General features: G+C 70.7%; 49 protein-coding genes and 1 pseudogene (1 of these 50 cut by a window edge). 26 read left to right on the top strand and 24 right to left on the bottom strand.

Annotated features, from left to right (window positions below):
• On the top strand, positions 1–675 hold a 675-nt coding region (locus ABD932_RS35810; RefSeq protein ID WP_345019442.1), incomplete at its 5' end, for an aldehyde dehydrogenase family protein.
• A gap of 22 nt (positions 676–697) precedes the next feature.
• Here ABD932_RS35810 and ABD932_RS35815 read toward each other — a convergent pair.
• On the bottom strand, positions 698–2,338 hold the full coding sequence (locus ABD932_RS35815) for a sigma-70 family RNA polymerase sigma factor (RefSeq protein WP_345019444.1): 1,641 nt from the start codon (positions 2,336–2,338) through the stop codon (positions 698–700).
• 333 nt (positions 2,339–2,671) lie between these two features.
• Here ABD932_RS35815 and ABD932_RS35820 point away from each other — a divergent pair, with 333 nt between their 5' ends.
• Positions 2,672–3,112: an STAS domain-containing protein gene (locus ABD932_RS35820; RefSeq protein ID WP_345019447.1), complete on the top strand. Its 441-nt coding sequence runs from the start codon at positions 2,672–2,674 to the stop codon at positions 3,110–3,112.
• A 199-nt stretch (positions 3,113–3,311) separates the two neighbouring features.
• Here ABD932_RS35820 and ABD932_RS35825 read toward each other — a convergent pair whose 3' ends face one another.
• Positions 3,312–3,746, bottom strand: coding sequence for a protease inhibitor (locus tag ABD932_RS35825; RefSeq protein WP_345019449.1), 435 nt, complete (start codon positions 3,744–3,746; stop codon positions 3,312–3,314).
• Positions 3,747–4,083: 337 nt separating this feature from the next.
• On the opposite strand from ABD932_RS35825, the gene ABD932_RS35830 reads away from it, so the two are divergent.
• From ABD932_RS35830 to ABD932_RS35850, 5 genes are all read left to right on the top strand, one after another.
• Positions 4,084–4,638: a hypothetical protein gene (locus ABD932_RS35830; RefSeq protein ID WP_345019450.1), complete on the top strand. Its 555-nt coding sequence runs from the start codon at positions 4,084–4,086 to the stop codon at positions 4,636–4,638.
• Between the two features lie 193 nt (positions 4,639–4,831).
• A complete protein-coding gene (locus tag ABD932_RS35835) occupies positions 4,832–6,442 on the top strand; it encodes a purine-cytosine permease family protein (RefSeq protein WP_345019452.1) in 1,611 nt (536 codons plus the stop codon).
• Positions 6,439–7,131: an alpha/beta fold hydrolase gene (locus ABD932_RS35840; protein ID WP_345019455.1), complete on the top strand. Its 693-nt coding sequence runs from the start codon at positions 6,439–6,441 to the stop codon at positions 7,129–7,131. The genes ABD932_RS35835 and ABD932_RS35840 overlap by 4 nt, the downstream gene beginning before the upstream one ends.
• A 73-nt stretch (positions 7,132–7,204) precedes the next feature.
• Positions 7,205–8,374: a lactate 2-monooxygenase gene (locus ABD932_RS35845; RefSeq protein ID WP_345019457.1), complete on the top strand. Its 1,170-nt coding sequence runs from the start codon at positions 7,205–7,207 to the stop codon at positions 8,372–8,374.
• The gene (locus ABD932_RS35850; protein WP_345019459.1) at positions 8,371–9,348 is read left to right on the top strand and encodes a 2-hydroxyacid dehydrogenase; all 978 of its coding nucleotides are present in this window, start codon (positions 8,371–8,373) and stop codon (positions 9,346–9,348) included. Before ABD932_RS35845 ends, ABD932_RS35850 begins: the two co-directional genes overlap by 4 nt.
• A gap of 151 nt (positions 9,349–9,499) precedes the next feature.
• Here ABD932_RS35850 and ABD932_RS35855 read toward each other — a convergent pair whose 3' ends face one another.
• The 3 genes from ABD932_RS35855 to ABD932_RS35865 all read right to left on the bottom strand — a co-directional run bounded on the left by ABD932_RS35855 (position 9,500) and on the right by ABD932_RS35865 (position 12,288).
• Complete coding sequence (locus ABD932_RS35855; protein WP_345019461.1) at positions 9,500–11,122, bottom strand: RICIN domain-containing protein; 1,623 nt, start codon at positions 11,120–11,122, stop codon at positions 9,500–9,502.
• Positions 11,123–11,661: 539 nt separating this feature from the next.
• On the bottom strand, positions 11,662–12,039 hold the full coding sequence (locus ABD932_RS35860) for a toxin Doc (RefSeq protein WP_345019463.1): 378 nt from the start codon (positions 12,037–12,039) through the stop codon (positions 11,662–11,664).
• A gap of 3 nt (positions 12,040–12,042) precedes the next feature.
• Positions 12,043–12,288 (bottom strand): hypothetical protein, encoded by a 246-nt coding sequence (locus ABD932_RS35865; protein WP_030845137.1) that lies wholly within the window; start codon positions 12,286–12,288, stop codon positions 12,043–12,045.
• Positions 12,289–12,520: 232 nt separating this feature from the next.
• Between ABD932_RS35865 and sigJ the strand changes: the two genes are divergently transcribed.
• The 3 genes from sigJ (at position 12,521) to ABD932_RS35880 (ending at position 15,864) form a co-directional block, all read left to right on the top strand.
• A complete protein-coding gene (sigJ, locus tag ABD932_RS35870) occupies positions 12,521–13,450 on the top strand; it encodes an RNA polymerase sigma factor SigJ (RefSeq protein ID WP_345019465.1) in 930 nt (309 codons plus the stop codon).
• Complete coding sequence (gene qcrB / locus ABD932_RS35875) at positions 13,447–14,919, top strand: cytochrome bc1 complex cytochrome b subunit (protein WP_345019467.1); 1,473 nt, start codon at positions 13,447–13,449, stop codon at positions 14,917–14,919. The genes sigJ and qcrB overlap by 4 nt, the downstream gene beginning before the upstream one ends.
• Positions 14,920–15,075: 156 nt before the next feature.
• Complete coding sequence (locus ABD932_RS35880; protein WP_345019469.1) at positions 15,076–15,864, top strand: peptidase associated/transthyretin-like domain-containing protein; 789 nt, start codon at positions 15,076–15,078, stop codon at positions 15,862–15,864.
• Between the two features lie 71 nt (positions 15,865–15,935).
• Here the strand turns inward: ABD932_RS35880 and ABD932_RS35885 are convergent, their stop codons facing one another.
• Positions 15,936–18,179 (bottom strand): glycoside hydrolase family 9 protein, encoded by a 2,244-nt coding sequence (locus ABD932_RS35885; RefSeq protein WP_345019471.1) that lies wholly within the window; start codon positions 18,177–18,179, stop codon positions 15,936–15,938.
• Positions 18,180–18,346: 167 nt separating this feature from the next.
• Positions 18,347–21,448 (bottom strand): glycoside hydrolase family 2 TIM barrel-domain containing protein, encoded by a 3,102-nt coding sequence (locus ABD932_RS35890; protein WP_345019473.1) that lies wholly within the window; start codon positions 21,446–21,448, stop codon positions 18,347–18,349.
• A gap of 191 nt (positions 21,449–21,639) precedes the next feature.
• On the opposite strand from ABD932_RS35890, the gene ABD932_RS35895 reads away from it, so the two are divergent.
• Positions 21,640–24,024 carry a SpoIIE family protein phosphatase gene (locus tag ABD932_RS35895; protein WP_345019475.1) on the top strand — a complete coding sequence of 795 codons (2,385 nt, stop codon included), beginning with the start codon at positions 21,640–21,642 and terminating at the stop codon, positions 24,022–24,024.
• Positions 24,025–24,068: 44 nt separating this feature from the next.
• Positions 24,069–24,746 (top strand): DUF4232 domain-containing protein, encoded by a 678-nt coding sequence (locus ABD932_RS35900; protein ID WP_345019477.1) that lies wholly within the window; start codon positions 24,069–24,071, stop codon positions 24,744–24,746.
• Between the two features lie 7 nt (positions 24,747–24,753).
• Here the strand turns inward: ABD932_RS35900 and ABD932_RS35905 are convergent, their stop codons facing one another.
• Complete coding sequence (locus ABD932_RS35905; RefSeq protein WP_425587570.1) at positions 24,754–27,003, bottom strand: ricin-type beta-trefoil lectin domain protein; 2,250 nt, start codon at positions 27,001–27,003, stop codon at positions 24,754–24,756.
• Positions 27,004–27,348: 345 nt separating this feature from the next.
• Complete coding sequence (locus tag ABD932_RS35910) at positions 27,349–28,269, bottom strand: helix-turn-helix domain-containing protein (protein ID WP_345019481.1); 921 nt, start codon at positions 28,267–28,269, stop codon at positions 27,349–27,351.
• A 63-nt stretch (positions 28,270–28,332) separates the two neighbouring features.
• On the opposite strand from ABD932_RS35910, the gene ABD932_RS35915 reads away from it, so the two are divergent.
• On the top strand, positions 28,333–29,154 hold the full coding sequence (locus tag ABD932_RS35915) for a phytanoyl-CoA dioxygenase family protein (protein WP_345019483.1): 822 nt from the start codon (positions 28,333–28,335) through the stop codon (positions 29,152–29,154).
• Positions 29,155–29,170: 16 nt separating this feature from the next.
• Here the strand turns inward: ABD932_RS35915 and ABD932_RS35920 are convergent, their stop codons facing one another.
• Positions 29,171–30,139 (bottom strand): aldo/keto reductase, encoded by a 969-nt coding sequence (locus tag ABD932_RS35920; RefSeq protein ID WP_345019485.1) that lies wholly within the window; start codon positions 30,137–30,139, stop codon positions 29,171–29,173.
• Between the two features lie 86 nt (positions 30,140–30,225).
• Positions 30,226–32,349, bottom strand: a complete 2,124-nt coding sequence (locus ABD932_RS35925; protein ID WP_425587571.1) for an alpha-galactosidase — start codon at positions 32,347–32,349, stop codon at positions 30,226–30,228.
• Between the two features lie 70 nt (positions 32,350–32,419).
• Here ABD932_RS35925 and ABD932_RS35930 point away from each other — a divergent pair, with 70 nt between their 5' ends.
• From ABD932_RS35930 to ABD932_RS35950, 5 genes are all read left to right on the top strand, one after another.
• Positions 32,420–33,457, top strand: coding sequence for a LacI family DNA-binding transcriptional regulator (locus tag ABD932_RS35930; protein ID WP_345019489.1), 1,038 nt, complete (start codon positions 32,420–32,422; stop codon positions 33,455–33,457).
• 56 nt (positions 33,458–33,513) lie between these two features.
• Positions 33,514–34,836 carry an ABC transporter substrate-binding protein gene (locus tag ABD932_RS35935; protein WP_345019491.1) on the top strand — a complete coding sequence of 441 codons (1,323 nt, stop codon included), beginning with the start codon at positions 33,514–33,516 and terminating at the stop codon, positions 34,834–34,836.
• A gap of 2 nt (positions 34,837–34,838) precedes the next feature.
• The gene (locus ABD932_RS35940) at positions 34,839–35,759 is read left to right on the top strand and encodes a carbohydrate ABC transporter permease (RefSeq protein ID WP_345019493.1); all 921 of its coding nucleotides are present in this window, start codon (positions 34,839–34,841) and stop codon (positions 35,757–35,759) included.
• A gap of 5 nt (positions 35,760–35,764) precedes the next feature.
• Positions 35,765–36,589 carry a carbohydrate ABC transporter permease gene (locus ABD932_RS35945; protein WP_345019830.1) on the top strand — a complete coding sequence of 275 codons (825 nt, stop codon included), beginning with the start codon at positions 35,765–35,767 and terminating at the stop codon, positions 36,587–36,589.
• Between the two features lie 82 nt (positions 36,590–36,671).
• The gene (locus tag ABD932_RS35950; protein WP_345019495.1) at positions 36,672–39,137 is read left to right on the top strand and encodes a CBM35 domain-containing protein; all 2,466 of its coding nucleotides are present in this window, start codon (positions 36,672–36,674) and stop codon (positions 39,135–39,137) included.
• A 49-nt stretch (positions 39,138–39,186) separates the two neighbouring features.
• Here ABD932_RS35950 and ABD932_RS35955 read toward each other — a convergent pair whose 3' ends face one another.
• Both ABD932_RS35955 and ABD932_RS35960 read right to left on the bottom strand, forming a co-directional pair.
• Positions 39,187–39,717, bottom strand: coding sequence for a flavoprotein (locus ABD932_RS35955; protein ID WP_345019497.1), 531 nt, complete (start codon positions 39,715–39,717; stop codon positions 39,187–39,189).
• Positions 39,718–39,748: 31 nt separating this feature from the next.
• Complete coding sequence (locus ABD932_RS35960; protein ID WP_345019499.1) at positions 39,749–40,207, bottom strand: nuclear transport factor 2 family protein; 459 nt, start codon at positions 40,205–40,207, stop codon at positions 39,749–39,751.
• 119 nt (positions 40,208–40,326) lie between these two features.
• Between ABD932_RS35960 and ABD932_RS35965 the strand changes: the two genes are divergently transcribed.
• Positions 40,327–40,878, top strand: a complete 552-nt coding sequence (locus tag ABD932_RS35965) for a TetR/AcrR family transcriptional regulator (RefSeq protein WP_345019501.1) — start codon at positions 40,327–40,329, stop codon at positions 40,876–40,878.
• 92 nt (positions 40,879–40,970) lie between these two features.
• Here ABD932_RS35965 and ABD932_RS35970 read toward each other — a convergent pair whose 3' ends face one another.
• Entirely contained in the window at positions 40,971–41,171 is a 201-nt protein-coding gene (locus ABD932_RS35970; RefSeq protein WP_345019832.1) for a ferredoxin, read from the bottom strand.
• 42 nt (positions 41,172–41,213) lie between these two features.
• Positions 41,214–42,422 (bottom strand): cytochrome P450, encoded by a 1,209-nt coding sequence (locus ABD932_RS35975; protein WP_345019503.1) that lies wholly within the window; start codon positions 42,420–42,422, stop codon positions 41,214–41,216.
• A gap of 309 nt (positions 42,423–42,731) precedes the next feature.
• On the opposite strand from ABD932_RS35975, the gene ABD932_RS35980 reads away from it, so the two are divergent.
• A complete protein-coding gene (locus ABD932_RS35980; protein WP_345019505.1) occupies positions 42,732–43,361 on the top strand; it encodes a LysE family transporter in 630 nt (209 codons plus the stop codon).
• A gap of 77 nt (positions 43,362–43,438) precedes the next feature.
• Positions 43,439–43,888, top strand: a complete 450-nt coding sequence (locus ABD932_RS35985) for a nitroreductase family deazaflavin-dependent oxidoreductase (protein ID WP_345019507.1) — start codon at positions 43,439–43,441, stop codon at positions 43,886–43,888.
• Between the two features lie 76 nt (positions 43,889–43,964).
• Here the strand turns inward: ABD932_RS35985 and ABD932_RS35990 are convergent.
• A pseudogene (locus ABD932_RS35990) lies at positions 43,965–44,231 on the bottom strand (cation diffusion facilitator family transporter); the annotation flags it as partial.
• A 125-nt stretch (positions 44,232–44,356) separates the two neighbouring features.
• Here ABD932_RS35990 and ABD932_RS35995 point away from each other — a divergent pair.
• Complete coding sequence (locus ABD932_RS35995; protein WP_345019510.1) at positions 44,357–45,379, top strand: glutathione S-transferase family protein; 1,023 nt, start codon at positions 44,357–44,359, stop codon at positions 45,377–45,379.
• A gap of 24 nt (positions 45,380–45,403) precedes the next feature.
• On the top strand, positions 45,404–45,715 hold the full coding sequence (locus ABD932_RS36000) for a DUF4235 domain-containing protein (RefSeq protein WP_345019512.1): 312 nt from the start codon (positions 45,404–45,406) through the stop codon (positions 45,713–45,715).
• A 100-nt stretch (positions 45,716–45,815) separates the two neighbouring features.
• Here ABD932_RS36000 and ABD932_RS36005 read toward each other — a convergent pair whose 3' ends face one another.
• The 3 genes from ABD932_RS36005 to ABD932_RS36015 form a co-directional block, all read right to left on the bottom strand.
• Positions 45,816–46,208, bottom strand: a complete 393-nt coding sequence (locus ABD932_RS36005) for a VOC family protein (RefSeq protein ID WP_345019514.1) — start codon at positions 46,206–46,208, stop codon at positions 45,816–45,818.
• A gap of 79 nt (positions 46,209–46,287) precedes the next feature.
• A complete protein-coding gene (locus ABD932_RS36010) occupies positions 46,288–46,752 on the bottom strand; it encodes a pyridoxamine 5'-phosphate oxidase family protein (protein ID WP_345019516.1) in 465 nt (154 codons plus the stop codon).
• A gap of 15 nt (positions 46,753–46,767) precedes the next feature.
• Entirely contained in the window at positions 46,768–47,526 is a 759-nt protein-coding gene (locus ABD932_RS36015) for a TetR/AcrR family transcriptional regulator (protein ID WP_345019518.1), read from the bottom strand.
• A gap of 125 nt (positions 47,527–47,651) precedes the next feature.
• On the opposite strand from ABD932_RS36015, the gene ABD932_RS36020 reads away from it, so the two are divergent.
• The 3 genes from ABD932_RS36020 to ABD932_RS36030 all read left to right on the top strand — a co-directional run bounded on the left by ABD932_RS36020 (position 47,652) and on the right by ABD932_RS36030 (position 53,109).
• Entirely contained in the window at positions 47,652–49,157 is a 1,506-nt protein-coding gene (locus tag ABD932_RS36020; RefSeq protein WP_345019520.1) for an APC family permease, read from the top strand.
• A 19-nt stretch (positions 49,158–49,176) separates the two neighbouring features.
• Positions 49,177–50,811 carry an amidohydrolase gene (locus ABD932_RS36025; protein ID WP_345019522.1) on the top strand — a complete coding sequence of 545 codons (1,635 nt, stop codon included), beginning with the start codon at positions 49,177–49,179 and terminating at the stop codon, positions 50,809–50,811.
• Positions 50,812–51,426: 615 nt separating this feature from the next.
• The gene (locus tag ABD932_RS36030; protein WP_345019524.1) at positions 51,427–53,109 is read left to right on the top strand and encodes a hypothetical protein; all 1,683 of its coding nucleotides are present in this window, start codon (positions 51,427–51,429) and stop codon (positions 53,107–53,109) included.
• A gap of 230 nt (positions 53,110–53,339) precedes the next feature.
• Here ABD932_RS36030 and ABD932_RS36035 read toward each other — a convergent pair whose 3' ends face one another.
• The 5 genes in view from ABD932_RS36035 to ABD932_RS36055 are tightly spaced (at most 4 nt apart) and all read right to left on the bottom strand, a layout consistent with a single transcriptional unit that may run on beyond the window.
• Positions 53,340–54,590: a cytochrome P450 gene (locus tag ABD932_RS36035; protein WP_345019526.1), complete on the bottom strand. Its 1,251-nt coding sequence runs from the start codon at positions 54,588–54,590 to the stop codon at positions 53,340–53,342.
• Positions 54,587–55,192, bottom strand: a complete 606-nt coding sequence (locus ABD932_RS36040; RefSeq protein WP_345019528.1) for a GTP-binding protein — start codon at positions 55,190–55,192, stop codon at positions 54,587–54,589. Before ABD932_RS36040 ends, ABD932_RS36035 begins: the two co-directional genes overlap by 4 nt.
• Positions 55,173–55,544 carry a DUF742 domain-containing protein gene (locus tag ABD932_RS36045; protein ID WP_345019530.1) on the bottom strand — a complete coding sequence of 124 codons (372 nt, stop codon included), beginning with the start codon at positions 55,542–55,544 and terminating at the stop codon, positions 55,173–55,175. The genes ABD932_RS36040 and ABD932_RS36045 overlap by 20 nt, the downstream gene beginning before the upstream one ends.
• The gene (locus ABD932_RS36050; RefSeq protein ID WP_031485587.1) at positions 55,541–55,951 is read right to left on the bottom strand and encodes a roadblock/LC7 domain-containing protein; all 411 of its coding nucleotides are present in this window, start codon (positions 55,949–55,951) and stop codon (positions 55,541–55,543) included. The genes ABD932_RS36045 and ABD932_RS36050 overlap by 4 nt, the downstream gene beginning before the upstream one ends.
• A 4-nt stretch (positions 55,952–55,955) precedes the next feature.
• Positions 55,956–57,018, bottom strand: the 3' portion of a protein-coding gene (locus ABD932_RS36055) for an ATP-binding protein (protein WP_345019532.1). It continues 665 nt past the right edge of the window; only the last 1,063 of its 1,728 coding nucleotides appear in the window; its start codon lies beyond the right edge, outside the window; it ends in the stop codon at positions 55,956–55,958.

Consider the following 57,018-nt stretch of genomic DNA (forward strand, 5'->3'; position numbering starts at 1 on the left):
CTCGGCGGCAACGCACCGGTGCTGGTCCACGCGGACGCCGATCTCGACGACGCGGTCGACCAGTTGTCGTCGCTCGCCTTCTACAACGCCGGGCAGGACTGCACGGCGCCGACCAGGATCCTCGTCGACCGGAGCGTCCACGACAGCTTCCTGGCCCGCTTCGCCGACCGGGCCGCCCAGTTGCTGCCCGGAGCGCCGGACGACCCGCAGGCCGACTTCGGACCGCTCGCGAACTCGGCCCAACTCGCCGCCGTACGCGGCCTGTTGGAACGGCTCCCGGACCACGCCGAGGTCGTCACCGGTGGCGCCGCCGTGGATCGTCCCGGCTACTTCCACCGGGCGACGGTGGTCGCCGGGGTGCGGCAGGAGGACGAGATCGTGCGCAGCGAGGTGTTCGGCCCGGTCGTCACCGTGCAGCCGTTCGCCGACGAGTCCGAGGCCTTCCGCCTGGCCAACGGCGTTCCTCAGGGGCTGGCCGCGAGCGTCTGGACCCGTGATCACGACCGTGCCATGCGGGCGAGCCGTGTGCTGCGGACCGGCATCGTCTGGGTCAACACGCACGGCACGACGGTGTCGGAGATGCCGCACGGCGGCGTCCGTCACTCCGGCTACGGCAGCGATCTCTCCCTCACCGGGCTGCTCGACTACACGCAGGTCAAGCACGTCATGCTGTGACGGGCACTCGGCGCAGGCGGCCTTACAGCTTGGCGCCGAAGTTCTGCGTCCACCAGGGGCCGCCGGAGCCGTCGTGGATGCCCACGCCGATGTCCTTGAACGAGCAGTTGAGGATGTTGGCGCGGTGGCCGGGGCTGTTCATCCAGGACTCCATCACCGCCTCCGGGGTCTGCTGGCCCTGGGCGATGTTCTCCCCGTAGGTGGACCAGCGGTAGCCCGCCTCGGTGATGCGCTGGCCGGGGTCCTCCCCGTCCGGGTTGGTGTGGTCGAAGAAGCCGCGGGCCGCCATGTCCGCGGAGTGGCCCTGCGCGGCCTTGTTCAGCAGCGCGTCCTCGGCGAGCGGACCGCACCCGGCGGCCGACCGCTCCTTGTTCACCAGCGCGACCACCTGCCCGACGGTGTCGGTGGGGACCGGCTGGGACTGCGGCGTACTGGAGGCCGTCCGGGTCGGCTTGGGTGTCGGCCGGGGAGTCGGCGTGGCCTTCTTGGTGGGTTTGGGGGTCTTTGAGGGGGTCGCCTTCTTCGACGGTGACGCGGACGGCGACGGAGGCTTGGACGCCGGCGCAGAGGTCTCGACGGGGCTGGCTTCCGCGAGGTCCAGGTCCGGGGCGCCGGCGGTGCGGGCGGCGGTCGGCTCCTCGGTTCCGGTTCCGGTTCCGGGGGCCTTGTCGAAGTACCAGAGGCCGCCGCCGGCCACGCAGGCCGCGACGACTACGCCTCCGACGGCGCGGCGCCGGATGCGCCGACGGCGACGGGCCTCGCTGCGTGAGGCCGCCCGGCCGCGGGCGGAACGGTGACCGGAGTCGCCCGATCCGGTGTGGCCCACGGACGCGCTCAGCCCGGTGGCCGAGCCGACCGCGGTCATCCCGCCGGTGGCCGACAGCACCCGCTCCAGCAGGGCGGGCGCCGCGGCGACGAGCGCGAGGCCGGCCAGGAGTCCTTCGGCGGGCATCAACCCGCTCCACAAACCCGAACATTGGACGCAACCACGGGCATGCCGGGCTATTCGCTTGCGCCACAGCGCAGAGGGCCGGCCCTCCCAGGAGGCCAGCACACCCCGCAGTTCCTGGCATCGGGGCCGGGAGTCCAGGGCCCGCACGACCACCCGGGCCGCCTCCAGCTGTGCCTTCATCCGCTGCACCCGAACCGCGGTGTGCTGCGGGGACAGTTCCAGGGCGGCGGCGACCTCGGCCCGGGTCAGCTCGCCGGCGCACTCCAGCCACCACAGGGACAGCAGCCCTCGATCGTCGGGCTCCAGCCAGCGAGTCGCGCGTGCGGTCTCCTGGCGCTGACCGGACAGCTGGAGCTGCACCATCGTCAGGTCCACGAAGTCGGCGCCGGGGTCCGCCAGGTCCTCGGCCTCCGACACGGCGCCGGGGGCCGACTGGCGGTCCTGCCAGTGGGCCCGGACCTGATTCATCGCGATCGCCACGAGCCAGGAACGGAAGCTCTCGGGGGCGCGCAGACCGCCGAGCGCGTCGAGGGCGCGCAGCATGGTGTCCTGCACGACGTCGTCGACGTCGACGGAACCGTTCAGAGCCCTCCCCACGATGTTGTAGACCAGCGGGAGGTACGCACCGACCAGGGCGTCCTGGGCCGCCTGGTCACCGTTTCGGGCCGCGGTGACCAGTGCCGCCAGTTCCGTCGTGCGCTCTGTACTCATCAAAAACTTCCCTGTCCTCGACGCCGAACGAAGCTGTCCGATACATGGGAGATCGATCGACGAGCCGCGGATAACGGTTCTTCGGACGCTTGTTCCAGGAGAGACTCACGGGGCCGGCGGGGTGGCGCAATGGGGGAAGTCACATTGGCGGGACCGAGCCGTAGGCCGTCCGGAGAGACCGGCGAGTGACAAATGGGATGAAAAGTCAATCACCTTGGGTCGAATTCACCAGGTCGAGTGAACCAGATCTTGCGCGCGGCGCGGCAGGGATGCTCAGCCTCGACCGGGGGTAACTACCCGGATCAAATGCCCCCCTGCCGAGGTGGAGCGGACATGACGCCGGACGCCGACGACCGCGCCCCCTACCCGACCGAGGACTTGGCCGCGGACTCTCTCCGCTCGGTGCCGCCCCCGGCGAACGCTCATGCCCGCACCCGTAGATGCGGTCCGTTCACCGTGGTCGAGGTCGTCGGCGAGATCGATCTGGCGACCGCCGTGTTTTTCACCGAGCATCTGGACGCCGCGACGGCGCGGCCGGAGCCGGACGTCCTCGTCGATCTGCGACAGGTGGACTTCTTCGACTGCTCGGGACTGCGCGCGCTGTGCCGGGCCGAATCGCGGATCAGAGACCGGGGCGGCCGCCTCCGGATCGTCTCCGACGCGCCGCGGATACAGCGACTGCTGCGCGGTGCGGGCCTGCTGGGCCGCTTCGCGCCCTTACCGGGCATCCCGGGGGAAGACGGCGATTTCGGTGACCACGGCGATAATCCGTAACTCTGGTGGGGAAGAGGTCGATTCTCTGTAATCCATACGGAAGACGGTGATTCTCCGCAGCGATCCGAGGTGTCGACCGGGCGGCCCCACTCCGCCCGGCCGACCCCCAGTGCGAGATCGCGAGGGCCCCTCGGCAGGGCGCGCACTCCCCATCCGCGCGCCTCTGCCGAACTGCACGGGGCCGTGCGATCCCGGTCCCTTAGAACGCGAAGAGGCTCGTCCCGTAGGAGCCCTTCACGCACTCGTTGGAGAAGGTGCGCTCATAGGAGACGCGCTTGCCCTGCCAGACGCCGTCGACCGTGACGATCACGGGATCGTACTGCTTGGTGCACAGCACGCCGTCCCTGGCTCTCAGCGCATCGAAGTCCCCGCCCACGCCCCGCAGTTCGACGCAGGCCGACATGGCGTCCGGGTGCGTGCCGGAGGCCGTCGGGGAACAGCTCAGGGTGACCGCGCGCACCGGCGTGGTCATGGTGGCGGTCTCGCCGTGGGCCAGGGTGAGCACCAGGGCCGAGGGGGCGTAGAGCGAGGCGGGGGCGGCGTCCTGGCCGGCCAGGGCGGATCCGGTGAGGGGTCCGCAGACGGCGGTGGCCGTGAGGCCGAGGGTCGCTGCCCAGCGCGCGGTGTTCCGCATTGTGTGCATCCTTCCGCTCGAGTTGAGGGTGTGTCGGCTCCGGCGCGATCGGTGCCGGAGCGACGAGCGGGAGTCTGCCGAGTCCGCCGCCGAAACTCACATCGACACCACGGGTTTCAGTAACCTTGCGTATTGAATCAGTGGCGTGAAGTAACGGACTTCGAACGTTCCAACGCCGAAACTTGGCGGCTCTTGATCGTTCCAAGTCGCCGAGTGGCCGGTTTTCGCACGCTGATTAATAGGCCTGAAACATTCCGGTTGGGCCCTCCGGTTGAGCTCTCGGCTGACTCGCCGTCCGCCCCTTGTGTTCATGGAGAAGCGGAGTAATCGTCATTACATGATTACCAGCGAACAACGACAGAAGCTGCGCGGCTGGTTCGCCGGCCGGCTGCCGGACGACCTCTTCGAGGAGCTGACCGAGGTCACGGTCGACCGCGAGGAGATCACCGTGATCGGCCGTATCCCCGCTCCCCACCTGGCCGAGGGCGTCTCGGCCGCCGAGCGGGAGGCGGCTGTGGAGGGCCGGATCCAGGAGTTCCGGGAGCGCACCCGGGAGACGCGGATCGGGGTGGCCCGGGAGGCGGAGCACCGGTTCCGCCGAAAGGTGTCCTGGGGTGTGGAGTGCGACGGTGAGCGTGCGCTGTTCACGCACATCGCCGCGCCGGTGATGACGCGGCTGCGCCAGCCCGAGCGCCAGGTCCTCGACACCCTGATCGCGGGCGGGGTCGCCCGCAGCCGCAGCGACGCCCTCGCCTGGTGCGTACGGCTGGTCCAGCGGCACACGGACGACTGGCTCACCGAGCTGCGCGAGTCCCTGGAGAACGTCCAGCGGGTGCGGGCCCAGGGGCCGGACGCCGAGCCGGAGGAGGCGGCGCCCAAGGACAGCGACTGATGGAGGTTTCGTCCACTCAGAGCACCGAAGATGGATGAACCGCCCTCTGGTGCGGATCTCACGCCCGGCCGTACCGTCTGCAGATCCCGAGAGGACGGCATCCGCCCTGCCCGCACACCCCAGCGGCAGGCACCGGCCGTCGCCACCGCCGCGCCACAACGCGCTCCACCGCCCCGCCCACGCTGGAGCCCCCTTGTCCTCGCAGTCCCCTCAGGCCCCGCAGTCCGCACCCCCCTCCCCCGCTCCCTCCCTGACCGAGGTGGAGGCTCACGGCGTCGACCGCATCCCCGACGCCGAGCGCACCGCGACCCCGCTCGATCTGTTCCGCCTCGCCTTCGGCGGCGCCAACACCTTCTCCACCTGTGTCCTGGGCGCCTTCCCGATCCTGTTCGGCCTCTCCTTCTGGCAGGGCCTCGCGGCCACGCTGCTCGGGGTCGTCGTCGGCGCGCTGATCCTCTGCCCGATGGCGGTGTTCGGCCCGGTCAACGGCACCAACAACGCCGTGTCCTCCTCCGCGCACCTCGGTGTGCACGGCCGCGTGGTCGGCTCCTTCCTCTCCCTGCTGACGGCCGTCGCGTTCTTCTCGATCTCGGTGTGGAGCTCGGGCGACGCCCTGGTCGGCGGCGCCCACCGGCTCTTCGGCCTGACCCGCGGCAACCTGTCGTACGTCGTCGCGTACGCCCTGTTCGCCGGGCTGGTCCTCGCGGTCTGCGTGTACGGCTTCCGCTTCATGCTGTTCGTCAACAAGGTCGCCGTGCCCTCGGCCAGCGTGCTGTTCCTGATCGGCGCGATCGCGTTCGCCGGTGACTTCGACCCGTCGTACGCGGGCGTGTTCACGGACTCCGCGGACGCGGCGACCCAGTCGCTGTTCTGGCCGTCGTTCATCGGCGCGGCCCTGATCGTGCTGTCCAACCCCGTCTCCTTCGGGGCCTTCCTCGGCGACTGGTCGCGCTACATCCCGGCGAGCACCCCGCGCCGCAAGGTGATCGGCGCCGCGTTCCTGTCACAGATCGCGACGCTGCTGCCGTTCGTGTTCGGCCTGGCGACCGCGAGCATCATCGCCACGAAGGTTCCGGAGTACGTCGACCCGGCGGCACCCGACTTCGTGGGCGGCCTGCTGGCGATCTCGCCGGGCTGGTACTTCCTGCCGGTGTGCCTGCTGGCGCTGATCGGCGGCATGGCGACGGGCACGACCGCGCTGTACGGGACCGGGCTGGACTTCTCGTCTGTGTTCCCGCGGCTGTCGCGGGTGCAGGCGACGCTGCTGGTCGGCGGGCTGTCGATCGCGTTCATCTTCGTCGGGCGGTTCGGGCTCGACCTCGTGCAGTCGATCTCGACCTTCGCCACCATGATCATTACCTGCACCACGCCGTGGATGGTCGTGATGATGCTGGGCTACTGGACCCGCCGCGGCTGGTACGACCCCGACGCCCTGCAGGTCTTCAACCGCCGCCAGCGCGGCGGCCGTTACTGGTTCGCGCACGGCTGGAACTGGCGCGGCATGACCGCCTGGTGGGTCGCGGCGCTGATCGGTGTGCTGTTCACCAACATCCCGGGCCAGTTCGTCGGCCCACTGGGCGATCTCGCGGGCGGGGTGGACATCAGCCTGCCGTTGTCGCTGGCAGTCGCCGCCGTGCTGTTCCTGGTGCTGCTGCGGCTGTTCCCCGAGCCGCGGGCGGTGTACGGGCCCGAGGGTGCGCGGCTGGCGCGTACCGTCGAGGTGCCGGTGCCGCCGATCACGGGGCCGGGCGCGAAGGGCGACGCGGAGCCGTTGTCAGACCCGTCCGCTACGTTGCGGGCATGACCAACTTCGTACTGGTGGCAGGGGCGTGGCTCGGGGCGTGGGCATGGGACGAGGTGGCGGCCGAGCTGCGCGCGGCCGGGCATGACGTTCATCCGCTGACGCTGTCGGGCCTCGCCGAGAAGCAAGGGGTGCCCGCCGGGCAGCGGACCCACGTCCTGGACATCGTCGACGAGGTCGAGCGCCTCGATCTGCGGGACGTCGTCCTCGTCGGGCACAGCTACGCCGGCGTGCCGGTCGGGCAGGCGGCCGAGCGGATGGGCGACCGGCTGAGCCGTGTGGTGTTCGTCGACGCCATGGTCCCGGTCGACGGAGAGTCGTCCCTCTCCGGCTGGCCGAGCGACGAGGTGCGGGAGGCGATCGCCGCGACCGGCTTCTGGCCGCCGCAGACCGCCGAGGACTACGCGGGGCAGGGCCTGACGGACGAGCAGATCGCGCGGATCGTGAACGGCTCCACCCCGCACCCGGGTGGCACGGCGACGGAGCCGGCCGTGCTCACGGGCGACCTCGGCAAGCTTCCGGGGACGTACATCAAGTGCCTTCTCGACGGCGACGAACCATGGGGTGCCGCGGCCGAACTCCTCAAGAGCGATCGCTGGGAACTGGTGAACATGAACACCGGCCACTGGCCGATGTTCTCCCAGCCGCGCGAACTGGCCCAGATCCTGCACCAGTCGGTGACGGCCCCCTGATCCACTCCCCCGCCTACCGGTCGGTATGGTCGGCGTACAGCGCGTTCTCAGTGACGAGAGGCGGGGCCTACGCATGGGCAAGCACTGGGCGGACTTCCAGTACGAGATCTATCTGAACGGGATGACGGGTGCCGTACCCCGGCTGCCCACCGATCTGACCCGGCTGGAGGAGCTGACCGAGCGGCGTCTCGGTCCGGGTCCCGTCGGCTATGTGGCGGGCAGCGCGGGCGACGGCAGCACCGCCCGCGCCAACCGGGCGGCCCTCGGGCGGCGCCGGATCGTGCCGCGCATGCTGCGGGACGTGCACGAACGGGATCTGTCCGTGGAGGTGCTGGGCCGCGCCCTGCCCGCTCCGTTGGCGCTGGCGCCGGTCGGGGTGCTGTCGATCATGCACCCCGACGCCGAGTGCGCGGCGGCCCGGGCCGCTGCCGCACAGGGCGTGCCGTTCACCCTGTCGTCGGCGTCCAGCACACCCATGGAGCAGGTCGCGGAGGCGATGGGCGACGCCGAGCGCTGGTTCCAGCTGTACTGGCCGAAGGACCCGGAGGTGGGCCGGAGTTTTCTCACCCGGGCCAAGGCGGCCGGGTTCACGGCGCTCGTCGTCACGCTGGACACGCCCATGCTGGCCTGGCGGCCGCGCGACCTCGACCAGGCATATCTGCCGTTCCTGCACGGCGTCGGCACGGCCAACTACTTCTCCGACCCCGCCTTCCAAGCAGGCCTCGCCAAACCGGTGCTGGAGGACCCCAACGCGGCCGTCATGCACTTCGTCGGCATGTTCTCGGACCCCGCCAAGACCTGGCCGGACCTGGCGTTCCTGCGGGAGAACTGGGACGGCCCGATCGTCCTGAAGGGCATCCTGCACCCGGATGACGCCCGCGCGGCCGCCGACGCCGGGATGGACGGGGTCGTCGTCTCCAACCACGGCGGCCGCCAGGTGGCCGGGTCCGTCGGGGCGGCCGACGCCCTGCCCCGGGTCGTGGAGGCGGTCGGCGACCGGCTGACGGTGCTGTTCGACAGCGGCATCCGCACCGGCGACGACATCTTCAAAGCACTGGCTCTCGGCGCGAAGGCGGTCCTCGTGGGACGGCCGTACGCCTACGGGCTCGGCCTCGACGGGCAGGCGGGCGTGGAGCACGTCATCCGCTGTCTGCTCGCCGAACTCGACCTCACCCTCGCCCTGTCCGGGCACGCCGGCCCCACCACGATCGGCCCCGCCGACCTCGTCGAGGAATCCGCATGACCGTCCCGAAGAACGTCCTCGCCGTCATCTCGCCCCACGTGGGCGGCCGTGGCATCGGAGCCGGACTGGCCACCCTCTTCCCCGAGGGGGCGAACGTCACTGTCGTCGAGGCGGCCGATGAGGACCCGGCCGCCCTGCGCTCCGCCCACGTAGTCATCACCGCGCTCGCCCCCGTGAGCGCCGAACACCTCGCCGCCGCACCGCAGTTGGAGCTGGTGCAGTGCGCCAGCCACGGCTTCGACTACGTCGACGTGGACGCGGCACGCGGGCGCGGAGTGCGGGTGTGCAACATCGGCTCCAGCGGCGCCGAGGCACAGAACGTGGCCGAGCAGACCTTCGCCCTCATGCTCGCCCTGGCCAAGCAGCTGGTCCCCGCCCACACCGCACTCGTCGAGGCCGACTGGGCACTGCCCCGCCTCCAGCACTCGCTGACCGAACTGTGCGGCAAGACGCTCGGCATAGTGGGCCTGGGCCAGATCGGGCGGCAGGTCGCCCGCCGCGCGGTCGCGTTCGACATGAGCGTCGTCTACGCCGGACGACGCCGGCTGCCGAAGGAGACCGAGGCCGAGTACGGCGGCGCCCGCCACGTCCCGCTCGACGAACTGCTGAGCACCGCCGACTACGTCACCCTGCACGCCCCGCTCACCGACGAGACCCGGCATCTGCTGAGCGCCGAGCGGCTGGCGCTGCTCAAGCCGACGGCGTTCGTGATCAACACCGCGCGGGGCGCCCTGATCGACCAGGACGCCCTCGCCGACGCACTGGAGAAGGGCACCCTGGCCGGGGCGGGCATCGACGTCTTCGACCCCGAACCACCCACCCCGGCCCTGCGCCTGCTCCGCGCCCCGAACGTGATCCTCTCCCCGCACGTGGGCGGCGTCACCCGCGAGACCCTCGTACGGATCGCGCTGGCCGCGGTCGAGAACGTGGCCGCGTTCCTGGCGGGCAGAGCACCGCAGGACGTCGTGAACTGAGCAGGCCGGGGCGCATTCCGCCACAGTTCGTCAGCGCCCCTTCGGGGGCGCTGGGCCGTGCTCGACATGCGGCTCCGCCTCGCGGGCGCGACCAGCCCCGACGGCGCCGGTGGACAACCGACAACGCACACCGGCACCAACCGCGGGTCGTTTACGCCTCCTCCCCCTCCGACGCCAACCCCACCACCCGCGCCGCAGGCCTCCCGCTCTCCCCGCTCGACAGCGAACCGGGGCTCGCCGACGCCACCGGATCGGTGAGCCAGCGCTGTGCGTCGGAGCCGTCGCGGAGCTTGACGACGATGTCGGCGCCCGCGTCGGGTGTGGTGGACGCGAGGGCCAGCCGCTCGTCCCAGCGGGGCAGGAACTCGCCCTGCACGGTGAGGTCGTAGCGCACGTCGTCGGCCCGTTTCGCGTCGTCGTCGGCGCACTTGCCGAGGATCGCCACGCCGGTGTCGACGTGGGAGTCCAGGCACAGTTCGGGGTCCGCCGCGCTGCGCAGCAGGCCGTCCTTCTCGTACGACCACTGCTGGGTGTCGTCGGCCGAGCACTCGGCCAGTTCGGTACCGGCCCCGGCCTTCGGGTCGCCCCGGATGTCGAGGCACAGCTCGGCGTCGGCGTTGCGCAACCTGGACTGTAAGGGTGCGGTGGGGAGTTGGGCCGTGCCGGGCGGTGCGGAGGACACGGCGGGCGGAACCCCGGTCCCGGTGCCGCCGCCGGTGGCGGAGGCGGCCGGGTCGACCCCGTCGTCGTCCGACAGCAGACCGGCGGCGAGCATGGCCGCGATCAGCCCCGCGGAGGCCAGTCCCACGCCCGTGAGCAGCGTCCGCGAGGAGCGCGGACCGCCGACGGGTCTGCGGATCTGCGCGGGGACGCGCGACAGGAGGCGCCGGCGTCCGGCGCCGTGCCGGGCGGTGCCGCGTGCGCGGGGCCCGCCGGACTGCGTACGGCCCGGGCGGGTGTCCAGATAACGGCGCGCGCCCCAGCCGAGCACCGCCTCGGCGATCAGCGCTCCCAACCCGCCCTCGAAATGACTCAGTTGTTCGGCGGCGTTACGGCAGTAGCGGCACTCCGTCAGATGCTGCTGGACATCCGGCAGCAGAGCCCCGCCGCGGCGAATCGGGACGTCGAGGAGGCGGTTGTAGAACCGGCAATCCTTCGTCGGCGCGAGTTCCCGATGGGCATGTACACAACCTTCGCGGAATTTATCACGCGCTTGTTCGAGCGCCACCGAGGCGGTAACGGTATCCATGCCCAGCAGACCCGCCGGCACGCTTAACGGCTCGGCCTCGACCTCGGTATGCCAGAGCAGACATCGGGCAAGTCCTGGAAGCGCCTGGAATGACCGATCGGCGAGCTTCCGATTTTCGGGCGTCATCGACTTCGCCGTACGCATACCGCGACCGCCCGCTGGTTTCGCCAACTCCGGCAGAACACCCGTTATTCGTTCCTCGGCCGACCACTGCCGGACCGTGTCCCGGACGGCGACGAGGAGCCGGGGCCGCAGCGCGGCGGCAGGTTCGCCCAGCGCCAGACGGTCGAAGACCTGATGGAAGGCCGCGGCGGTGACCATGTCGGCGGCGCCCGCCGTCGAGGCGAGACAGATCACCGCGTATTCGCGGCCCGATTGCCAGTGCCGTGCCAGGAGCAGGGCGACGGACGGAGCGGCCTCGCTGTCCGGACGGCCCCGCAGCCGGGCGGCGAGACCTTCGTCGGATTCCTCGGGAACCCCGCCGGGCGGCGGGTAAGGGGGGCGAGGGGGGTGGGGGGTGGGCACTGAGGGGATTCCTTCCCACGCGCATGTGACTCAGAAGGTCTGGTGCCGAAAAGGAGGAGCGGTCTGGTGTGTACCTTTTCGGCGCGAGCGCGGGGAGCCCGAATTCACCGACGTCCATCCGCCCCGGTTCCCCACGGCACGAATGAGCATCGGCCTTTTCCAACCCCCCACGGGTACTTCACCCTTGCACAGCACGCTCACGACCAACAAGGCACTTGGGCAACATACGCACCTTTGAAAGAAAGTCAGATACTGCGGCAACTCGCCGCACCCGCGCGAGCTTTCGACTTTCCATGCGCCCCGTGTGAAACTCGCGCACGCGCCGGAGCACCACGCACGCTCCCCGGCGCACACGCCCGCGTAGTCCACTGGAAGCGGCCCCTCGGAAGGCCCCGCGCAGGATGGGGGTCCCCTGCTCGAGCGAAGCCGAGAGCTCGGGGGAGGTTCTCCTGCGTGTCACAGGCCGCCGACCCCGTTCCTCCCGCCCTCGGTCGGCGGCCCCCGAGGGGGGGCGGAACGGGGCGGCCGGCCGACGCCCCTCAGATCTGCCAGGAGCGCAGCCGGTCGGCCGCGCCGTACACATCGACCTTGCCGGAGATCAGGTCACGGGCGAGGTCGACGAGAGCGCCGTAGGGCGGGTCGATGCCGACGCCGCTGACGAACATGTAGGCCACCGCGGCCGCGCAGGCGAAGCGGGCGTTGGCCGAGGGAAGCGGCTTGAGCAGGGCGAGGGTGTGCAGCAGCGCGGCGGCCCGCCAGGCCGGGTCGGAGTCGACGCCCAGGCGGGGCGGATCCACGCGATGGCGGGCGACGGCGGCGACCAACGCGGAGAAGTCGTTGATCGTGGGCTGGTCCGGCAGGACCTCTTCGTGGCGCTGGAGCAACCAGGGCACGTCGATATGAATGACGGGTGCCATAGGTCAGGCAGCCCGCCCCTCGCCCTTTGCGGGCGGTTCGTCGTCGGGGAAGGCGGCCGCGAACTCGTCCGCGTGCGTCGCGAAGAACCGGCGGAACGCCTCGGCGCCCTCCTGCAGCGCCCGGTGCCGGGCTATGTCGGCCGCGGCCGCCTCCCGCACGAGCGCCTTCATCGACGTACCGCGTTCCTTGGCGATCTGCCGCAGGTCCTCTAGCTCGCGGTCGCTGAACTCCACGTTGAGAGCTGGCATGCCCTCACGGTACCGCTCGGGTACTTACGCGTAAATACATGCAGGTCAAGTGTGATGCACGACGGTACCGAGGGGGATGCGGAACGCTCTGTAGAGCACCGGGCCGCTCGGAGGACGACCCCTCGACACTCACACGACGCCCCCGAGACGTAGGTCACATTCGGCCGTGGGATGTCACACCCCGGCCCATGCCGGGCCTCGCAGTAGTGAGCGCGCACTGGGAGGCCCCCGTATGTCCGACAGCCCCGTACCCGTCACCGACGACGCGACCGGCGTCTTCGTCCGGCACCGTGAGCTGATGTTCGGCGTCGTCTACAACATGCTCGGCAGCGTCGCCGACACCGAGGACGTCCTGCAGGAGACCTGGCTGTCGTGGACGGCACGCGGCGCGGGGTCACCGCTGGACGGGATCACGAACCCGCGGGCGTACCTCGTGCGGATCGCCGTGAACCACGCCCTGGCCCGGCGGGCCGCGATCAGCCGCCGCCAGGAGACGTACGTGGGCCCCTGGCTGCCCGAGCCGCTGGTCGCGGACGGCGAGGGGAGCGGCGCCGACGACCCGGCGCTGCGCACCGAGTCCGTGTCGCTGGCGATGCTGGTCGTCCTGGAGTCGCTCTCACCGCTGGAACGCGCGGTGTTCGTGCTGCACGAGGTGTTCGGGTACCCCCATACGGAGATCGCGGAGATCATCGACCGCAACCCGGCGGCCGTACGGCAGCTGGCGCATCGCGCGCGGGAGCATGTGCATGCGCGGCGGCCGCTGTACGAGGCGCATCCGCGGGTGCGGCGGGAGGCGACCGAGCGGTTCGTGCGGGCCGCGGTGGGCGGTGACATCGCGGCGCTGATGGAGATCCTCGCCCCGGACGTGACGGTATGGACGGACGCCGGGGGCAAGCGGAAGCCGGCGGGGCTGCGTCCCGTGCAGGGCCGGGACAAGGTGGTCCGGTTCTTCGGCTCGTACGCGCGCCGGGGCGGCGGTGCGGGCGGGCTGGACCTGACGTACCGGCGTGTCAACGGCGACGACGCGGCGGTGCTGTTCCAGGGCGAGGAGCCGTACGCCGTCCTGGTCCTGGACCTGACGCCGGACGGCGAGCGGGTGTCCGGCGTCTACGTGGTGAGCAACCCGGACAAGCTCACGCATGTGCGCAGGGAGGAGGCGTGAGCACGCGGGAACTGCCCGGGCCCGGCAGGGGCGAGCGGGTCGCGGACTGGTTCGACGGGCGGCTCGGCATCCACTCCCTCGGCCGGAAGTACCTGCGCAAGGTCTTCCCCGACCACTGGTCCTTCCTGCTGCGCGAGATATGCCTGTACAGCTTCGTGGTGCTGATCCTGACGGGCGTGTACCTCACCTTCTTCTTCCATCCGTCGATGAACGAGGTGACGTACCACGGCAGTTACCTCCCGCTCAACGGCGTGCGCATGTCCGAGGCGTACGCCTCCACGCTGGAGATCAGCTTCGACGTCCGGGGCGGGCTGCTGATGCGGCAGCTGCACCACTGGGCGGCGCTGGTCTTCGTCGCCGGGATGCTCACGCACATGATGCGGCACTTCTTCACCGGGTCGTTCCGCAAGCCGCGGGAGATCAACTGGCTGTTCGGGTGGAGTCTGCTGTTCCTCGGCATGTTCGAGGGCCTGTTCGGCTACTCGCTGCCGGACGACCTGCTGTCGGGGACGGGTCTGCGGTTCGTGAACGGGGCGCTGCTGTCCGTCCCGATCGTCGGGACCTATCTGTCGATGTTCCTGTTCGGCGGAGAGTTCCCGGGCGACGACATCGTGGCCCGCTTCTACTCGCTGCACATCCTGGTGATCCCGGGCATCATGGCGGCGCTGGTCGTGGCACACCTCCTGCTCGTCGTGTACCACAAGCACACCCAGTTCGCGGGCCCCGGACGTACCGAACGCAATGTCGTCGGCGCCCCGTTCATGCCGGTGTACCTGGCGAAGGCGGGCGGTTTCTTCTTCCTCGTCTTCGGCGCCCTCGCCCTCATGGCGGCCGTGGCGACGGTCAACCCGGTCTGGTCGTACGGTCCTTACCGCGCCGACCAGGTCTCCACCGGCGCCCAGCCCGACTGGTATCTGGGCTTCGCCGAGGGGCTGGTCCGCATCATGCCGGGCTGGGAGATCACACTGTGGGGCCACACGCTCGTCCTGGGGGTGCTGATCCCGGTCGTGGTGTTCCCGCTCCTGCTGGTGTTCATCGGCGTGTACCCCTTCCTGGAGGCCCGGATCACCGGCGACAGGCGAGAGCACCACCTCCTCGACCGCCCCCGCAACCGCCCTGTCCGCACAGGGATCGGCGCGGCCTGGATCAGCCTCTATCTGATCCTCCTGGCGGGCGGCGGCAACGACATCGTGGCGACCCGGCTCCATCTGTCGATCAACACGGTGACCTGGGCGATCCGTATCGCCGCGCCGGCCGTCCCGGTGATCGTGTTCGTCGTCACCCGTCGTATCTGTCTCGGACTCCAACTCCGCGACAGGGAACGCGTGTTGCACGGCCGCGAGACCGGCGTGATCAAGCGGCTTCCGCACGGCGAGTACGTCGAGGTGCACGAGCCGCTGAGCCGGGCCGAACTCCACACCCTGACCGCTCACGAGCGGCCCGGCGAGCTCGTGGAGCACGAACCGTAGGGAAACTGTCGGCGGCAAGCGGTCGTACGGCGTGTTCCAGGGCCGTCTCCTCCCGACGGCCCCTACAACCCCGGGTGATGCCCCGCCGTCACCCCCGATACCGACACCACCGGTGCTCCGGGTGCGACAACACCTCACCCCACCAAGGGAGTTCACGTGTACCTGCGCTCAACGGCCGCCCGGCCGACCGCCGTCGCCGCTCTCGCCCTGGCCGCCACCGCCGTTATCACGCCGCCCGCCCACGCGGCCGACGGCGGCGACTACGTGGTGACCCTGGACAGCAGCACCGCCACGACCGACTACACCCACCGCACGGTCGACCTGACCGGCACCCTCACCCGCACCGACGGCACCCCCGTCACCGACGCGCCGGTCCAGCTCGAGGAATCGGTGCTGTTCGACACCTGGAACCCCTGGGGAGACCCCATCGACCCGACCGAGTGGGAGACCCGTGGACTCGGCACCGTCCGCACGGACGCCGAGGGGCGGTTCACCCTGGAGGACGTTCCCGCGGACCGCGTGGACGACCGCCCGAGCCCCTTTCTGGCGCCGCGCCACCAGGTGATGTTCCGGGCGATCTACGACACCGACCCCACCGACTTCCACATGGCCTTCGCGGACACCACGGTCAAGGTGGAGCCCGTCACCAGCGTCATCAGCTACCGGGTCAGCAAGACCAAGGTGCGCGAGGGCGACACCCTCGTCGTCAAGGGCAGGGTCGCCTGGCCCGCCGGGCACGGCCCGACCGCCGGCACCCGGGTTTTCCTGCGGACGTACTTCGAGAGCGAGCACAACGCGCAGACCACCACCGACGCGCGCGGCAACTTCACCGTCCGCGCCACGATCCGGGACTACGACAACGAGTTCGCGATCTTCTCCGCGCCCAAGGACTACTACATCGCCGGCGCGAGCAAGGATCTCCCGGTCAAGAACGTCGCCCCGTAGCGAGGGCTGCGGACACCGCGGAGGCCCGCCGCACCCGTCGGCAGCGGGCCCCTGCAGTTCTCGTCCTGCCGTCAGCCCTGGGCCGCCACGAAGGAGGCCATCCGGGTCAGGGCGGAGTTCCAGTTGATCGTGTGCTCGTTCGTCGACCAGGACTGGATGTCGTCGATGTAGCAGAACTGACCGACGCAGCCCTGCAGTTTGCTCTGCGCGTAGGGGTCCTGGATGCTCGAGTTCGGCCCCCCGGCGAGCGTGCCGACCGGCGGGTTCGGCTGGCTCGGGTCGAGCTGATGGGCATACCAACGGGCGTGCTGATTACGGGAGTTGACCTCGCCGTAGCCCGTCACGTACGAGATGTTCAGCGCGTTGCGGCCGAAGAGGTAGTCCATGCTCTGCACCGCCGCGTCACGGTACTTCGAGGCACCCGTGATGTCGTACGCGGTGGCGATGACGACGGCGTTGTGCAGGATCTGGTGGTTGGAGCCCCAGTCGTAGAGGTTGCCCTCGGGGGCGTACGGCATCCCGTAGGGCTGCGACTTCAGATTGGCCACGTACCGGTCCGCTCCCTTGACCACGGACTGGCGCACCTTGTCCCGGCCGGGCAGCCTGCTCGGCACGGTCGCCAGGTCCAGCCGGGCTGCTGCCGCCGTCCGGGCCCAGTCGTAGCCGAGGGCGCCGAAGATGTCGGCCGTGTGCACCGGGGAGTCGAGGACGTGGTCCGCGAACTCCTTTTCCCCTGTGCTCAGATACAACTCGGCGGCAGCCCAGTAGAACTCGTCCGTGACGTTGTTGTCGGCGTAGGTGCCGCCGCCGATGCCGTCGCTCTCGGAGGCGTACCGGTCGGGATGCGCGAGCGCTGCCGTCCAGGCCTTGCGGGCGGCGGCGAGTGCCTTCGCCGCGAACTCCTTGTCGTACGGCCTGTACAGGCGCGCCGCCTGCGCGGCCGTCGCCGCCAGGTTCAGGGTCGCCGCGGTGGACGGCGGATGCAGTTCGCGTTTCTGCGGGTCGTCGCTCGGCAGCAGCGGCAGGCCCGTCCACTGCTCGTCGTGGATCTTGTGATGGGCCATGCCGGCCAGCGGCTGTCCGGCGGGCACCTGCATCTTCAGCAGGAACTCCAGCTCCCAGCGGACCTCGTCCAGGATGTCCGGGACCTTGTTGCCGCTCTCCGGGATGGCGAGCGTGCCGTCGCCCAGCTTCTCCGACTCCCCGGTGCGGGCGAGGCGTTCGCGTTCGTACGTGCTCAGCAGCTCCCACACGGAGATGCCGCCGTTGACGACGTACTTGCCGTGGTCACCCGCGTCGTACCAGCCGCCGGTGACATCGAGCGTGTAGTCGCACACGCCCGGCTGGCAGGGCACCGCGCCGTCGCCCCGGTTGGGCGCCACGTCGACGTGTCCGGCGGGGCGGGCGTAGCCCGGGCGCAGGTCGTCGCGGATGGCGATGCCGCTGCGCTGCGTGTAGTAGTACTTCACGGCGTCCAGGCGCAGCCGCTCGTAGGCGGCCGTGCCGATGTCGAAGGGGCGGCTCGCCTCGCCGTCGGCGACCAGCGTGAGGCCCTTGCCCTGCTTGCGGTAGGCGCCGAAGTCGATGGAGTGGACGTTCTGCGCTGAGGAGCCGTCGGTGCCGCGCGGCACGGTCCAGCCGTGCGCGACCACGGCGCCGGACGCGTTCTTCAGCTGCCAGGGCAGCTTCTCGGTGGCGGCGGTGACCAGGGTGGCGTTCTTCGGTCCGGCGGGCAGATAGGCGACCTGGTTCACCCGCACCCGGGGCCCGGTGTCGGGCTCGTACACCTCGGGCGGCACGCCGCCCAGCAGCGACGCGTTGTCCATGCAGAAACGCCACGGGTCCGCGCTGCCGCCGAGCTGGAACGCGACCTGACCCTGCGGGGTGTCGACGGGCGAGGTGAAGGTGTACGAGTACGAGTTCCCGGAGACGCTCAGCTCCGGCGTCACCTCGAAGTAGGTGTCGTACGGCGCCGCCGACAGGCCGACGATCGCCCGCACCACATGCCCCTCGGGCGAGCCGTTCGCGGTGAAGGAGAACCGGTACGACTCCCCCTTCACCAGGGTGATGTCGTTCTGGCCGACGCCAGCGTCCCAGCGGTTGGTGGTGCCGCCGGGAACGTCGGCGCAGAGCTGACCGTCGGACAGGCCTGCGGTGACGTTGCTGGTCGCCCACCATGGGGCGGTCGTGGTGTCGAAGGTGCCGTTCTTGAGTTGCTCGACCTCTTCGGCGCCAGCCGGTGCGGCCGGGAGTGCGGTGAGTCCCGCCGCCAGCAGGGCTGTCAGGGACAACAGGGTGGTTCTGCGTCGTTTCACGTCTGGGCTCCTCGGGGGGAGGGGCGGGTGACGCTCGCGGTGGGAGCGCTCCCAGATGCGGACGGAGCCATGCTTGTTGGCGACATGACACTCCGTCAACGGTTCGGACGTAACGCTTCGCTGGAAGGTGCCGGGACAGGCCGCTGCCGTCCGGACCGTGACGTGGGTCAGGTGGCGGGTGCCTCCAGCTTGCTGATCCGTATCGCTCCGCGAGCCTCCCCGGGGTGGGCGCTGGTCAAAGTCAGTCGCAGTCGGGAGCCGCGTACCGCGTTGAAGGTGACGACGGTCGGCGCGTCCGAGGCAGTCGCCCAATCCACGGCCGTGCCCTCCACCGGCACATACCGGCGGCCGTCCCACACCTCGGCCGCGACCGACGCGGGCAGGGTGTGCGTCGCGTCCACGGTGAACGAGACCTCCACACGGTCGAACGTCCGCGTCCGGCCGAAGTCCACACTCACCCAGTCCTCGGACCTGGCTCCGCTGAAGGCCGGCAGCAGGGCTGTCGCCGCCTTGAGGAAGCCGTTGGACCAGCCGGTGGCCGGGTCGCCGTCGAGCATCGCGGCCGGGAGGGTATCGGGTCGGCCGGAGTAACTGGCGTCCGCATGAGGGTAGTTCAGGGGCGCCGGGTAGTCGGGCCCGAACGCCGCGGCCGGAGTGAGTGCGGCCGACCGGGCGGGAGTCGCCCGCACCGTGACACCGCCCGCACGCAAGCCCTCGGCCCGTGCGGTCACCTTCAGAGCACCCGCCTTCGTACCGGACCGTACGATCGCCAGCGCCTTGCCGCAGAAGGCCGTACGCGTGCTGGCCTGGTATCGCTCGGCGCTCTCCTCGCGCCCGTTGTCGAGCCCGGCGAGCGATCCGCCCGTCACCTCGAAGGTGATCAGGTCCTCGGCGTCGGGCACGACCACGCCCCGGGCGTCGACGACCTCGGCGGTGACGAAGACCAGTGAACGGCCGTCGGCGGCAAGGGACTTACGGTCGGCGCTCAGCCGTACGGCCTTCGGCGCACCGGCCGTGCGCAGTACGTCGGTGGCGACCACCTTGCCGTCCCTGCGCGCCACCACCTTCAACTCCCCCGGCTCGTACGGGACTTTCCAGGTGAGGTGGAGCTTGCCCGCGCTGCCGTTGGGGCTGGTGTAGCTGCCGGGGTAGGGGCCCTCGGTGAAGGTCTTGTCGTCGCCGGTCGCCTCGGTGGTCTCCAGGTAGGTCCGGCCGTCGACGGTCTTCTTGGTGTCGAACGTCCGCGTGCCGAGGGACTTCCCGTTGAGGAACAGCTCCACGGTGTCGACGTTGGAGTACGCCCACACCTCGACCGTGTCGCCCTCGGCGTGGTTCCAGGTCATGGGCAGCAGATGGACCATGGGCTCACTCACCCACTGGCTCCGGAACAGGTGGTACATGTCCTTCGGGAAGCCGGCGGTGTCGACCGCGCCGAAGAAGGACGCCTTCACCGGGAAGACGTCGTACGGCGTGGGCTCGCCGATGTAGTCGATGCCCGACCAGAGGAACTGTCCGGCGAACCACTTCCGGTCGCGGTCCTTCTTGTGCCCGTACTCGCCGCTCATGGTCCAGGAGGCGAGGTTGTTGTCGTACGACGAGGTGGCCCGCTTGCGCGGTGTGTGGTTCTCGCCGGTGTTGAGGCGCTCGGGCTCCTGATAGGTGCCTCGCGTGGACGTCTCGGAGGACGACTCGGACTCGAAGAGGAACAGGTGGGGATAGCGGGCGTGCAGGGCGTCCACCGACTTGGCGGTGTTGTAGTTGAGGCCGAGGCCGTCGAGCTTGGCCAGGATCAGGTCGCCCGGCGAGCCCGGGGCGGGGACGCTGCGGTGGCGGTGGGAGCCGATCACGACCGGGCGGGTGTCGTCGGAGGCCTTGATGGCGGCGATGAGCCGGTCCGCCATCGCGAGCCCGGAGGTCGAGGTGAACTCGGAGACCTCGTTGCCGATCGACCACACGAGGACGGCGGGCGAGTTGCGGGCCGCCAGCACCATCTCCGTGATGTCCTTGTCGGCCCACTCGTCGAAGAAGCGGCCGTAGTCGTAGCGCGTCTTGGGCGAGCGCCAGCAGTCGAACGCCTCCACCAGCATCACGATGCCCATCTCCTCGCAGACCCGGATCATCTCCGGCGAGGGCGGGTTGTGGGAGGTGCGGAAGGCGTTGACGCCCATCGACTTCATGATGGTCATCTGCCGCCGGATCGCGTCGATGCTGACGGCGGCGCCCAGGGCGCCGAGGTCGTGGTGGAGGTCGACGCCCTTGATCTTGCTGGGGGCGCCGTTGAGGTGGAAGCCTTCGTCGGGGTCGAAGCGGAAGGTGCGGAAGCCGAAGGTCGTGCGGTGGGTGTCGGTGGTGCTGCCGCCGACGCGCAGTTCGGTCTTCAGGGTGTAGCGGTGGTGCGGGGTGTCGAAGTCCCACAACTTCGGCTCGGGGACCGTGAGTTCGTGGGTCTCGGTGGTCTTTTCGGTGACGGCGACCGTGGAGGACGTACGGGCGACGGTACGGCCGCCGGGGTCGACGATCCGCGAGACGATCTCGACGTCCGTGCCGCCTCCGGAGGCGTTCACCACCGAGGTCCGCACCCGTACGACGCCCCGCTCCTCGGTGATCTCGGGCGTCGTGACGTACGTGCCCCAGCGCTCCACGTGCACCGGTTCGGTGACGACGAGACGGGCCTCGCGGTAGATGCCGCTGCCCGAGTACCAGCGGCTGCTGGGAAGGCGGTTCTGCACTTTGACTGCGAGCACGTTCTCGGTACTGCCGTCGGTGTGCACCAGATCGGTGAGGTCGAAGGCGAAGCCGGTGTAGCCGTAGGGGTGGCGGCCGGCCTCCTTGCCGTTGCAGTAGACGTAGGAGTCCATGTAGACGCCGTCGAACTCCACCGATATCCGCTTGCCCGCGAGGGCGGGCGGCAGGGTGAAGGCCAGGCGGTACCAGCCGAGGCCGCCGGGAAAGAAGCCGGTGCCGCTGGTGGTGCCGTGCTCGGTGGTCGGGGCGAACTCGATGCTCCAGTCGTGCGGCACCGCGACCTCGCGCCAGCCCGAGTCGTCGTAGCCGGGCTCGGCGGCGTCGGCGTACTCACCGGTCGGGTCGGTGATGCCATCCGGGTTCACCAGGGCGAAGCGCCAGCCGTCGCGCAGCGGGACCGTGCGGCGGCCGGGCGCGCCGGCCTCGGCGAGTTCCGCGGCCCGTGCCGTGGGGACGCTCAGCAGCGCACCGGCCGCCGGAGCGGCCGTGGAGGCGAGCAGTAACGATCTTCGAGTGACTGTCATGGCGGCTCTCCCTCATCAGGGCCCAGAAGTACTCACAACTGATCGCGAACAAACAGATTCTGACGGGATGGCGCGCGGGGCAGTCAAGAGTGCGCCAAGAGGGTTCCGGGACGTACGGGTCGCCGAAGCACTAGTCTGGAGCCCAAGTGACACGCTTGTTCACCGTGAGTGTGCGCGTTGGAGTGGCGAGCATGAGCCCGGAGTATCCGTTCGACGAGGCCGCGACGGCCCGGGCGGTCATCGACGACAGCGGCGTGCTCGTCGAGTGGAACGCCGGGGCCGAGCGATTGCTGGGCCACCCGGCCGCCGAGATCCTGGGACGCCCCGCCATGGATCTGCTGGCCGACGGGGGGCACCGCGGTTCCGGCGCCCCCGAGGGCGAGCGGTGGGACGGCATCCTCACCCTGCGCCATCGCGACGGCGGCGACATCACCGTGTGGCTGCTCGCCCACCGGCTACGCCCGCAGGACGCCGGGCCCGACCGCTGGCTCGTGGTCACGCCGATCGAGGCGGACGGCCCTCGGCTGCCCGACGATCCGCTGGACAACGTCGGGCTGCTCGAGTCGCCCTGCGCCATCGCGATCTACGACGAACGGCTCCGACTGCGCAGGATCAACCCCGTCATGGCGGAGGTCCTCAGCCTCTCCGAGGAACACGTACGAGGGCTGCGGGCGCCCGAGCTGACCGGAAGGGCCCAGAGCTACGACATCGAGCGCCAACTCCTGCGCGTGCTCACCACGGGCCGGGGCACCGACGTACGGACGTACGTCCCGGTCGGCGGCGACAGGACGTACGCCTGGCTGGCCCGCATGGCCCCGATCACCGACGGCAAGGGCCGGGTGCGCGGCGTGTCCGTGGCCGCGCACGACTTCACCGATCAGTACCTGGCCAAGGAGCGGCTGCAACTGGTCAACGAGGCCAGCGTGCGCATCGGCACCACCCTCGACGTCACCCGCACGGCACAGGAGCTGGCGGACATCTGCGTCCCCGCCCTCGCCGACTTCGTGAGCGTCGACCTGCTGGACCCTCCGGAACACGGGGGCGAACTACCCAGCGGCCGGCTGACGGCCCCGGTCGTGCTGCGCCGGGCCGCCCACCGGTCCGTCAACCACGGCACCCCCGAAGCCGTGGTCAAGCCGGGGACCGTGGACGAGTATCCCGCCCCGTCGCCCCAGGCCGACGCGCTGCTGGCGGGACACGCCATCGTGGCCTCGGCCTCGACCGGCGACCTCGGCCCATGGCTCTCCTGGGACCCGGCACGCGCCGAGCGGATCCGGGAGTACGGCGTCCACACCACCATGTCCGTGCCGATCCAGGCCCGCGGCACCACCCTCGGCGTCACCGTGCTCACCCGGTTCAAGAACCCCGAGCCATTCACGCCCGACGACGTACTGCTCGCCGAGGAGATCACGGCACGGGCGGCCGTCTGCATCGACAACGCCCGCCGCTACTCCCGCGAACGCGACACCGCCCTCGCCCTGCAGCGCAGCCTGCTCCCCCGGTCCCTGCCGCGCACCGCCGCGCTCGAAGCGGCCTCCCGCTATCTCCCCGCGGCGCGGTCCGGAGTGGGCGGCGACTGGTTCGACGTGATCCCGCTGTCCGGGCTGCGGGTCGCGATGGTCGTCGGGGACGTCGTCGGGCACGGCATCCAGGCCTCGGCCACCATGGGCCGGCTGCGCACCGCCGTACGCACCCTCGCCGACATCGATCTCGCGCCCGACGAGCTGCTGACCCACCTCGACGACCTGGTCGTGCGCCTGTCCGAGGAGACGGGCAACGAGGGCAGTCCCGGCGAGGTCGGCGCCACCTGTCTGTACGCGGTGTACGACCCGGTCTCCCGGCGCTGCACGCTGGCCCGGGCGGGCCACCCCTCTCCGGTCATCGTCCCGCCGGGCGGCGAGCCGCGAGAGATCGAGCTGCCCGCCGGGCCGCCGCTGGGCCTGGGCGGGCTGCCGTTCGAGTCCGCCGAGATCGAACTGCGCGAGGGCACGGTGCTCTCCTTCTACACCGACGGCCTCATCGAGACCCGTGAGCGCGATGTCGACGCCAGCCACGCGCTGCTGTGCGAGGCGCTCACGGCCCGTTCCGACTCGCTGGACGAGACCTGCGACCACGTCCTGCGCGCCCTGCTCCCGCCCGGCGGTGCCGCCGACGACGTGGCACTCCTGCTGGCCCGCACCCAGGGGCTGCCCGCCTCCCGGGTCGCGACCTGGGACATCCCGGCGGACCCGGCGCTCGTCGCGCCCATCCGCAAGCAGGTCGTGGAGCAGCTCGGCACCTGGAGTCTGAGCCAGGCGTCGTTCACCGCCGAGCTGGTGGTGAGCGAGCTGGTCACCAACGCCATCCGCTACGGCATCCATCCCATCCGGCTCCGGCTGATCCACGACGCGGCCACGCTGATCTGCGAGGTCTCCGACACCAGCCACACGGCCCCGCATCTGCGGCGCGCCAAGACCTTCGACGAGGGCGGCCGCGGGCTGCTGCTGGTCGCCCAGCTCACCCAGCGCTGGGGCAGCCGGCACACGACGGACGGCAAGACGATCTGGGCGGAGATCGGGCTCGTCGACGAGGAGTGACGATGAGTGACTAGCCTGCGGAAAAACGGGGAGTCGTGACAACTATGGGACGTGCACGGGCATTTCACTCCTCACACCGAGCGACTCCCCTCGTGACCGCCGTCGCACTACTGGGCCTGGTCGCCGCCTGCGGCAGCGGCGCCGACGCCGGCGGTGCCGTGCGGCCACCGGCCGGCACGAGCAGCGGTACGGCCACGGCCGACACGGGGAGTCCCGCATCCGAGCCGGGCACGACGGAGCCGGGCTCGACCGGACCGGGCACCGCCGACACCGGCAGCCCCGTGACCCAGTCGGCCGCGGCCGCCCCGCGCTGCCACACCTCCGAGCTGCGCGCGAAGATCGGCCGTCCCAGTCCCGGGGCGGGACAGCGAAACTTCCCGATCGTGCTGACCAACACGACCGACCGCACCTGCACCGTCCGCGGCTACCCCGGTGCCGCGTTCGTGGACGCGTCCGGCGAACAGCTCGGCCCGGACCCGAAGCGCTCCCCCGACACGCCGACGAGCGTGTCGCTGGCCCCGGGCCGCAGCGCGTGGGCCGGGCTGTCCTTCGCCAGCCCCGAGATCAGCGGGGCCCGTACGGCCGAGCCGGATGCGCTGCTCGTGACACCGCCCGACGAGCGGAATCCGCTCGAGGTGGCGTGGACGCACGGTGAGGTACCCGTGGCGGGGAACGAGTCCTCGGTGCGCCTGACGGTGTTCCAACCCGGCACCGGAGGCTGACCGGCGGTCAGCGGCGGCCGCTGCCGCCGTATCCGTAACCGCCATATCCGCCGTATCCGCCGTATCCGTAGCCGCCGTACCCCCCGTATCCCCCGGACCCATATCCGCCGCCGGACCCGCCGTACTGGCCGTCCCAGGAGCAGTAGTACGGGTAGGAGGAGCACACGTCGGTCGGGGACGGACTCGTGGACGTCGGCTGATCGGCCGGCGGGGTCGCGGACGGCGTCGGGGTGGGCGTCGAGGTCCTGGACGCCTTGGGGGTGGGGGGCGGGGTCGGTGTGCTCGGCGTATCGGACTCGACCTCCGTGTCCCAGTTGACCACCTCCAGCTGGAGCTCCGTCCTCGACGTGTCGATCACCCAGTGCTGGGCGTCGCCGTCGTCGTCGCGGGTCTTGAGGACCAGGGCGCCCGAGCCGTCGGTGGCGGCGGGGCTGAGGGCCAGGTCCTGGTCGAAGCGCGGCACGAGGGTGCCCTGGAGGGTGAAGTCGTAGCGGACGTTCTTGCTCTCGGAGTCGGAGGCGCCCTTGCACGGGGCCAGCCGGACCGAGTAGCCGAGGTGGGAGTCGAGGCAGAGATCAGGGTCCGCGGCACTGCGCATCAGCCCGTCGGTCTCGTACGACCACTGCTGTCCGGGCTCCGCCGAGCACTTGGCGAGTTCGGTCTCCGCGTTCTCGACGGCCTTCCCGCCGACGACGCCGACACACAGCCCGGACCCGATGTTGTGCAGCCGGCCCCGCAGATCACCCTTCGCGGCCTCGGCGGCGCCCGCCCAGGACGGGTTGCCGGTGGTGGAGCCCGCGTCGGAGCCGGGAGTTTCGGCGGGGCGGTCACCGGCGGCCGGGGCGGGGCCGTCTCCGGAGCCGAGCGCGGACCAGACGACGAGGGGGAGGACGACGAGAGCGCTGACGGTGACGACGGCCGCGGTGAGGTTGCGGCGCCGGGCGGCACGGCGGGCGGCCTTGAGGGCCGAGCGGCCGGAGCAGGTGCGGGTCTCGCCGGTGGGCGCAGCGGGGGTGCGGTCGCCGGGGCGAGAAGGTGTGGCGGGGGCGGTGCGCGCGGCTCGACGGGCTGTCCGGCGTGCGCTTCGGGGGCCCGGTTCCGCGGTCGGGGAGACCACGTCCGGGGCGGTGAAGGGCTCACCTGCTGGGGGGGTTGGCGCCCCTCCCAGGGGGGCGAACGACTCGCCTCCGGAGGCGAATGCCTCACCTCCGGGGCCGAACGCCTCCACTCCGGGTCCGAACGCTTCACCCCCGGGTGCGAACGCCGTATCCCCTGAAGCGAATGTCTCCGCGGCAGGGGCGGGGCCTGGGGCTGCACCCGAAGCGGCCTCCCCCGCGGGGGCGGACGCGGCCTCGTCGGCGAAGAAGGACTCGCCCACGATCTGTGCCGCCCGCGTCGGTGGCCGCACCTCCGCCGGCGTGTCGGCCTGTCTCGCCCTCGACTCCAGATAGGCTCCCGCGCCCCAGCCCAGCACCGCCTCGGCCAGCGCGATGCCGAGCCCCGCGTTGAAGAAGTTCAACTGCTCGGCGGTGTCGCTGCAGTGCCCGCAGCGGCTCAGGTGTTCGCGCAGGTCGGGGTCGATGTCGACGCCGCCGCGCCGGTAGGTGACGTCCAGCATCCGCAGGTAGCGCCGGCACTCCTGCTCGGGGGCGAGTTCGCGGTGGACCTGGAGGCTCTCCTCGCGGAGCCGCTCGCGGGCCCGGTCCAGTTCGATGACGGCGGACTCCTCGTCGAGGCCGAGGAGTCCGGCCGGGACGGCGAGTGGCTCGGCCTCGACCTCGGTGTGCCACAGCAGGCAGCGGGCCGACTGGGGAAGCCGTTGGAAGGCCCCGGTCAGCAGCCGGCGCTCGGCCGACGGCAGCAGACGGGCCGCAGCCCGCTCCGCTCCGTCCGACTCGGACCGCAATTCGGGGTGGAGCAGCTCGCGCCTGCGGTCGGTGTCCCACTCGGCCGCGATACGCCGCACGGTGACGAGCAGCTGGGGACGCCACGCGGCCGTCGGTCCGGTGTGCCGCAGCGTTTCGCCGAAAAGGCGGGTGAATGCCGCAGTGGTCAGCATTCCCGCGGAACGGGCGTCCGCGGTGCACAGCCGTGCGTAGGCGAAGCCCGCTTCCCAGTGCCGGTCGAGGAGTTCACCCACGGGATGGAGCGCCGGTGTCGCCCCTGTCCACCTCTTGAGTTCGGCGCTCAGTTGAGCGTCCGTCACATCAAAGAGACGGGCGTCGTGAGGGGAATTCGACGGGCCAGCGTCATGCACGGTGGCATTCCTCCGGAGGGCATGCGGCATTGAAGGTCCATACCAAGGGGTATGCTCCGCGCGTAGCTCTTGTGAAGCGTGGGGCGTGTGGGAGCGAGGCACACCTTTGCACAGGTCAGCGACAGGGAACAAGTCATTCCCGGGTTTTGCGCATTACGTTCCCGGCGATCAGTATTTGACGAACGGTCAATAGCGGGGCGAGATCATTGCGGCGTATCCGCGGGGCAATTGGAAATCGCATTCACTCACGCCCCTCCGGACTCCGTCGTAAACCATTGAACGAACGAACTTCAGCCTTTTCGCCTGGTCATACGCGCGCGCACCCCTTCACGGAGCCTTCACAAGTCACGCGCCAACCATTGAACCGCCCGCCCGGTACACACCGGGCGGCATCCCGTACCGTTCCCGGAACACCCGGTTGAAGTGAAACGGGCTGGCGAACCCCGAGGCGGCCGCCACGCGTTCCACGGACAGGTCGGTGCTCTCCAGAAGTCGGGCGGCGTGTCGCAGACGTGCCTCGCGCAGCGCGCGCATCGGTGACTGCCCGGTCTGCCCGGCGAAGAGGTGCGCGAACCGAGAGGGCGAGAGCGCGACCTGCCCGGCGAGCGAGCGAACGGTGTGCGGGGCGGCCGGATCGGCGGCGATCAGCGCCTGCGCCCGGCGCACCCGCGGATCGACACCCGGGCGGGACTGCGGTGCCCGCGCGGTGCCCGCGGTGAGCAGGACGACCTCCTCCAGTGAGCACAGGGCGAGTTCGCGGGCCGCGGTGCCGTGCGCCACGGCGACCGGCTCGTCCTCCGGCGCCACATCGGGCGGCGCCTCCGTCCCCGTCCAGCGCGCGTCGGCGAGCATCCGGCGGAACGCCGCCTCGACGCGGCCGTGCACCGCGTCCGGCGTCGGCGTGACGACGTACATCCCCTCACCGGTGTCGTAGGGCCGCAGCCAGGACCGCCAGGAGGGCCGGGCCTGGCAGTGCGCCCACCAGAACTCCCAGTGCCGTGCGCCCGGTTCGACCCCGTAGCAGTGCGGGACACCCGGCGCGAGCACGACCAGGTCCCCCGCGCCGGTCCGCGCCTTGGCGCTCCCGTGCCGCAGTAGCCCCCGTCCGCCGGTCGTCCACGTGAACAGCCAGCTGTCCGCGCCGCGCGGCCGGTTGACCCCGTATCCCGTCGGCTGGTCGAAGTACCCGACGACCACCAGGCCCGGTGGTGGGGCGGGATCTCCTGGTGCAGCAGTCTCGGGCAATCCGTCAGCGCTCACGGTCATCCTCCTGAGGCGTCGATCGGCCTAGCGTGACAGGGAAAGGACACCTGACCGAGGAGTGGACACATGACAGCCACGGACATCGGCGCCTCCGGCGCCCCCATCCTGCCCGAGGCCGGGCTCCGCCGGTTCCGCGAGGACGGCTTCACCGTCGTGCGCGGGCTGTTCGGGTACGACGAGATCGACCGGCTCCGCGACCGGTTCGCGGCGCTGCACGCGGCCGGGCCGGTGCCCGGGCACTTCGAGCCGCGTCCGTCGGGCGGCGACCCGCTGGGCGTGTATCCGAGGGTGATGCAGCCGCACGAGATCGACGAGTTGTCGCTGCGGGTGCTGCTCGATCCACGGTTGCGCGGGGTGCTGGAGGTGCTGCTCGGGGAGGAGGTGCTGGCGGCGCAGAGCATGTTCTACTTCAAGCCGCCGGGGGCCCGGGGGCAGGCGCTGCACCAGGACAACTTCTATCTGCGGGTCGAGCCGGGCACGTGTGTGGCGGCGTGGATCGCCTGCGATGTGATCGACCGGGACAACGGCGGTCTCGAAGTCGTCCCCGGCACACATGAGATGGATCTGTTCTGCCCGGAGGCGGCGGACTCCGACGTGTCCTTCGCCCGGGAGTACGTCCCGCCGCCGCCCGGCCTGGCGGCGGTGCCGGTGGACATGGAGCCGGGGGACGTCCTGTTCTTCAACGGGAGTCTGGTGCACGGGTCCCAGCCCAACGGGACGGACGATCGTTTCCGGAGGTCGTTCATCGGACACTACGTGGGCCGTTCGGCCGAGCGGATCGGCCACTACTACCGCACGCTGTCCATGAGCGGCGACCGGGTCGCCTTGGCGGAGAGCGAGGGCGCGGGCCCGTGCGGCACGGAGTTCGAACAGCACGGACCCCACTGAGCGCCGGCAGGCCCGATCAGTGGCCGATGACCGGATGCGGCGCGTACGGCTGCTGAAGCTCCTCCAACTCCTTTTCGCTCAGCGGCAGTTCGACCGCCGCAACCGCGTCCTCGATGTGCCGCTGCTTGGCGGCGCCGATGATCGGGGCCGCCACCGTGTCCTGGTGGAGCAGCCATGCGAGGGCGACCTGGGCACGCGGGACGCCGCGTTCGTTCGCGACGCGCGTGACGGCCTCGACGACGACCCGGTCGCTGTCGACGTACAGCCGGCTGCCGAAGTTGTCGTTGGCGCTGCGCTCGGTGACCGTGCCCCAGTCCCGGGTGAGCCGGCCGCGCGCCAGCGGGCTCCAGGGCAGTACGCCGACGCCCTGGTCCGCGCAGAGCGGCAGCATCTCGCGCTCCTCCTCGCGGTACAGGAGGTTGTAGTAGTTCTGCATCGAGACGAACTTGGTCCAGCCGTGCCGCTCGGCCGTGTACTGCATCTTGGAGAACTGCCAGGCGTACATCGAACTCGCCCCGATGTAGCGCACCTTGCCCGCCTTGACCAGGTCGTGCAGTGCCTCCATGGTCTCCTCGACCGGGGTGTGCGGGTCGAAGCGGTGGATCTGGTACAGGTCGACGTAGTCGGTGCCGAGGCGGGCGAGGCTGTGGTCGATCTCGGTCATGATGGCCTTGCGGGAGAGACCGGCGCCGTTGGGGCCGGGCCGCATGCGGCCGTTCACCTTCGTCGCGAGCACGATCTCGTCCCGGCGGGCGAAGTCGCGCAGCGCCTTGCCGACGATCTCCTCGCTGGTGCCGTCGGAGTAGACGTTGGCGGTGTCGAAGAAGTTGATCCCGGCGTCCAGCGCCTGCCGGATCAGCGGCCGTGACGCCTCCTCGTCGAGAGTCCACTCGTGCACGCCGCGGTCGGGGAGCCCATAGGTCATGCAGCCCAGACAGATCCGCGACACGTCCAGGCCCGTCGAACCGAGCTTCACGTACTGCATCGTTGCTGCTCCTGCCTTCGGGGTGGGGGGTACCAGGGGGAGCGTACGTGGTCGTCTCCGGCGACCCCCGCTTTCCCGCCGCGCCCCTACGAAGTCAGCCGGATCAGCAGCACGCCGGGGGTGCGCGGCAGGGTCACCCGCAGTCCGTGTCCGTCCCAGGCGGCCGTGCCGGCGCCCGGCGTGGAGGGGTGCAGGATCTCCGTACGCGCATCCCGGCCCGCCAAATGCCGTAGAGGAAACCGCAGTTCAGGCTCCCCGCCGCGACGCCACACGGAAACGTAGGAGGAACCGCCCGGCACCCGCATACCGAGGGCCAGCCATTCGTCCGTCCACCCCGGCAGGCCGAGCGGCCAGAACGGAACGGCCGTCGTGAGCTCGCCCCGGATCGACTTGTACGTGCTCACCGCGTCCCGCACGAGCCCGAACTGCTGCTCCGACATCCGGTCCAGGTGGCCGGACAGATGGATGCGGCCGAGCAACGCCCCGCCCAGCGTGAAGGCGATCAGATCGTCGTCGAACTCCGGCTGCGGGTAGGCCCAGACGGCACCCTGCTCGGGCGGGGCCACGGTGGGTGCGGAGGCGGCGATGGGCGGGTAGCTCAGGGGGTCCTGCTGGTCGCTGGTGGACTGGAGCTGGGTGACGGCGAGGGTGGCGCCGTCCATGCGCATGCCGCCGGAGGCGCAGTTCTCGACGACCAGGCCGGGATGGCGGTCCAGGACGTCGGACAGCCATCCCAGATATGCCTGGGCGTGGCCGAGCAGGCCGGCTCCCGGCGCGATGTCTCCGGGGGCACAGGTCCCCGGGTCGACCACGATGTTGTAGTCCAGCTTCAGGTAGCCCACGCCCCAGTCGCCGACGATCCGGTCCACCGTCTCGTCGAGGTGGGCGCGGGCGGCCGGGTGGCGCAGGTCGAGCTGGTGGCGGCCCTGTTCGGCGAGGCGTACACCGTCCCGCTGGAAGAAGGCCTCCGGGGGCAGTGCGGACGCGATCGGGCTGCGTACGCCCACGACCTCCGGCTCCAGCCACAGCCCGGGCACCATGCCGCGCTCGCGGATCCGGTCCAGGACCGCCCCGATCCCGCCGTCGGGGAAGCGCCGCGAGGACGGCAGCCAGGCGCCGACGCTGTCCCACCAGCCGCCGTCCGCCGAGTCGTCGTACCAGCCGGCGTCCACGCAGAAGTACTCGGCGCCCGCCTCGGCCGCCGCGTCGATCAAGGGCAGCAGCTTCTGGGTCGTCGGGTCGCCCATCAGGGTGTTCATGTAGTCGTTGAAGACGACGGGGAGCGTGGTGTGGTCCGGGTGCGGGCGGCGCACGGCACGGCGGTACGAGGTCAGCGCGCCCATCGCCGCGTCGAACCCGGAGCCGAGGGCCAGCGCGGCAGGCACGGTCGTGCACTCCGCGCCCGGCGCCAGCCTGACCCGCCACTGGTGCTCGGCGTCGGTGGGGCCGTTCAGCGCCAGGTAGCCGCCGCGCGCGTGTTCGCCCAGGTCCCAGCGCCAGCCGGCCGGGGACTCGATCTGCCACAGCCAGGTCCGCCCGCCGTCCCGCTCCGTCAGCGCCCCCATCGGCAGATGGCCGTCGGTGGGCCAGCTGCCGCGCCCGGTGAGGACGAGGGCGGCCCGGCTGTCGTGCTGGTGGACGTCGACGTTGATGTCGGCGACGGACGCGCGCAGCGGCTCCGCCCACCAACGGCACTCCGCGAGCCAGTCGTTTCGGGCCCGGTGCACATCGAGGGCGTCCGGTGAGGGCAGGCCGCCGAGCAGCAGGCTGCTGACCGACTGGACGACGAGGGGCTGCCCACCCTCGTTGCGCAGCCGGACCCGGGAGCGGAGCACCGGCACTCCGGTGGGTGACGTCAGCTCGACGAACGCCGTCAACCCGGTTGCCCGGTCGTGGAGTTCGAGGGTCAGCCACTCCCAGTCGGCGCGACGACCGGTGCGGTGCGCCCGGTACCGGAGCCGTGAACCGAGGGCGGTTCCGGTGAAGCGCGAACCGGACCAGCCACTGCCATGGCCGAGGGCGGTCAACTCCACGAGCGGCAGGGCCGACTCGGGGTCCACACGGTCGCCGGGGCCGCCGCCGAGCCGGACGAGCCGCAGGGTGCCGTCCGAGGCGGTGGCGAACTCGACCTCCATGGCCGGGTGGCCCCAACTGAGCGCTTCGCCTGGCGAGTTGGATACCTCACTCGTCGCGTCCGCCGTACCGGTCAAGGTACCTCCCCGCGTGAATCCATCGTTACGGTCTCTTGACGGCCCAAGTGTGACCGGTCACAATCCTGGCATGAATGTGACCGGTCACACAAGGCGCCCGGCGAGCATCCGGGACGTCGCGAGCGCCGCCGGGGTCTCGTACCAGACCGTCTCGCGGGTGATCAACGGCCATCCCAGCGTCAAGCCCGCGACCAGGGAGCGAGTGCTCGCCGCCATCGACGAGCTGGGCTTCCGCCGCAACGCCACCGCGCTCGCCCTGGCCAGCGGACGCAGCCGGGCCGTGACCGTGCTCACCGCCAACACCACCCACTACGGCTACGCGTCGATCCTCCAGGGCATCGAGGAGTCCGCCCGCGCCGCGTCCTACGCGGTCGGGATAGGCGTCCTGGAATCGGCGGACGAGGACGCCGTCGCCGCCGAGGTGCAGCGCGCGGCGGACGCGGGCGGCGGACTGATCGTGATCGCCTACGATCCGGCCGGCGTACGGGCCCTGGGCGCCGTCCCCGCCGAGCTGCCGGTCGTCGGCGTGATCGAGACTCCGGCGAGCCCGCCCGACCCCGGCCGCCCCTGGGTGTGGACGGACGACCGCGAGGCCGCCTACCGGGCGACGCGGCATCTGCTCTCCCTGGGCCACGAGACCGTGCACTACGTCGCCATCCCGTCGAGCACCCGGCGCACCAGCGCCCGTACCAGCGGCTGGCGGCAGGCACTGAAGGAGGCCGGCGCACCGGAACCCCGTCCTGTGCAGGGCAGTTGGGGCCCGGCCGGCGGCCACGCGGCGGGCCGGAAGCTGGCGAAGGACCCGGCCGTCACCGCGATCCTGTGCGGAAACGACGACCTCGCGCTCGGCGTGCTCCGTGCCCTGCACGAGGCCGGCCGGTCCGTGCCCGGCGAGGTGAGCGTGGCCGGGTTCGACGACGCCCCGCACTCCGCGTATCTGACCCCGTCCCTGACGACCGTGCGCCTGGACTTCACCGGCCTCGGGCGGGCCGCCTTCGCCCTGCTGCACGGGGTGCTGGAGGAGTCCGCGCAGGTCGCCCCGCACCCCGTCTCCGTACCGGAGCTGGTGGTGCGGGAGAGCTCGGGTCCGTCGCCCGCCCGTGACTGAGATCTCGGTACCGCCGCACTGAACGCCCCGTTCACGAAAGGCACTTGAGGTACGTGATGAAGACGAGAGCCCTCCCCGCACTGGCCCTGATATGTGCCTGTGCCCTGGCCGCCACCGCGTGCAGCGACCCCACCGCGGGCGACTCCGGCTCGGACGCCGAGCAGACGGCGGTGAACCCGACCGCCCGCCTGGACGGCGTGAAGCTGACGATGTGGACCGCGCAGAACACGGTCAACGCGCCCAAGCAGGTCGTCGAGGCCTTCGAGAAGGCCACCGGCGCCGAGGTGGAGACCCAGGCGATCCCGGATCCGTACGAGTCCAACGTGCCGACCAAGCTCGCCTCCGGCGACCGCCCCGACCTGATGTTCTGGCAGCCGTCCATCTCCACGCTGCCCTTCGTCCAGCCGCAGCAGAACCTCCTCACCCTCGACGGGGAGCCGTGGGAGTCCGAGCTCGGTGACACCGAGAGGTCGCTGGGCGTCATCGACGGCAAGCGGTACGCGGCGATCGTCACCAGCCCCGCCATGCTCGGCGTCTACTACAACAAGGACGTCTTCGAGCAGGCCGGCATCGCCGAGAAGGACTTCCCCAAGTCCTACGACGAGTTGCTCACGCTGGGCCGCAAGGTCGTCGACGGCACGGACGCGGCCGGTTTCTACGAGGCCGGCGGCGACAAGTGGCCCCTGCAGTGGCAGATGCAGGTCCAGCTCACCGACCTCGACCAGCAGTGGTGGGACGGGCTGAACCAGAACAAGGAGACGTGGACCGACCCGCTCGTCGTCGACGCGATCAAGAAGTACAAGGAGAAGCTGCTCGACGCCGGACTCGCCCAGAAGAACTACCGCACCGGCACCTTCACCGGTCAGGCCGACGCGCTGTGGAAGGGCGAGGTCGGCATGGTCCTCAACGTCACCTCGTTCCAGAGCCAGTTGCAGGCCAAGTACTCCACCGCCGAGATCGACAAGAAGATCGGCTGGTTCCCGGTCGCCAACTCCTCGGCCACCGGCCTGTACTCCCCCGACCAGACCAACGGTGTCGTCGCGTTCAAGACGGGCGACGAGAAGCGGCAGAACGCGGCCCGGCAGTTCCTCGCCTTCTGGCTCGGACCCGACTACGCCGACTACATCAAGACGATGAAGATCCCGTCCGTGCAGCCGTCCGTCCCGACGCCCGACGGGCTTCCGCAGGCGTCCAAGGCCCAGGTAGCGGCTCTGCCCGAGGCCATCGGTGTCTTCCAGGCCAAGGCGATCGTGGCTCCGGACACACACCTCTACCTCGGTGACATGATCTTCGACAAGAAGAGTCCGCAGCAGGTCGCCCAGGCCATCCAGGACCAGTTCGCCCAGGTCGCCAAGGCCCAGGGCGCGCCCGGGTTCTGACGATGGCCCACACAGTCGTACGTACCGAGCCCACGCCGGTGACGGGCGCGCCGAAGAGGGCGGGCCGTCTGCCGCGTGCCGCCGTGCACCACCCCTGGTGGTTCGCGCTCCCCGCGATCGTCGTCTTCGCCGGCTTCTTCCTGATGCCGAACCTGCTCAACTTCTACTACCCGTTCACCAACTGGTCCTCGTACCACGCGGACATCGCCTTCACCGGCCTCGACAACTTCCGGACCATCGCCGACGACGGCTCCCTGCTGCGCGCGATCCGCACGACCCTGCTGTACGCGATGCTGGCGGCGCTGTTCCAGAACGTCTTCGGGCTCGTGCTCGCGCTGCTGCTGGAGGACGACACCCGCTTCAACCGGTTCTTCCGCGCCGTCTTCTTCCTGCCGGTGCTGATCTCGGCGCTCGCCACCGGCTACGTCTTCCAGGCCCTGCTCGACCAGGACGGCGCCGTCAACTCCGTGCTCGGCACGGACGTTCCCTGGCTGGGCTCGACGACATGGACGCCGGTCGTCGTCACGCTCATCCACGGCTGGAAGTGGATGGGCCTGGCCATGCTGATCTATCTGGCCGGGCTCAAGGGGATCCCCGGCGACATGCTGGAGGCCGCCCGGATGGACGGCGCCGGTCCGTGGCGGACGTTCTGGTCGGTCCGGTGGCCGATGCTCGCACCGGCCGTCACCTTCAACGTCACCACCGCGCTGATCGGTTCGATGAACACCTTCGACATCGTGCAGGCCACGACCGGCGGCGGACCGGCGGCCTCCACGGAGGTCTTCAACATCTACATGTTCCGGATCTTCGGCCAGGGCCTGTACGCCCAGGCCTCCGCGATGAGCCTCGTCCTGTTCCTGGTCGTGGTCGCCGTGGCGATCCCGCTGGTCGTCGGGCTGCGGCGAAGGGAGCAGACGCTGTGACGCGGGTGGCCCCGGTGTGGCGGTACGGCCGCCCTGCCCTGGTCCTGCTGCTGGCCGGTCTGGCGGTCGGCGTCCCGCTGTGGCTGGTCGCGGTCACCTCCGCCAAGCCACAGGCGGAGGCCATCAAGCCCAACCTGGACCTGCCACGGCACTGGCAACCGGCCGACAACTACGCGGACGCGGTCGGCCAGGGCGAGATGCTGCGCGGTTTCGTCAACTCCCTGCTCGTCGTGGTTCCTTCGGTCGTCCTCGTCCTGCTCCTCGGCGCGGGTGCCGCCTGGGTCTTCGCGCGCCGCAGGTCCAGGCTGGTCTCGGCGGCGTACGCGCTGTGCATCAGCGGGCTGCTGCTGCCGCCCGCCGTCATCACCATCGTGATGGAGCTGCGGCAGCTGGGACTGGCGAACACCCGCCCCGGAATGATCGCCGTCTACACCGGCATGTACCTGTCGACGTCGATCTTCTTCATGACCGGCTTCATCCGCGCCATCCCGATGGAGCTGGAGGAGGCGGCCAGGATCGACGGGGCGTCACCGGCACGGATCTTCTGGCGGATCGTCCTGCCCCTGCTCCGGCCGGTGATCGCCACCGCGACGATCATGGTGATGCTCTACGCCTGGAGCGACGTCTTCTACGCGTTCTTCGTCCTCGGCGGCGGAGATCGGGCGACCCTGCCGCTCAACCTCTACCAGGTCGCCGGCGCCCAGCTCTACCTCAACAACTGGCACCTCGTCTTCGCGTACGTCGTGGTGATGAGCCTGCCCATGGTCGCCGTCTTCCTCGTCGGCCAGCGAAAGATCGTGTCCGGAATCACCAGTGGAGCCGTCAAGTGACCGGAGGTCCAGCAGCGTGATCACCCCCACCCGCACGAGATCCCGCACCGCCTTGCTAGCAGCCGCACTTGGAGTAGCCGCCATGGCAGCCACCTTGCCCGCGGCCGGGTCCGCAGCCGCCGCCGACCCCCAGCGCCTCACCGTCGACCTCGCCGCCTCCGAGGGCCCGGTGATGCTCGGCGCCAACGGCGCGCTGTACGGGCTCAGCGACGACGGGGTGCCCAGCGACGCCGCGCTGGCGCCCCTGAAGGTCACCAGCATCTCGCAGAAGCCGGAGGGCGGTGCCCAGCACCCCAACGGCGACGCGCTCACCGTCTCCAAGTCGTTCTTCCGCAACGGCGGCGGCGAGATCAACGTGATGATGCAGGACATCTACGCCAAGTGGCCGTACGAGGATCTCGGCATCGACGACTACCTCCCCAAGGTCGACAGGATCGCCAAGGAGGTCGCGGCCGACCCGAACAGCGACCGCTTCGTCTACATCCCGTTCAACGAGCCCGACCAGATCTGGTACAAGCTCGGCGTCTCCGACCAGGCGCAGTACGAGGCCAACCGCGACCGGTTCTTCAAGGACTGGAAGACGGTGTACGAGCGCATCCGCGCGATCGACCCGGACGCCAGGATCGCCGGCCCCAACGAAGCCGCCTATCACACACGGCTGTTGAGGGACTTCCTCGCCTTCGCCAAGCGCGAGAACGTGCTGCCCCAGGTGATGACCTGGCACGAGCTGGGCTCCGGCTCGCTGCGCGACTTCCAGGCGCACTACGACGAGTACCGCTCGCTGGAGCGGGAGGCCGGGATAGCCCCGCTGAAGATCAACATCGACGAGTACGCCAACCGCCGTGACCTGTCCGTGCCCGGGCAACTCGTGCAGTGGGTCTCGATGTTCGAGCGGAACAAGGTGTACGCCAACGCGGCCTACTGGGACGCGGCCGGCAATCTCAGCGGCCATGTCGTGCGCTCCAACATCCCCAACGGCGGCTGGTGGTTCTTCCGTTGGTACGCCGGACTGACCGGTGACACCGTCAAGGTGACCCCGCCGCAGGCCGACACCATCGACACCCTCCAGGGCCTGGCCTCCCTCGACACCTCACGACGCCAGGCGCAGGTGCTGCTCGGCGGCTCCGCCGGTGACTCCGACGTCGTCGTGAAGAACGTCTCCCGGTCCGTCTTCGGCCGTACGGTCACCGCGACCGTCGCGGAGGCCGCCTGGTCCGGCTACGAGGGGCAGCACGCCACGCCTCGGATCCTCTCCCGTACGAAGGTGAAGGTGGCGGACGACGGCACGGTGACCGTCCCGCTGCGCGGCATGCACAAGATGTCCGCGTACCGCATCGTCCTCACCCCGGCCGGCACCGGCAGCCCCTCCCCCGCCGCCGTCCCCTGGTCGGCGTCGTACGAGGCCGAGGACGCGGCCATCACGGACGGCAAGGTCTACACCCAGGGCACCGTCGGCAACGCCAACGGCTACGCGGCCTCGGGCACCAAGGACGTCGGCTCGCTCAACACCGCCACCAGCAAGGTCGCCTTCACCGTGACGGTCCCGAAGGACGGCACGTACGACCTGGCGATCCTCTACGGCAACCAGTCCGGCCGCCCCGCCACCCAGCAGCTCTCCGTCGACGGCGGCACCCCGGCCACGGTCACCTACCCGTCCACCGAGAACTGGACCTACCGCGCGAAGAACGACGTCGGAGTCGAGCTGTCGGCAGGCACCCACACGCTGACGCTGGCCAAGGGCGACGCCGAGGTCACCCTCGACCGGATCGACCTGACCGCCCGCACGGGGGTCCCCTCCGCACAGTACGAGGCCACGCTCGCCGACATCAGCGGCACGCCGTCCTACGACTACTCCTCCTCGGCCGGGGTCGGCACCGGCGCCCTCGTCCTGCGCTCCGGGGACAAGGCGGTGTTCGACGTCTACGCCCCGCGCGACGGCTACTTCACGGTCGTACCGCAGGCCACGGCGCCCGTGCGGCTCGCCCTGCACGGGGAGACCGTGACGACGACACCCGGCAAGCCCCTGCGGCTCTACCTGGTGGCCGGCAACAACCGTGTCGCGCTGACCGCCCGGCACGCAGCCGTCCGCTCCCTGGACGTCTCGGGCAACGGCTCGACCACCGGCACGCTCTCCTACGAGGCCGCCTCGGCCGCTCTCGCGGGCGGCGCCGAACTGGTCGACTCCCCGTACGCCTCCGCCGGTTCCTACATCGGCTCGCTCGGCAACGGCCCCGGGAGCACCGCCGAGTTCACGGTGGACGCGCCCCGCTCCGGCCGCCATGTGCTGGTCGTCCACTACGCCCACAACGACCGGCGCGACAACGGCCACGCCTACAACACGGACATCATGTCCCGTACGGCGACCATCAAGGTCGGGGACGGCACTCCCGTCACGGCGACCTTCAAGAACACCTGGAGCACGGACGACTACTGGACGCTGGGCGTCCCGGTCGATCTGAAGAAGGGCTCCAACACGGTGACGTTCGGGAACACGAGCGCGTGGGCCCCGAACATCGACCGGATCGAACTGGGCCGAGTCGTCGGCTGACGGGCTCGACCATCGGGGCGGCGGCCCGGGCCCCTGTAGGGGCGCCGGGTCACCGTCCCAGCAAATCCAGCGCCCGCTCCCACCCGAACTCCGGCCGCACGCCGTCCTCCCCGACCTCGCCGGTGTAGGGCTCCCCGAAGCGCACGCCCATCCCCCGCAGCCGTATCAGGCTGTCCTGGTAGGCGGGATGGGCGGCCAGCGCGTCGGCCACGCAGGGCAGGGCGGCGATGGGGACGCCGAGGCCGTACGCCTCGCAGAGGGTGCCCAGGGCGAGGGTGTCGGCGATGCCGGCGGCCCATTTGTTGAGCGTGTTGAAGGTGGCCGGGGCGACGACGACGGCGTCGGGCGGCGGGAAGGGGCGCGGATCGGCCGGGGTGCGCCAGGCCGAGCGGATCGGGCGGCCGGTCAGGGCCTCGACGGCGGCCGTGTCGAAGAAGCCGTTCATGGCGACCGGCGTCGCGATGACGCCGACCTCCCAGTCCCGCTCCTGCGCGGCGCTGATCAGCTTGCCGACGTCCGCGGCGATCCCGGCGGCGCAGACGACGACGTAGAGGAAGGGTGTGCGGGCCTGTTCGGTCACCCGGGAACCCTACTCAACGCCCTCGACCGCCTTATCGCACCGGGAAGGACAGCCCACGCTCGTTCTCGGGCCGCGGCCCGACGACACGGCGCTCCTTCTCCTCGATCGGCACGTCGTTGATGCTGGCCTCCCGCCGCGTCATCAGCCCGTGCTCGTCGAACTCCCACAGCTCGTTGCCGTACGACCGCCACCACTGGCCTTCGTCGTCCCGGCACTCGTACTGGAAACGGACCGCGATGCGGTTGCCGTCGAAGGCCCACAGGTCCTTGCGCAGCGCGTACTCCCGCTCGCGCGCCCACTTCGCGGTGAGGAACTCGACGATCTCGGCGCGGCCGGTGACGAAGGTGTCGCGGTTGCGCCACACCGAGTCCTCGGAGTAGGCGAGGGCGACCTTGTGGGGGTCGCGGGTGTTCCAGGCGTCCTCGGCGGCCTGCACCTTCTGTGCGGCGCTCTCTCGGGTGAACGGCGGCAGGGGCGGGCGGTCGGTCATGTCATCCTCCGGGGCCGGAAAGGGCGGCCAAAGCAAGGGAAACGAAGGAGAACGGGCGTTCTCCGGCATGGCTGCTACCGTAGGAGAACGCTCGTTCTCGCGTCAAGGAGAGGTCGTACATGGACAGCGCAACCGCCCGGGAGCAGGCGCTGGACGCCGCGGAGAGCCTGTTCTACGGGCGCGGCATCCAGTCCGTCGGCATGGACGACATCCGGGGCGCGTCCGGGGTCTCGCTCAAGCGGCTCTATCAGCTCTTCCCAGCGAAGGAGCAGCTGGTCGAGGCGTATCTGGAGCGGCGCGACGTGCGCTGGCGTGGACGGCTGGCCGAGTACGTCGAGCGGCAGGCGGACCCCGAGCGGCGGATCCTGGCCGTCTTCGACTGGCTGGAGGAGTGGTTCGGCGAGGCGGACTTCCGCGGGTGCGCCTGGATCAACTCGTACGGCGAGCTGGGCGCCCGGTCGGAGCGGGTGGCGGGCCAGGTCCGGGCGCACAAGCGGGCCTTTCGCGACTACCTCGCCTCACTGGTGGCCGGGGCCGGGCTGCCCGACGTGCTGACCGGGCCGCTGTATCTGCTGGCCGAGGGTGCCATGGTCACGGCGGGGATCACGGGCAGTACGCGACCGGCGGGCGAGGCGCGGGAGGCGGCGCGGTCGCTGCTGGCGGCGCGCTGAGAACTACTGGCCGCGCTGAGAGCAGGCGGGCGGGCCCGGTACCGGGTGCGGGCCCGCCCACGACTGCGGATGCCCGGGAGACTTACCCGCCGTCAACTCCCCTCGTCCGACACGGTGATGGCGCTGACCGGGCAGGCCCGGGCGGCCTCCCGCACCATCGGGTCGCCGGCGCCGTCCTCCCGGCCGGGGACCAGGGCGCTGAAGCCGTCGTCGTCCTGGGTGAAGACGGACGGGGCGGCCAGGGCGCACTGGCCGGCGCCGATACAGAGGTCATGGTCGATGTCGATGTGCATGTGGCGTGATTCGTGCGTTTCGTTGTGCATGACCGGAGCCTCTTACCAGGTCACGGGGAGTTCCAGCATCCCCTGGATCGTGTCGCCGGGTTTGAAGGGGATTTCCTCCGCAGGGACGGCCAGACGGAGGTTCGGCAGCCTCTCGAAGAGGGCGTGCAGGGCTATCTCCATCTCGGCGCGGGCCAGGTTCTGGCCGAGGCACTGGTGGATGCCGAAGCCGAAGGCGATGTGGTGGCGGGCGGGACGGTGCCAGTCGAGGGTGTCGGGATCGGCGTACACGGCGTCGTCGCGGTTGATGACGGACGTCGAGAAGACCACGCCGTCGCCCTCCCGGATCGTCTCGCCGGCCGCCTCGATGTCCGCGGCGGCGACGCGCAGCAGCCCGTCGGCGATCGACAGCATCCGCATGAGTTCCTCGACCGCGGTGGGCAGCAGCCCCGGGTCGGCGCGCAGCTCGGCCAGGCGGTCGGGGTGCTGGAGGAGGGTGTAGGTGCCGAGGGAGATCATGTTCGCCGTGGTCTCGTGGCCGGCGACCAGGAGGATGGTCGCGAGGGCGATGAGCTCCTCGTGGTCCAGGTCGCCGTCGCGCAGCTGTTGGTGGACGAGTTCGTCCAGGACCCCCTCGCCGGGCTCCGGCTGCTTCTGTTTCCGTTCGATCAACTCGGCGAAGTACGCCTCCAGTCGGTCGCGGGCGTCCAGGGTGTCGGCGGCCGTGGGGCCACGCAGCAGGCGCCGTGACTGCCCTTCGAAGAAGTCGTGGTCGGCATAGGGGACACCCAGCAGCGCGCAGATGACCATCGAGGGAACGGGCAGCGCGAAGGCGCTCACCAGCTCGGCGGGCGCTCCCTGGGCGATCATCGCGTCGAGCCGTTCGTCCACGATCCGCTGGATCTCCGGGCGCAGCTCGGCGGCACGCCTGAGCGTGAAGCTGGGCACCATCATCCGCCGCTGGACCCGGTGTTCGGGGTCGTCGACGCTCAGCAGCGCGGACTTACGGTCGCGGACCGCCGCGAAACGGGCGGTGGGCGCGGGGAAGCCGGGCCGGGTGCGATCGGAGGACAGGCGCGGGTCGGCCAGCAGGGTGCGGGCGAGGGCATGGCCGGTGACCAGCCAGACCGGGCGGCCGTCGTAGAGGGTGATGCGGGCCAGTGGGCGCGTGTCGCGCAGGGGGTCGTAGGCCGTGGGCGGGTGGTACGGACAGGTGCGGTTCTGAGGGAAGGCGACGGTGTGCGATTCCGTCATGTCCGTCATGGAAGACCTCGCAGACGAAGGGTGCGTCGTGCCGATCATCATTAGATGCCCGGGGCATCTAATGGGGCGACGCCAAGTTCGGCCAGATCAGGCGTACGGGCAATCTGGCCGGGGATCGTCGCACAGAGCTTCGGTCTCGGGGACGTTCGGCCGGTACCGCGGGGAAATTCGCTTGTCGGCGGGTGGCCGCCGCACGCAGAATCCGGCCATGTCTACGACCATCGCCTGCCTGCCGCTGTCCGTCACCGCTCGTCCGGTGCGGTTCCAGCAGCAGCCCGGCCGTCCGCGGAGGCCCACCCTTCCCGCGTCGTGACCGCCGCGCTCGTCGCGGGACTGCTCGCGGGCTACGGCATCGCCGTCCCCGTCGGCGCGGTCGCGACCTACCTGGTCTCCCTCTCCGCCCGCACGTCCCTGCGGACCGGAATCTGCGCCGCGCTCGGTGTCGCGACCGCCGACGGGCTCTACGCCCTCGTGGCCACGGTCGGCGGCTCCGCACTAGCCGCCGCGCTGCGTCCGGTCCTGGTGCCGCTGCGGTGGGCCTCCGTCCTGGTGCTGGCGGTCCTCGCGGTACGGGGCGCCGTCACCGCTGTACGCCACTACCGCGACCGCCCGTTCGCCACCCGCTCCACGCCCCCTCCCCCGAGCCCGGCGCGCGCCTACCTGGCGCTGCTCGGCATCACGCTGCTCAACCCGACCACCGTGATCTACTTCGCGGCCCTCGTCCTCGGCACCCGCGCGACCGACGCCGTACCGCCCCTGGAACAGGGCGTGTTCGTCCTGGCCGCGTTCGCCGCGTCGGCGAGCTGGCAGCTGCTGCTCGCCGGCGGCGGGGCGTTGCTGGGACGGGTACTGACGGGGCACCGGGGGCGGTTGGTCACGGCACTGGTGTCGAGCGGTGTGATCCTGGCGCTGGCCGTGCGGATGCTGTGGCAGCCGTAGACGGGATGAATCCCGCGCACGCCGGTGTTGGAACACGGCGTCAGTCAGCACCAGGACACGACGATGGGACCGATGTCATGCCTCTTGAGGGCGAGTACGAGCCCAGCCCGACCGGTTGGGTGCGCGAGCAGGTCGAGCTGTACGAGAGCTCCGGCGGCACCCAGGGCACGACCCTCATGAACACGGGGATGCCCGTGATCCTGCTCACGACCCGCGGCGCCAAGAGCGGCAAGATCCGCAAGACGCCCCTGATGCGCGTCGAGCACGAGGGGAGCTACGCCGCTGTGGCATCGCAGGGCGGGGCGCCCAAGCACCCGGTCTGGTATCACAACATCAAGGCCGATCCGCGTGTGGAGCTCCGGGACGGCACGGTGCTGCGGGACATGAGGGCCCGCGAGGTCACCGGCGCGGAGAAAGACGAGTGGTGGGAGCGGGCCGTCGCGGCGTATCCGCCGTACGCGGACTACCAGAAGAAGACGGACCGGGTGATCCCGCTCTTCGTGCTGGAGCCGTTCGACGGGGACTGATCGAACCCCGATCGGGGATTCGGAAGTTTTTTCTCTACCAGGACGCATGAACCCGCGTTCGCCGGGCACACGTGCGTCAGGCCCCGCCGCGTTCCCCCGTCGCGGCGGGGCTTCCCTGTGCCTCGCGGACGGCGCGCTCCGCCACGTCGAGGAAGATCTGGTCCGCCTCGGGCGGTCGAGGCCGGGCACCAGATCGACCCGGGCGGCCACCAGGGCCGTCTCCAGGCCCGTGTGCTGCTCTCGATATACGCGGCTGCCGCGCCTCCCCGCTGTCGATCTCCGACTGCGCCTCCATCAGGGCCCTGATCGTGGCCTCGGCCTCGGGATCGGCGGCCTCCCCGATAGACCTCGGTGCGTTGGGCGGACTGCTCACTCACGTCGGCCATCCCTGGCGTCCCGGCTCACACCCGTGCCATCGGCGTAAATCGGGGGACCCGGTGAGAACGTACGGCAGAGAGGAGCGCGATCATGAGCGGCGGGGGCGACGAGGGCAACACCGCCTATGGGAGGAAGTCGTTCCAGCGATCGAAGGCCCACTTCACGGACCGGATCACCGCGGACGGCCGGGACGGCTGGCCGGTGGCGGCGGACCGCTACCGGCTGGTGGTCAGCCGTGCCTGTCCGTGGGCGAGCCGGGCGGTGATCTCCAGGCGGCTGCTCGGCCTGGAGGGCGCCCTGTCGCTGGCGATCGCCGATCCGATCCAGGACGACCGCAGCTGGCGCTTCACCCTGGACCCCGACGACCGCGACCCGGTGCTCGGCATCCGCTTCCTCAGCGAGGCCTACGACCGGCGGGAGACCGACTACCCGGGCGGCGTCAGCGTCCCCGCGATCGTGGACGTGCCCAGCGGCGAGCTGGTCACCAACGACTACCAGCGGATCACGCTGGACCTCGCCACCGAGTGGACGGCCCTGCACCGCGAGGGAGCGCCCGATCTCTACCCGGAGGGGCTGCGGGACGAGATCGACGCCGTGATGACGGATGTCTACGAGGACGTCAACAACGGTGTGTACCGGGCGGGCTTCGCCACCGGGCAGGACACGTACGAGGGGGCGTGCGCGCGGCTCTTCCGGCGGCTGGAGCTGCTCGCGGAGCGGCTGGCCGGGCGGCGTTATCTGGTCGGCGACACGATCACCGAGGCGGACATCCGGCTGTTCACCACGCTGGTCCGTTTCGATGCCGTCTATCACGGCCACTTCAAGTGCAACCGCTGGAAGCTGACGGAGAACCGGGTGCTGTGGGCGTACGCCCGCGACCTCTACCAGACGCCCGGATTCGGTGACACCGTCGACTTCGACCACATCAAGCGGCACTACTACCAGGTGCACAGCGGCATCAACCCGACCGGCATCGTGCCGCTCGGACCGGATCTGTCGGGCTGGCTGACGCCGCACCACCGTCAGGAGCTGGGCGGCAGGCCGTTCGGCGACGGGACACCGCCCGGGCCGGCACCGGAGGCCGAGCAGGTCCCGGCGCAAGGGCGGCCCTGACCATCGAAGGAGGCGCAGGCGCGCATGGCACAGAAGAAGAAGCCGAAGAAGCTGAAACTCCCCCTCGCCTACAAGCCCATGGGATTCGCGCTCGGCTGGTCGAGCGGGTGGCTGGCGGGGCTCGCCTTCCGCAAGACCTGGATGGCGATACGGCACGAGGAGGACGCCCCGGACGCGCTGGACCGGGACCGCGGCTGGGGGGAGATCCTGCTGGCGGCCGCGGTCCAGGGCGCCCTGTTCGCGGTGGCCCGCAGCGTGGCGGACCGCACCGGCGCGAAGGCGATCGAACGCTCGACGGGTGTGTGGCCGGTCGGCGAGAAGGGCGGTCGGGACTGAGCGCACCTCCGGCAGGCCGACCGCCGAGCCCAGCCGACCTCCCAGCCCAGGAGGGCTCGGCCGTGGCAAGGCGGAGGCTCGGCCCTGCCTCGGCGGCGGCTCAGCCCTGCTTCGGCGCCGTCGACGCGACCAGGCGCAGAGTGAAGGAGTGACCGGCGGGGTCGGCGTAGCCGCGTTCCTCGTAAGGGCTCGCCGCGTCCTTCGCCTCCAGGGGGCGCCCGCCGAGCCCGACGATCCGGCGCTCCGCCTCGTCCAGGTCCTCCACGACGAAGTCCAGGTGGGCCTGGAGGGAGTTCTCGGGGCGCGGCCAGCTCGGCGGCGTCGCGTTCACGTCGCGGCGGAACGCGAGCCGGGTACCGTCGGCGCCCCTGATCTCCACGCGGTTGGCGGTCGCCTCCGTCTGCTCGGCATCCAGCAGTTCCCGGTAGAACACGGCGAGCTTCTCGGGCTCGGCACAGTCGAGCACCACGAAGCCGGCTTTCACCAGCGGCATGACTCCTCCGAAGGGTCCGGGGCGCTGGACGGTCCTGTCCCGCCGCCCTGTACCCCACGGGTGTCCCGGCCGGGCCGTTTCAGTCCGCCACCAGCCACTCCCCGTCCCGCATCAGCTCCCGCCCGGCCAGCTCGTTGGCCTCGCGCCAGGCCTGCACGCGCTGCGGCCGGACGCGGAAGTACAGGTAGGGCGTGGTGAGTCGACGTGGGTCGAAGCCGGTCCTGGCCGCGAAGCGGTCGGCCTCCTCCTCGGGCAGTTGGGCAAGGGTGAGCGTGTCGGCCGTCCCCTCGATCATCACGACGTCACGGGTCGGTCCGATGCCGAGGCGTGCTCTGCCGGTCGTCCTCAGGTTGCGGCCCGTCGGGCTGTTGGCCGGCGTGGCCAGCAGCAGGGTCGAGCCGTTCCAGAGGAAGGAGAGCGGGACGAGATACGGCACGCCTCCGTCGACCTCGGCGGTGGCGACCCACACGTCCTCGTCGTGCTCCAGTCGGTGCAGGGTGTCCTGCTTGCGCTGCTTGGCGGGGCGTGCGGGCTGCGGCGCCATCGACGAACGGCCTCCTCATGGTGCGGTGTTGACGGATGTGTCCAGTGTGACTGTGGGGCGTGCGGGACGGGGCCGGTTTTCCGCCAGCCGAGCCGCCGCGGCACTGAGCAGCAGGTCCAAGGCAGCCGGGTAGGAGCTGTGCGGCATGTCCGCCACGAGATGGCGGGCGGTGGCTGCGATGTGCGGGTGGGTGTCGGCGGGCAGCCGCGCGTACGTGGCCCGCCAGACGGCCGCCTCCGCCTCCCGTGCGGCTTTCGGCATCGCCAGGCTCGCCGAGTCGAGGGCGCCGTGGGCGAGGGCCTGGTCGACGAACGCGTGGTAGATCCGCACCGCCTCGGCGTCGGGGAATCCCGCGCGGCGCAGCACACCGAGGATGGTCTCGACGGCCTGGATCTCGTACGCCCGCCCGGTCACCCGGTACGAGCTGAGCACGGCCGCCCGGGGGTGCGCGAGTGCCCCGGCGTGCATGCGCAGGCCGAGGTCGCGCAGGTCGGCGCGCCAGTCGCCGGTGGGGCGCCAGGTGCGCAGCGTGCGGCCGATGAGTTCGTCGGCGATGGCGAGCATCAGGTCGTCGGTGTGCCGGAAGTACCGGTACAGCGAACTGGGGTCGGCGCCGAGGGCGCGGCCGAGGCGGCGTACCGAGAGGGCGTCCGCGCCGTGTTCCTCGATGAGTCTGAGGGCCGTCTCGACGATCAGTGCCTCGGACAGGACGACGCCTTGCTTGGTGGGGCGCCTGCGTTGCCGGGCGGTGGGTGGGACGACGCGCTCGCTCATGGATGCCTCCCTCGGGCCGGTGCCCGGCACCTTATGACAACACCGTTGACCTGTTAAGCCCCCGGACAGTTTCATGTCCGCTCATCGGGGCCGTCCAGGCCCCCCGGTGCGAGCGGAGACCGGCCATGTCCGACAACCCCTACAGCGTCGACCCTCCAGCGCGCCCCGCGCTGCGCAAGTCCCTCGGCGTCCTGGACGGCGTCGCCATCGCCGCGTCCAGCACGGCCGCGACCACCAGCATCGGCATCGGTCTCGGAGTCACAGCCGGGGTGGTCGGACTGCATCTGCCGGCGATCATGCTGCTCGCGTTCCTGCCGATCCTCGGCATCGCGGGCGCCTACTCCCGGCTCAACAAGGTCGAGCCCAACGCGGGCAACGGCTATGTGTGGGTGGGCCGTTCGCTCACGCCCTGGCTGGGCTTCCTGGTGGGCTGGGTGAACATCGTGGCGGTGGTGGCCTTCCTCGCGTACACCACGGCGGTCACCGGCTCGGCGCTGCTCCAACTCGCGGGAGACGCCGGGCTGCACCGGGTGGGCGGGCTGGCGCTGGACCCGGGTTCCACCGCGCAGACCACGGCGATCGGCATCCTGGTCCTGGTGGCGGTCACGCTGACCGCCGTGACCGGCATCCGCACCGCCGCGCGGCTGCAGGCCGGGCTGCTGGTCTTCGAGTACGTCGTCCTGCTGGGCTTCTGCGGATACGGCATCGTCACCGGCCCGCACGACTTCAGCCTGAGCTGGTTCGACCCGTTCGCGATCCCGTCGGCGACGGCACTCGCCCAGGGGCTGTTGCTGTCGGTGTTCTGCTACTGGGGCTTCGAGTCGGCGTTCAGCGTCAACGAGGAGGTCCGCGACCCGCGCGACGCGTCCAAGGCCGGGATCACCACCCTGTTCACCATGCTGGCGCTGTTCCTGCTCGGCTCGATCGCCTTCCAACGCGTGCTGTCCGAGGAGGAGTTGGTCGGCCACGGCCCCGAGGGCCTCGCCTTCTTCGGCGAGCGGCTGGCGTCCCAGCCCTGGGCCGCGCTCCCGCTGATCGCCCTGATGTTCTCGGCGGTCGCCTCGCTGCAGGCCGGAGTGATCCCGACCGCCCGCGCGATGTTCGCGATGAGCCGGGACCGTACGCTCGGACCGGTGTGGTCCAAGGTCAGCCCCCGGTACGGCACTCCGGCCGCCGGAACCGTGCTCATCGGCACGCTGGCGGCGATGGTCGCGGCGCTCGCGCTGGTCATCCCGCGCCTGGCCGACATGATCATGGCGACGGTGAGCGCCGTGGGCATCGTGGTCGCCCTTTCTTACGCGCTCACGGCTCTCGCGGCGGCCGTGCGCTTCCGCTCGCTGCTGCGCGAGGACTGGCGGCAGGGGGTGCGCGCGGTCGTCCTGCCCGCCCTGAGCGCTGCCGTGCTGCTCGGCCTCGGCGGCTACCTCGGCTGGTCGTTCTACACCTCCGCCGACCACTTCGAAGTCAGCGCGGACAACGGGTGGTTCCTCCTCGCCACTCCCCTGGCGATGATCGCGTCCGGCTTCGTGGCCGCCGCGTGGGCCAAGTGGGTGCGCAGGTCGCCGTACTTCCGTACCGGCAAGGGCACCGACGCCGACGCACCCCAACTCCTCACCACCTCATCCCGATGACCCGACCAGGAAACGGACCATGCACGCAGATCTCCTCTTCACCGGCGGCCCCGTCCTCACCCCCGAAGGCCGCACCGCGACCGCCGTCGCCGTCACCGGCGACCGCATCACGGCCGTAGGGCGGGAGGAGGTGCACGATCTCACCGGACCGCGGACCGAGGTGGTGGACCTCGCCGGGCGGCTGCTGCTGCCCGGCTTCCAGGACGCGCACGTGCATCCGGTGCCGGCGGGGCTGGAGCTCACCCAGTGCGACCTGACCGGGACGAAGACGGCCGACGAGACGCTGGCCGCGGTGCGCGCCTACGCCGACGCGCACCCCGAGCGGGAGTGGATCAGTGGCGGCGGCTGGTCGATGGAGGCCTTCGAGGGCGGCACGCCGACGAAGGAGCTGCTGGACGCCGTCGTCCCCGACCGGCCGGTCTATCTGCCCAACCGCGACCATCACGGCGCCTGGGTCAACAGCCGTGCCCTCGCGCTCGCCGGCATCACGCGCGACACGCCCGACCCGGCCGACGGGCGGATCGACCGGGACGCCTCCGGTGAGCCGAGCGGGACCTTGCAGGAGGGGGCGATGCAGCTCGTGGGCCGGCTCACCCCGCCGGCCACACCCGCCGACCGGCTGGCGGCGCTGCTGCACGCCCAGCGGCATCTGCACGCGCTCGGCATCACGGCCTGGCAGGACGCGCTGGTCGGGGAGTTCCTCGGCATGGACGACCCGTCCGAGGCGTATCTGGCCGCAGCGCGGGACGGCTCGCTGACCGCCCGCGTCGTCGGGGCGCTGTGGTGGGACCGCGAGCGCGGCGCCGAGCAGATTCCCGAACTGGTCGAGCGGCGGGCCGCGTTGAGCCAGGGCCGGTTCCGCGCGACCAGCGTCAAGCTGATGCTGGACGGCGTCGCCGAGACCGGCACGGCCGCCCTGCTGGACCCCTACCTCGACAAGTGCGGCTGCGCCACCGCCAACCGGGGCACCGCCTTCATCGACGCCGGGCAACTGCCCAAGTACGTGACCGAGTTGGACGCGCTCGGCTTCCAGTGCCACTTCCACGCCCTGGGCGACCGGGCCGTACGCGACGCGCTGGACGCGATCGAGGCCGCGCGCGCCGTGAACGGGCCGAGCGACACGCGGCCCCACCTGGCCCATCTCCAGGTCGTGCAGCCCACCGACGTGCCGCGCTTCGCCCGGCTCGGTGCCACCGCGAACATCCAGCCGCTGTGGGCCGCGCACGAACCGCAGATGGACGAGCTGACCATTCCCTTCCTGGGGCCCGAACGGGCCGCGTGGCAGTACCCGTTCGGCGCGTTGCTGCGCTCCGGCGCCCGGCTCGCCGCCGGCAGCGACTGGCCCGTGAGCAGCCCGGATCCGCTCCAGGGGATCCATGTGGCGGTCAACCGTGTGGCACCGGACGGCGGCGACACGCCGGTATTCCTGCCCGCTGAACGCATGGGACTCGCCGAGGCGTTGACCGCCTACACGGCGGGCTCGGCGTATGTGAACCACCTCGACGACTCGGGCGAGGTGCGCGCCGGGGCGCTCGCGGATCTCGTGGTCCTGGACCGCGATCCGTTCGAGGGGCCGACGGAGGCGATCACGGAGACGCGTGTATCTCTCACTTACGTCGGGGGCGCGCGAGTATACGCAGCTCAAGAGGCATGAGCAGTAACGCAGATCACGGTCCGGTTACGGTGTAGATCATTTACGCTCTGGGCAGCTTGATACCGCTTCTCGGATCAACTTTCGGCCACCGAAGCCCAGTTCGAGTACGCGGAGGCCGTCTCGATGGCCGTCTGTTTCGCAGGGCCGGGGGGACCCTGCGGTTCGTCTCCCGAAAGGAAGTACATGCCTCAGGACGGCACGTTCGGCCTCCCCTTCGACACCCCCGTCAGCAGACGTCTGGTTCTCCCTGGCCTTCCTCTTCGACGACCAGTTCGACGCCAAGCAGCCGGACAGCACAGCCGAGGTGACACGTGAGCTCATCGTCGCCCCGCTGCGCCCGGCGGGCAGCAGCCTCGAAGGGCAGGTGGGCGACCCGCTCCACCCTCGGCCGTCAACGCGGCAGTCGTGCCCCTCGCGGTCGTTCGCAGCAGGAGCCTGTGCCGTCGGCGTGAGTCCGGCCGCCCGGCGAGGCCGTTGCCGAAGTAACGAAGATTCCCGGACACGGCCGGCCCACCACAACGGTCGATCGATTCCGTTGTCATGACCACAGCTAGATGGGAAACCGGTGTGAAATCTCGAATCGCAGGTGCTGTTCCGACAGCGACGGCCAACAGCTTGATCCCGGCGCAGCCAGGCGCCCAGCTCCAGCCCGCGGAGGCGGGGAACGCCCTGGCCCGCCTCCTGGTGAAACGCATCAAGGGGAGCACGGAGCAACACCGAAGGAGCCAGAACGCCGCTCGACAGCGACTGGACGCACTCGGCTCCCCCCACTCCGGCACCACACTGCATGTGGAGGGAGCCCTCCATCTGGCGCAGCCCGGGTTCCTCCCGCCCGACGAGGAGGGCCACGCCAGGTTGAGGCACCTCGACACCAGCCTGCGCGTGATCGAAGCAGCCTTCCCCCAAGTCAGCACCGATATCGAGCTCTGCCGACTGACCTGCATGATGCTGGAAGGGGCTTGGCGGAGCCGGGCACTCACCCCGCCACGCGAGGAGGAGCGGACAACTGCCTGCGCCTGCCCTCTGTGCCGTCGAATACCCACACCCCCCGCACGCACGCTGGGTGACTACGGTTGGCGGCAGAGCGCCGGTCGTCCCCTCACCGTCAAGACCTGGCCGTACCGCCGGGAACTCGACAGCGTCCTGACCGGTGGATGGTCCTGGACCCGGCAGATGAACGACCTCGAACGAGACATAGGCCACCGCCACCGCTTCGAGGACGACATCCTCGTCTTCCACGAGTACAAACGCGTGATCGACACCATCGACACCACGCGCCTCACCCAACACGTCGAAGGCCGCTTGGCCGAGAATTTCAGCACCAACAGCGCCCGCGCCCTGGTCAGCGGACTCTTCGCGGCCCACAAGCGATCCGTCGACGAGTACTGGCTCCAGCAGCACGCCTCGGGCAGCGTCACGCTCCCCCAGTCCAACCCGCTCAGCCAGAGCACCTACTCGATCCTGCAGATGCTGGACTGCCTGTTCTGGCACGTCGCACCCGACACCGAACTCTGGCAGGAAGAAAACCTCGCCTCCCTGCTGCTGTGCCGCGTCATCGACGACATGACCGACGTACGAGCCGACGCCCTCACCGGCGAGATCAGCAACTTCTGGCTCGCCGAAATGCCCACCCACACCAAGGCCCTCTACGCAGCCTGCGCCATAGCCATCGTCAAGTACGGCTGCATGCCCGAGGCGCACGACCCGATGTGGAACACGTGGCTGATGACCACCACCGTCGTCTGGATGGGGCTCACGGGCCGCCACGCCCTGTGGTTCGACGGCATCACCCAGGGCCTCCCCCCGGCCGAGGGGTGCCCGCTGTGCGACCTGCAGCCCAACGCATGCAGCGGCATCCTCACCCACGGCACCACCCTCACCATCGCCCCGCGGCCCACCGCACCGGCACTGAGCACCCGGACCGCCGAGCTGTCCGCACGCTGCCGAGCCCAATACCCCGAGACCTGGCCCCTCTTCGACGCCGAGCTCCATGCCTTCGAAGCACTGCACGGCCCCTGGTACGGCAACATCGACAGCGCATGGGAGATCCTGCGCCGCACCTACATCGCCGCTGTGGAGGCATCCAGAGCCGCACCGTCCCCGGCCCGCGCTCGTGAAGTCCAACAAGACTCCGGCGTAGTCGGATCCGAGCAGTTTCACACCCTGCACGACCCTCAGACCGGGAGGGAGGACACCGCGCTGCTCGCCTACATGTTCGCCGGCGCCCACCCGCATTTCCTCTGGAACGCCACGGGATACCGTCCCACGGGCGTCGAAGGCGACTGGCTCGACGGCTGACGCAGCCGGTCCTGCTGCGGCCGGCCCACGAGGGGGAAACCCGAACGGGCCGGATCGCACCTGTTCAAACCGCTCCGACGGACCATCGAATCGATCCACCACGGTGCCCACGGCCGAATTCCCCGGACACGGCTCGGTGCACGACCCGCTGAGCGTGTGAGCCACCGCCTGCACCCCCGCACGGCACTGCCCGGCCGGAACCCGGCCGGGCAGCGGTCCCCTCGCGTGGCCTAGACGGCGAACTCGACCGGCAGACTGTCCAGCCGGGACTCCCACGTGGAGGCGGTCGAGCCGAGGTCCTCCGGCGGTACGGCCAGGCGCAGGCCCGTCAGCCGGTGCAGCAGGACGTCAACGCCGACCTCGATGATGGACTGGCCGATGCTCTGCCCGGGGCACTCGTGCGGACCGGCGCTGAAGGCCAGGTGCGACTGGTTGCCCTGGACCGCCACGCCCTCGTCGGGCCGGATCTCCGGGTCGACGTTGCCCGGGGCGAGGCCGAGGAGGAGCAGGTCGCCCTCCTCGATGTCGTGCCCGCCGAGCTCCAGCTCGCTGGTGGCGAACCGCCCAGGCAGGACAGCCAGCGGCGGGGTGTTCCACATGACCTCCTCCACCACGGCGGACACGTTCAGCTGACCGCTGATCAGCCCGGACAGCCGCGCCGTGTCCGTCAGGACCAGCTGCAGCACCCGGGCCAGCAGGTTGCTGGTCGTGGTGTGGGCGGCGATCAGTACCAGGCGCAGATGGCTGACGACCTCGTCCTCGTCCAGCGCCGCCGGGTGCTCCAGCAGGGCGGTGGTGAAGTCCGAGCCCGGTTCGGACCGCTTGCGCTGGGCGAGTTCGCCCAGGATCTGCATGATGCGGTCGTTGTGCACGAGCGCGCCCTCGCCGCCCTTGAAGACCTGGGCGCACGACTCGATCAGGCGTAGCCCGTCCGCCTGGGGAAGGCCCAGGATCCGGGTGAGCACGAGCATCGGCAGCAGCTCGGCGTAGTCGGCCACCAGGTCGGCGCGCCCGGCCTCGGCGAACACGTCGATCTGCTTGTTCGCGAAGTACGTGGCGTGCCGCCGGATGCCGCGGCTCGAGGCGGCCAGCAGCCCGTCGGTCACCGCGCCGCGCAGCCTGCGGTGCGGCTCTCCGTCCTGGGAGACGCAGTCGGGCCGCCAGCCCAGCATCGGCACCAGCGGCGAGGTCTCCGCTATCCGGCCCTCCCGCCAGTCCCGCCAGATGCGGGCGTCCCGGCTGAACTGACGAGGGTTGTCCAGCACCCGCCGGTTGTCGCGGTAGCCGAGCACCAGCCAGGCGGGAACGTCACCCTCCAGCAGCACCGGTGCGACGGAACCGTGCTCCTTGCGCAGCCGCTCGTAGATGGCCTGCGGGTCGGTGGCCGCGTCCGGGCCGTACAGCCGCGTGAGTTCTGCCCCGCCGTGCGCGACGGGGCACCCACGGGGCGCGTCGGGACCGTTTAAAGTCTGCTCGTTCATCGGGGCTCCAGTGCGACGGAGGAGCGATCCTTCAAGTGACGTATCAGCGCGACGAGCACGTCACGGCTGGAGGCCCGGTCGCGGGCGTCGCAGGCCACGACCGGGATGTGCTCGGGGATGTCCAGGGCGTCCCGGATCTCCTCGACCGGATAGGCCCTGGAGTCGGGGAAGACGTTCAGCGCGACGACGAACGGGACGTTCTGCCGCTCCATCTCCTCGATGGCCCGGAAGCTGGAGGCGAGCCGGCGGGTGTCCACCAGGACGACCGCGCCGAGCGCGCCCTTGAACAGGCCGTTCCACAGGAACCAGAACCGCTCCTGGCCGGGCGTGCCGAACAGGTACAGCATCAGGGTGTCGTTGAGGCTGATCTTGCCGAAGTCCAGGCTGACGGTGGTCTCCGTCTTGTCGGCGACGCCGATGAGGTGGTCGACGTCGGCACTGGCCTGGGTGAGGGTCTCCTCGGTGGTGAGCGGCTTGATGTCGCTCACCGAGCGGACCATGGTGGTCTTCCCCGTGCCGAAGCCACCGGCGATCATCACCTTCACCGAGCGGGTGCCCCCGCCACCCGGCCCGCCGGAATGGTCAAAGCCTTTGAAGTCCACTGAGTACCTCCTCAAGGAGCGCGAGGTCGGGCCCGCGACCGGCGTTGTGCGCCGGGATGGGGTCACGGGCTTCGACGTGGCCTGCCTCCAGCAGATCCGTCAGCAGCACCGCGAGAATGTTGAAGGGCAGTCCGAGGTGGGCGCCGAGTTCGGCCGCCGACAGCGGATCGCGGCAGCGCCGGAGGATCTCCTCGTGCTCGTGCTGCAAGCCCGAAGCGGGCGCGGTGCGGGAGACGATGAGGGTCGCCACGTCGAGACTCGACGCCGAACCGCCCGGTCCGCTACGCCCCTTGGTGAGGACGTAGTAGCGCTCGAGACCGGACGGGTTCATGGGCCGGCGGGGAGCACTCATCCAGAGTGCTCCTCCAGGCGCGGAGTGGTGCCGAGCAACTCACCCATCCTGCGCGCCAGGTCCCTCATCTGATGGCCGAGCAGGCCCTGGTCGAGGCCCTCCCGGGCGAGGACGCCGAGATAGGTCTCCACCCCGGCCCGTACGACGAAGAGGTGACCGCCGTCGACCTCGATCATCGCCAGCCTGAGCTGCCCCGCGTACTTGGGGAACTGCTCGGCGACCGGCTGGGCCAGCGCCTGCAGTCCGGCCACCACGGCCGCGAAGCGGTCCACGTCGTCGGGGTCCTCGGCACCGTAGGAGGTGATGGCCTTGCCGTCGCTGGAGGCCACGAGGGCGAAGTTGATCTCCTGGATGCTCTCCACCAGATCGCGGAGCGCCCAGCTCACGTCGGTTCCCTGTTGCGTCATGGGACTAGTCGCTCTCTTCGGTGCGGTGCTGCTCGGTGGACTCGCGGCCGTGGGCGGTCGCGCCTCCCTCGCCGGGCTCGCGGCCTGCGGTGGCGAAGGCGGCCAGGCCGGCGAAGGACGCGTCGGGCGGAACGGCCACGACGGTGGCCGTGTCCTCGCTCCGCTCCGGGCGCTCGGCCGGCTCGTGGCGTGCCGCCTCGTGCCGTTTGCTGCGGCGCCGGGGCAGGCCGCCGGGCGTGGTGTCCACGGCGTCGGCCGTGTCGGCCGGGGCCGCTTCCGCGACGTGCTGATCGTGGGCCGGGGCGACCGCGGTGGCCGGTGCCGCCGGGGCGGGTGCCGCCTGGGTGGTGGAGGCGGCCGCGGGCAGCGGGCTGAAGTACTTGTGCGGGACCACGACCACCACCGAGGTACCGAGCCACGGCGAGTCCGCGAAGGTGACGCGGATGCCGTAGCGGCGGGCGAGGATGCCGACGACGCGCAGACCGATGTTCGCGTCCTCCGAGATGCCACCCAGGCCCGCGCCGGGCGCGGTGCCGGTGAGGGCGTACTCGGCCTCGCGCTTCTTCTCCTCGCTCAGGCCCTTGCCGGAGTCCTGGATCTCGATGCCGACGCCGTTCGGGACCTCCTTGCCGGAGACGATCACCGGCTCGGTGGGCGGCGAGTAGCGGGCCGCGTTGTCCAGCAGGTGGGCGAAGATCAGCGTGAGGTGGTCCACGAGGCCGCCGTCCACGCCGAGTTCGGGCAGATGGCGTACGTCGATCCGGTGAAAGTCCTTGATCCGGCCGATGCCGCCGCGGACCACGCTCAGCAGACGCTGCGGTTCCTGCCACTGCCGGCCGGGCCGGTCCGAGCCACCGAGCACGCTGATGCTGGCGGCGAGACAGTCGGCGGGGCCGATCGCCTGGTCGAGCTCCATCAGCCCCTGGGCGACGGCCGGCAGCCGGCCGTGCTCACCCTGCATCTCGTGCAGTCGGCCGCGCAGCTTGCTGGTCAGGACGTGGATGCGGTTGCCGATGCTGATCACGGCCTGCTCGGCGGAGGTCGAGCGGTTGAACTCCTCCTCGACG

Origin of the sequence: Streptomyces shaanxiensis, assembly GCF_039537145.1 — a bacterium.
Classification (GTDB): domain Bacteria; phylum Actinomycetota; class Actinomycetes; order Streptomycetales; family Streptomycetaceae; genus Streptomyces; species Streptomyces shaanxiensis.

What these genes read in the sequence shown, in the direction of transcription:
- ABD932_RS35815 (WP_345019444.1), bottom strand. Translation starts at nt 2,338, where the DNA reads ATGAGTACAGAGCGCACGACGGAACTGGCGGCACTGGTCACCGCGGCC.
- ABD932_RS35820 (WP_345019447.1), top strand. Translation starts at nt 2,672, where the DNA reads ATGACGCCGGACGCCGACGACCGCGCCCCCTACCCGACCGAGGACTTG.
- ABD932_RS35825 (WP_345019449.1), bottom strand. Translation starts at nt 3,746, where the DNA reads ATGCGGAACACCGCGCGCTGGGCAGCGACCCTCGGCCTCACGGCCACC.
- ABD932_RS35830 (WP_345019450.1), top strand. Translation starts at nt 4,084, where the DNA reads ATGATTACCAGCGAACAACGACAGAAGCTGCGCGGCTGGTTCGCCGGC.
- ABD932_RS35840 (WP_345019455.1), top strand. Translation starts at nt 6,439, where the DNA reads ATGACCAACTTCGTACTGGTGGCAGGGGCGTGGCTCGGGGCGTGGGCA.
- ABD932_RS35845 (WP_345019457.1), top strand. Translation starts at nt 7,205, where the DNA reads ATGGGCAAGCACTGGGCGGACTTCCAGTACGAGATCTATCTGAACGGG.
- ABD932_RS35850 (WP_345019459.1), top strand. Translation starts at nt 8,371, where the DNA reads ATGACCGTCCCGAAGAACGTCCTCGCCGTCATCTCGCCCCACGTGGGC.
- ABD932_RS35860 (WP_345019463.1), bottom strand. Translation starts at nt 12,039, where the DNA reads ATGGCACCCGTCATTCATATCGACGTGCCCTGGTTGCTCCAGCGCCAC.
- ABD932_RS35865 (WP_030845137.1), bottom strand. Translation starts at nt 12,288, where the DNA reads ATGCCAGCTCTCAACGTGGAGTTCAGCGACCGCGAGCTAGAGGACCTG.
- sigJ (WP_345019465.1), top strand. Translation starts at nt 12,521, where the DNA reads ATGTCCGACAGCCCCGTACCCGTCACCGACGACGCGACCGGCGTCTTC.
- ABD932_RS35890 (WP_345019473.1), bottom strand. Translation starts at nt 21,448, where the DNA reads ATGACAGTCACTCGAAGATCGTTACTGCTCGCCTCCACGGCCGCTCCG.
- ABD932_RS35895 (WP_345019475.1), top strand. Translation starts at nt 21,640, where the DNA reads ATGAGCCCGGAGTATCCGTTCGACGAGGCCGCGACGGCCCGGGCGGTC.
- ABD932_RS35900 (WP_345019477.1), top strand. Translation starts at nt 24,069, where the DNA reads ATGGGACGTGCACGGGCATTTCACTCCTCACACCGAGCGACTCCCCTC.
- ABD932_RS35910 (WP_345019481.1), bottom strand. Translation starts at nt 28,269, where the DNA reads ATGACCGTGAGCGCTGACGGATTGCCCGAGACTGCTGCACCAGGAGAT.
- ABD932_RS35915 (WP_345019483.1), top strand. Translation starts at nt 28,333, where the DNA reads ATGACAGCCACGGACATCGGCGCCTCCGGCGCCCCCATCCTGCCCGAG.
- ABD932_RS35920 (WP_345019485.1), bottom strand. Translation starts at nt 30,139, where the DNA reads ATGCAGTACGTGAAGCTCGGTTCGACGGGCCTGGACGTGTCGCGGATC.
- ABD932_RS35930 (WP_345019489.1), top strand. Translation starts at nt 32,420, where the DNA reads ATGAATGTGACCGGTCACACAAGGCGCCCGGCGAGCATCCGGGACGTC.
- ABD932_RS35935 (WP_345019491.1), top strand. Translation starts at nt 33,514, where the DNA reads ATGAAGACGAGAGCCCTCCCCGCACTGGCCCTGATATGTGCCTGTGCC.
- ABD932_RS35940 (WP_345019493.1), top strand. Translation starts at nt 34,839, where the DNA reads ATGGCCCACACAGTCGTACGTACCGAGCCCACGCCGGTGACGGGCGCG.
- ABD932_RS35950 (WP_345019495.1), top strand. Translation starts at nt 36,672, where the DNA reads ATGGCAGCCACCTTGCCCGCGGCCGGGTCCGCAGCCGCCGCCGACCCC.
- ABD932_RS35960 (WP_345019499.1), bottom strand. Translation starts at nt 40,207, where the DNA reads ATGACCGACCGCCCGCCCCTGCCGCCGTTCACCCGAGAGAGCGCCGCA.
- ABD932_RS35965 (WP_345019501.1), top strand. Translation starts at nt 40,327, where the DNA reads ATGGACAGCGCAACCGCCCGGGAGCAGGCGCTGGACGCCGCGGAGAGC.
- ABD932_RS35970 (WP_345019832.1), bottom strand. Translation starts at nt 41,171, where the DNA reads ATGCACATCGACATCGACCATGACCTCTGTATCGGCGCCGGCCAGTGC.
- ABD932_RS35975 (WP_345019503.1), bottom strand. Translation starts at nt 42,422, where the DNA reads ATGACGGACATGACGGAATCGCACACCGTCGCCTTCCCTCAGAACCGC.
- ABD932_RS35985 (WP_345019507.1), top strand. Translation starts at nt 43,439, where the DNA reads ATGCCTCTTGAGGGCGAGTACGAGCCCAGCCCGACCGGTTGGGTGCGC.
- ABD932_RS35995 (WP_345019510.1), top strand. Translation starts at nt 44,357, where the DNA reads ATGAGCGGCGGGGGCGACGAGGGCAACACCGCCTATGGGAGGAAGTCG.
- ABD932_RS36000 (WP_345019512.1), top strand. Translation starts at nt 45,404, where the DNA reads ATGGCACAGAAGAAGAAGCCGAAGAAGCTGAAACTCCCCCTCGCCTAC.
- ABD932_RS36005 (WP_345019514.1), bottom strand. Translation starts at nt 46,208, where the DNA reads ATGCCGCTGGTGAAAGCCGGCTTCGTGGTGCTCGACTGTGCCGAGCCC.
- ABD932_RS36010 (WP_345019516.1), bottom strand. Translation starts at nt 46,752, where the DNA reads ATGGCGCCGCAGCCCGCACGCCCCGCCAAGCAGCGCAAGCAGGACACC.
- ABD932_RS36015 (WP_345019518.1), bottom strand. Translation starts at nt 47,526, where the DNA reads ATGAGCGAGCGCGTCGTCCCACCCACCGCCCGGCAACGCAGGCGCCCC.
- ABD932_RS36020 (WP_345019520.1), top strand. Translation starts at nt 47,652, where the DNA reads ATGTCCGACAACCCCTACAGCGTCGACCCTCCAGCGCGCCCCGCGCTG.
- ABD932_RS36025 (WP_345019522.1), top strand. Translation starts at nt 49,177, where the DNA reads ATGCACGCAGATCTCCTCTTCACCGGCGGCCCCGTCCTCACCCCCGAA.
- ABD932_RS36035 (WP_345019526.1), bottom strand. Translation starts at nt 54,590, where the DNA reads ATGAACGAGCAGACTTTAAACGGTCCCGACGCGCCCCGTGGGTGCCCC.
- ABD932_RS36045 (WP_345019530.1), bottom strand. Translation starts at nt 55,544, where the DNA reads ATGAGTGCTCCCCGCCGGCCCATGAACCCGTCCGGTCTCGAGCGCTAC.
- ABD932_RS36050 (WP_031485587.1), bottom strand. Translation starts at nt 55,951, where the DNA reads ATGACGCAACAGGGAACCGACGTGAGCTGGGCGCTCCGCGATCTGGTG.